Here is a 57,671-nt window from a genome sequence, read left to right as displayed (position 1 = left end):
GGAGGTGGTGCCGGCGCTGGTCCGGCGGATCTGCTGGCACCTGGGCGTGCCCGACCCACTGGAGGACGACGGCGAGGCCGGGCCGGCCGGGCCGGCGTCCGCGCTCAACCCCGCCCCGGTGCGGGAGGTGGTCGTGGCCGCGCACAGCCAGGGCAGCCTGATCTCGCTGGTCGCCCTGCTGTGGCTACCGGAGCAGGTCCGCGACCGGGTGCGCTGGGTGACGTTCGGGTCGCAGCTGCGGGAGCAGTTCGCCCGCGGCTTCCCGCACTACGTGCCGCCGGAGCTGCTGCGGGGCATGGCCGGCGCGTTCCGGTGGGTGAACCTGTACCGCGACACCGATCCCGTCGCCGGCCCGGTCACCAGTTGGGACCACACCCGCGACGGCGGGCCGTTGTCCTCCCGGCGCCTCGACGAGCCCGCGACCCGGCAGCCGGACTGGGTGGACCCGCGCACCGGCCGCCGGGTGTGCGGCAACGAGTGGCGGCTGCTGGACCCGGTGCCCGGCGACCTCGGCCTGCAGACCCGCGCCGTCACCGGGACCGGCGGGCACAGCGGCTACTGGACCGACCCGGACTGGGCACTGGCCCTCGAGGTCGCCTGCGGCCGGCTGCCCGACGGGCGGCGGTCGTGGGCGCCGGGAACCGGGGACAGCGCGCCCCGCGCCAGGGGTAGCGCGCCCCGCGCCACGGCCGAGCCGCCTGGTGACGGGGCCGGGCCGCCCGGTGACGCGGACGGGCGGCCCGGTGCCGCGGGCGGGCCCGGCCGCGGCACCGGGGGAGACGCCGGTCAGACGACGAGCGTCTGACCCACCTGGATGACGTGCGGGCTGCTGAGCTGGTGCTGGTTCAACGCGAACAGCCCCTGCCAGCCGCCGTCGGTGCCCAGCCGCGCGGCGATCGCGCCGAGCGTGTCGCCGCGCTGGACGACGTACTCGCCGGACGCCGCAGGAGCCGGGCGGTCGCCCCGGGAGGCGCGCTCGGGAGCCGGGGCCGGGGCCGGAGCCGCGGCGGGCGCTGCACCGGCGGTCGGTGCCGCCGGGTCGAGGGCCCGGCCGCAGGTGGGCCAGGCGCCCGGGCCCTGGCGGTCGAGCGTGCGCTCGGCCACCGCGATCTGCTGCTCCTTGGTGGCGAGGTCGGCGCGGGAAGCGAACTCCGCCCCGCCGAAGGCGGTCCAGGTGCTCTGGCTGAACTGCAAGCCGCCGAAGTAGCCGTTGCCGGTGTTGATGCTCCAGTTGCCGCCGGACTCGCACTGCGCGACGGCGTCCCAGTTGTTGGGGCCCGCGGCCGACGCCGGGGCGGCCAGCACGCCGAGCGAGAGAGCGGCGATGCCGGTGGTGAGGAGGGTCTTGCGGGCGAGCGAGGACGTACGCATGGGGACTCCCGATCCGCCGCCTGAGAGGTGAGCTGTCGGGTTCGGAGCGATCGGTGCCCCGGCCGCGGACGCGGCTTCACCCCGAGACGCCCGGCAGGGATCTGCCGTGCGTCGAGATGGGTCCCCCACCCCCGTCCTCGCGGTGCAGGAGGTCGCGGATGCCGACGGACGGGGTTCGGCGGATCGGCTCCGGCACCCGGTCTCGGTCGCGCGGGTGCCGCAACAACGTAACGGTCAGGTCACGGCGGGGCAGCTCGCGTCCCGGGAGGCCCGGGGTCCCGTCCCCGATCCCCGTCCGGGGTGGGCGCGGAACCGCTGGTGACGTCGCCGCGGGAGCCGTCGTCCCGCGGCGACGTGACATTGGTCTCAGTTCCGGACGAGCAGGGCGACCGGCAACCGCTCGAGCACCGCGCCGACGGGCATCCCCGCGGCGTCGGAGACGAACCGACCGCCGGTGAGCAGGTCCCGCCACGCGCCGTTCGGCAGCTGCAGGGCGGTGTCCCCCCAGCCGCCGGCGGCGGCCAGGCGCACCGGCAGGCGCGTCGCCACCGTGACCGCGCCGCCCTGCTCGTCGGACCCGCGGTCGAACGCGACCACGTGGTCGGCGGCCGAGCCGGTCGCCTCGACCGGCCGGTACCCGGCGAACCACTCCGGGTGCTCACGCCGGGCACGCAGCGTGCGGGAGACCACCAGCAGCTTCGCCGCGCCGGTCTCGTCGACGGCCGGGACCTCACCGGCGTCCAGCGACGCCAGCAGCCGGCGGCGCAGGTCGTAGTCGACGGGACGGCGGTTGTCCGGGTCCACCAGGGAGAAGTCCCACAGCTCGGTGCCCTGGTAGACGTCGGGGACGCCGGGCATCGTCAGCTGCAGCAGCTTCTGGGACAACGAGTTGGACAAGCCGAACGGGGCGATGCGCGCGACGACGTCCTCGATCGCGCCGTGCGTGGCCTCGTCGTCGAACGCGGCGTCCACCAGCTCGTGCAGCCGCGCCTCGAACTCCTCGTCCGGATCGGTCCACGTCGTCGACGTCCCGGCCTCGCGGGCGGCCTTCTCCGCGTAGGCGTGCGCCCGCTCCCGCGACAGCGGCCACGCGCCGACCAGGTTCTGCCACACCAGGTGCGCCATCGGACGGTCGGCGAGCGGGTGCCGGTGCAGCAGCCGGCGCACCAGCTGCGTCCACTCGCCGGGCTGCTCGGCGAGCACCGCCAGCCGGGCGCGGACGTCCTCGCTGCGCTTGGTGTCGTGCGTCGACAGCGTGGTCATCGACTGCGGCTTGCGCTCGGCGCGGCGGACCTGCGCCTCGTGGAACTCCGCCACCGAGCTGCCGAACCGCGCGGGGTCGCCGCCCACCTCGTTGAGGGCGACGAACCGCGCCCACCGGTAGTAGGCGCTGTCCTCGACACTCTTGGCCATGACCGGGCCGCTGGTCTGCTCGAACCGGGTCGCGGCCTCGGTGCCGGCCTGGGCCAGCACCGGGTGCAGGGCGTCGACCGCGTCGCGCAGGTCCGGGCGCCGCTCGCGCACCGCCGCCACGGTCGCGGTCAGGTGCTCGGCGCCGTCGGGCAGGTAGGTGCGGTAGACCGGGAAGCCCGCCAGCAGCTCGGCCAGCGCCTCGGTCTGCTGCGCGCGGTCGACGCCGGGCAGCTCGCCGATGACCCGCACCAGGCGGGCGACCTCCGAGCCGAGGATCCCGTCGGTCACCTCCCGCTTGCAGCCGTGCACCAGCTCGGCGTAGTCGACCGCCCGGCCCGACAGCTCGGTGTCCAGCGCGGTCAAGGGCGCCTCACCGGCCGGGTCGACCAGGACGCCGTCGACCTCGGCGAGCGCGTCGTAACCCGTCGTTCCGGCGGTCGCCCAGCTCTCCGGCAGGTCCTCCCCGGGCTCGAGGATCTTCTCCACGACCGTCCACCGGCCCCCGGAGGCCTCGGCCAACCGGTCGAGATAGCCCTTGGGGTCGGCCAGGCCGTCGGGGTGGTCGATCCGCAGCCCGTCGACCGCGCCTGCCTCGACCAGCTCCAGCACCATCCGGTGGGTCGCGGCGAAGACCTCGGGGTCCTCGGCGCGCAGCCCGGCGAGGGTGTTGATCGCGAAGAAGCGCCGGTAGTTCAGGTCGGCGTCGGCGCGCCGCCAGTCGACCAGCTCGTAGTGCTGACGGGCGTGCACCTCCTGCGGCGTGCCCTCCGCGGTGCCGGGCGCGATCGGGAAGCGGTTGTCGTAGTAGCGCAGCTCGCTGCCGACCACCTCGAGCTTCTCGACGTCGTCCGCCGAGCCCAGCACCGGCAGGCGCACCTTGCCGCCGCCGAAGTCCCAGTCGATGTCGAAGGCAGCTGCATGGGCACTGGCGCGCCCGTGCTCCAGCACGTCCCACCACCACGGCGCCTCCGCCGGGTCGGCCACGCCCATGTGGTTGGGCACCAGGTCCAGCACCAGGCCGAGCCCGTGCTCGTGGAGGGCACCGACCAGCCGGTCGAAGGCCTCCCGCCCGCCGCGGGACTCGTCGACGTGCTCGTGGTCGACGGTGTCGTAGCCGTGCGTGCTGCCCGACGCCGCGCGCAGCAGCGGTGAGGAGTACGCGTGGCTGACCCCGAGGTCGGCCAGGTAGCCGGCCACCGACGCGGCGTCGTCGAGGGTGAAGTCCGACGTCACCTGCAGCCGGTAGGTCGCCGTCGGGACGCCGCGTCGTCGGTCCTCGCCGAGGGGTCCGGACACCGTCACGACCGCCGGGGAGCGCTGAGCACGACCATCGACCGGTCCTGCACGGTGATGGACTCGCCCGGCTTGAGCTCCACCGGCTCCACCTCGCCGAGCTCGGCGGTGTCGACCACGACCGTCCAGGCCTGGGCGTACTCCTCCGACGGCAGGCAGAAGTCCATCGGCTCGTGCGAGGCGTTGAACGCCAGGTAGAAGTGGTCGTCCACGACGTCCTCGCCGCGCTCGTCGGTGGACCGGATGCCGTGCCCGTTGAGGTACATGGCGATCGACTTGGCGAACGCGGCGTCCCAGTCGTCCTCGGTCATCAGGTCGCCGGCCGGCGTGAGCCACGCGATGTCCTGTACCGGTGCACCCTCCTCGCGCCGGACCGGTCGGCCGTGGAAGAAGCGACGGCGACGGAAGGTCGGGTGCTGGGCGCGCAGCCGGGTGACCAGCTTGGTGAACTCGAGCAGGCCCTCGTCGACGTCGGCCCAGTCGATCCAGGTCAGCGGGGAGTCCTGGCAGTACCCGTTGTTGTTGCCCTTCTGCGTCCGCCCCAGCTCGTCGCCGTGCAGGAGCATCGGCACGCCCTGGCTGAGCATGAGCGTGGCCAGGAAGTTGCGCCGCTGGCGGGCCCGGAGCGTGAGCACCTTCTTGTCGACGGTCTGGCCCTCCACCCCGCAGTTCCAGCTGCGGTTGTGGCTCTCGCCGTCGTTGTTGCCCTCGCCGTTGGCCTCGTTGTGCTTCTCGTTGTACGAGACCAGGTCCGTGAGCGTGAAGCCGTCGTGCGCGGTGACGAAGTTGATGCTCGCCACCGGGCGCCGCCCCGAGTGCTGGTAGAGGTCCGACGAGCCGGTGATCCGGCTGGCGAACTCGCCGACCGCGGCGTCCTCGCCGCGCCAGAAGTCGCGGACGGTGTCGCGGTACTTGCCGTTCCACTCGGTCCACAGGGCCGGGAAGTTGCCCACCTGGTAACCGCCCTCACCGACGTCCCACGGCTCGGCGATGAGCTTCACCTGGCTGACCACCGGGTCCTGGTGCACCAGGTCGAAGAACGCCGACAGCCGGTCGACGGCGTGCAGTTCGCGGGCCAGCGTCGAGGCGAGGTCGAAGCGGAAGCCGTCGACGTGCATCTCGGTGACCCAGTAGCGCAGCGAGTCCATGATCAGCTGCAGTGCCTGGGGGGTGCGGGCGTTGAGCGAGTTCCCGGTGCCCGTGTAGTCCATGTAGTACTGCGGGTCGTCCTCGACCAGCCGGTAGTACGCCCGGTTGTCGATGCCCTTGAACGACAGCGTCGGACCCAGGTGGTTGCCCTCGGCGGTGTGGTTGTAGACCACGTCGAGGATGACCTCGATGCCCGCCTCGTGCAGGGTCCGGACCATGCCCTTGAACTCCTGCACCTGCATGCCGTTGTCGGTGTTGCTGGCGTACTCGTTGTGCGGGGCGAAGAAGCCGATCGTGTTGTAGCCCCAGTAGTTGCGCAGGCCCTTCTGCTGCAGGGTGTCGTCCTGCACGAACTGGTGCACCGGCATGAGCTCGATGGCGGTGACGCCGAGGGACTGCAGGTGGTCGATGACCGCCGGGTGGGCGATGCCGGCGTAGGTGCCCCGGAGGTCCTCCGGCACGTCCGGGTGCGTCATGGTCAGGCCCTTGACGTGGGCCTCGTAGATGACCGTCTTGTGGTACGGCGTCCTCGGCGGGCGGTCCACGCCCCAGTCGAAGTACGGGTTGACGACGACGGACTTCGGCATGTGTGCGGCCGAGTCGTCGTCGTTGCACTCGCCGCTGTCGAAGTCGTACCCGAACACCGACTGGTCCCAGTCGACCTGGCCGTCGATCGCCTTGGCGTAGGGGTCCAGCAGCAGCTTGTTCGGGTTGCAGCGCAGACCCTGGGCCGGGTCGTAGGGCCCGTGGACCCGGTAGCCGTAGCGCTGACCCGGCTGGATGCCGGGCAGGAACGCGTGCCAGACGTAGCCGTCCATCTCCGGCAGCCGGATGCGCGTCTCCGTGCCGGCCTCGTCGAACAGGCACAGCTCGACCTTCTCGGCCACCTCGCTGAAGATCGCGAAGTTGGTGCCGGTGCCGTCGAACGTGGCACCGAGCGGGTAGGCGGTGCCGGGCCATACCTGGTTCATCGTGCGGGGTCCTCCTGCGCTGGCGCCCCCGGGACGCCGGGGGCCGGTGGCCTCCCCGCCGCGGGGCGTCGGTGAGGAGGTCGGGGCACACGTGGCACCCCGTGCCCACCGTTGCCCCCTCCGGGCGCCGCGCACACCTCGCGCCGGCAGGCCTGGGGGAGATCTCGCTCACCCGCGGACGACGACGCCCCCCGCGGAGCTCCGCGGGGGGCGTCGTGCGCAGGTCCGGCCGGGCAGCGGCGCCGGGGTCCGACCTCGCCCGGGCGCTGCCCGGGTGGCGCTGGTCCTCGACGGTGACCGCTCCTGCGACCGGGACGCTAGGGGGCCCCGTACCCCGGGGCAAGCACCGGGGGCCAGTCGATCGGTCCCGTGCGCCCCGCCGGTGCACCGGCGTCGCACGGGCACCGTCCTGTCACACCCCCGTCGTACCGTCGTCCCCGTGCGCTCGACCACCGATCTCCGGCCCACCCGAGGGCGCTTCCGCGTCGTCAGCGAGTTCGAGCCCTCGGGCGACCAGCCCGCCGCGATCACGGCGCTCGCCGAGCGGGTGAACGCGGGGGAGGAGGACACGGTCCTCCTCGGCGCCACCGGCACCGGCAAGTCGGCCACGACGGCCTGGCTCATCGAGCAGGTGCAGCGCCCGACGCTGGTGATGGCGCCGAACAAGACCCTCGCCGCGCAGCTGGCCAACGAGTTCCGCGAGCTGATGCCCGACGCGGCGGTCGAGTACTTCGTCTCGTACTACGACTACTACCAGCCCGAGGCCTACGTCCCGCAGACCGACACCTACATCGAGAAGGACTCCTCGATCAACGAGGAGGTCGAGCGGCTGCGGCACTCGGCGACCAACAGCCTGCTCACCCGGCGCGACGTCGTCGTGGTCTCCACCGTCTCCTGCATCTACGGCCTGGGCACCCCGGAGGAGTACGTCGACCGGGCGCTGAAGATCAAGGTGGGGGAGGAGCGCGACCGCGACGAGCTGCTGCGCACCCTGGTCACCGAGCAGTACACCCGCAACGACCTCTCCTTCACCCGGGGCACCTTCCGGGTCCGGGGCGACACCATCGAGGTGTTCCCGGTGTACGAGGAGCTCGCCTGCCGCATCGAGATGTTCGGCGACGAGGTCGAGCGGCTGTACTACCTGCACCCGCTGACCGGCGAGGTGGTGCGCGAGGTCGACGAGCTGTTCGTCTTCCCGGCCACCCACTACGTCGCCGGTCCCGAGCGCATGGAGCGGGCCATCGCCTCCATCGAGGCCGAGCTGGAGCAGCGGCTGGCCGAGCTGGAGCGGCAGGGCAAGCTGCTGGAGGCCCAGCGGCTGCGCATGCGCACCACCTACGACATCGAGATGATGCGGCAGGTCGGGTTCTGCTCCGGCATCGAGAACTACTCGCGGCACATCGACGGCCGCGCCCCCGGCAGCGCCGGCGCCTGCCTCATCGACTACTTCCCCGACGACTTCCTGCTGGTCATCGACGAGTCGCACGTGACCGTGCCGCAGATCGGCGGCATGTACGAGGGCGACATGAGCCGCAAGCGCACGCTGGTCGAGCACGGCTTCCGGCTCCCCTCGGCGATGGACAACCGCCCGCTGAAGTGGGAGGAGTTCACCGACCGGATCGGGCAGACGGTCTACCTGTCGGCCACACCCGGCCCCTACGAGCTGGGCCGGGTGCAGGGCGACGTCGTCGAGCAGGTCATCCGCCCGACCGGCCTGGTCGACCCGGAGGTCGTGGTCAAGCCGACCAAGGGCCAGATCGACGACCTGGTGCACGAGATCCGCACCCGAACGGAGAAGGACGAGCGCATCCTGGTCACCACGCTGACCAAGAAGATGGCCGAGGACCTCACCGACTACCTGCTCGAGCTCGGCATCAAGGTGCGCTACCTGCACTCGGAGGTCGACACCCTGCGCCGGGTCGAGCTGCTGCGGGAACTGCGTCAGGGCGAGTACGACGTCCTGGTCGGCATCAACCTGCTGCGCGAGGGCCTCGACCTGCCGGAGGTGTCCCTGGTGGCGATCCTCGACGCCGACAAGGAGGGGTTCCTGCGGTCGGGCACCTCGCTGATCCAGACGATCGGCCGGGCCGCGCGCAACGTCTCCGGTCAGGTCCACATGTACGCCGACAAGATCACCCCGTCGATGGCGCACGCCATCGAGGAGACCAACCGGCGGCGCGAGAAGCAGATCGCCTACAACACCGAGCGCGGCATCGACCCGCAGCCCCTCCGGAAGAAGATCGTCGACATCCTCGAGGGCATCTACCGGGAGGCGGAGGACTCCGAGTCCGCCGAGCTGATCGGCGGCTCGGGCCGGCAGCAGTCCCGCGGCAAGGCCCCGGTGCCCGGCTTGTCGTCGAGGACCGCCAAGGGCAAGGCCGGCTCGATCGACGTGCAAGGGCTGCCGCGCAACGAGCTGGCGGACCTGATCACGCAGATGAACGAGCAGATGCTGGCCGCCGCCCGGGAGCTGCAGTTCGAGGTGGCGGCCCGCCTCCGCGACGAGCTGGCCGAGCTGAAGAAGGAGCTCCGCCAGTTCGACGCGGCGCACGCCTGAATGGCCCTCTGCGGGCTCCCACCGCGAGCGTGCGAGGGATGGGGTAGGGGGTCCTTGCTGCCTCGCAGGCTCGGCGCGGGTGCCGGGAGCGATGCCGTTCCGGTTCGTCCCAGAAGGGAGCGCCGTGCAACTCGAGGAGCTGGTCGCCCACTGCCTGGGCAAGCCGGGGGCCGAGGAGACACACCCCTGGGGTGAAGCCGAGCTCGTGGCCAAGGCGGGCGGGAAGGCGTTCGCCTTCATCGGCCTGGACAGCGGCGGGGTCAGCGTCAAGTGCGGCCGGGACGCCGCGGAGGCCGCCGAGTGGCGCGCGCGGTATCCCAGCGCGATCACCACCAGTGCCTACGTGGGCCGGTACGGCTGGAACTCGGTGGACTGGACCGGCCCGGTTCCCGACGACGAGATCCGCGAGCTGGTCGACGCCTCCTACGACGCCGCCGTCGCGGCGCTGCCGAGGAGCCGGCGCCCGCCGGCGCCGGCCTGACGGGGGCCCTGCCCCGCCCGCTCACGGCGGGACCTGCAGGGAGACCGGCCGGGCGGGCCACCGGCCGAGGCGCTGCCCGCAGCGGATTCGCGGAACGGGGAACTCCGGCGGGTCTCCCGGCGTTGCACCCAGTGGATCCACGGTGTCTGCGGTCGATGACGCCTGCCCGCCGCCGGGTCCGCACGTGGAGGGGAGTATCCCCGCGCGGCAGAGTCGTCAACACGAGGTCCCATGACCTCCGGCCCTGCCGGTCGCCGGCCGAGCCGGCGGTGGGAGAGACCTCCGGTCACTGACGTACGCCAGTACCGGAGGTATGCAGTTCATGGACGTCCCCTTCTGGGTGTGGGCGGTCACCGTCGCCGCGATCGTCGGCATGCTCGTGTTCGACTTCGTCGGCCACGTCCGCACCCCGCACGCACCCACCCTGCGCGAGTCGGCCATCTGGTCGGCGGTCTACGTCGGCATCGCCGTCGTCTTCGGCCTGCTGGTCCTGTGGTTCGCGGGTCCGCAGTTCGGCGGCGAGTACTTCGCCGGCTACGTCACCGAGAAGAGCCTCTCGGTCGACAACCTCTTCGTCTTCGTGCTGATCATGAGCAGCTTCGCGGTGCCCCGGGAACTGCAGCAGAAGGTGCTGCTGTTCGGCATCGCCTTCGCGCTCGTCCTGCGCACGGCGCTGATCTTCGTCGGGGCCGCGGCCATCGAGAACATCAGCTGGATCTTCTACGTCTTCGGTGCGTTCCTGATCTACACCGCCTGGCTGCAGGCCAAGGGCGGGCACACCCACGAGGAGGAGTTCAAGGAGAACGGCGTCCTCCGCCTCACCCGCCGGCTGCTGCCGACCACCGACGACTACCACTCGGACCGGTTGACGACGAAGATCGGCGGCAAGCGGTACATCACCCCGCTGGCCATCGCGCTGGTCGCCATCGGCAGCGCCGACATCCTGTTCGCCGTCGACTCGATCCCGGCGATCTTCGGGCTCACCCAGGAGACCTACCTGGTCTTCACCGCCAACGCCTTCGCGCTGCTGGGCCTGCGGCAGCTGTTCTTCCTCCTCGACGGCCTGCTCGACAAGCTCGTCTACCTGTCCTACGGCCTGGCGGTCATCCTCGGGTTCATCGGCGTCAAGCTGGTGATCCACGCCCTGCACGAGAACGAGCTGCCGTTCATCAACGGGGGTGAGCACGTGACCGCGATCCCGGAGATCCCGACCTGGCTGTCGCTGGTGGTCATCCTGCTCACGCTGGTCGTCACGACCGTGGCCAGCCTGGCCAGGAACCGGCGCGACGGGAACCGCGGCGTGGAGCGCTCCACCGCCCCCGCCGGCCCGGAGGTCACCGGCGCGGCCGACGGCGACGAACTGCCGGCGTCGGACCGCCGGCCCGCCGGGGACCCGGTGGGCCGCGGCGTGGGATCCACGCAGGGCTGACGGCGCCTGGGCGCGCTGGCTGACGGCGCGGCGGGCGGCGACGCGCGGGGAAGGGCCCGCCGCCCGCCGAGCGGCGGTCGGCGGGCCCGGAGCGGGGCCCGTAGAGTCGTAGCCCGTGGATCTCCCCGTCTGGTTCGAGGTCGCGACGTTCGTGGGGCTCACGGTCCTGCTGCTCGCCGATCTCGCCATCGTCGCCCGCCGCCCGCACGAGCCCTCCATGAAGGAGGCCAGCCTGTGGGTGAGCTTCTACGTCGGCCTGGCGCTGATCTTCGGCGTGGTGCTGCTGGCGGTGACGAACGCCCAGTTCGCGACCGAGTTCTACGCGGGCTGGCTGACCGAGTACAGCCTCTCGGTCGACAACCTGTTCGTCTTCGTGATCATCATGGCTCGCTTCCAGGTGCCGCGGAACCTGCAGCAGGAAGCCCTGATGGTCGGCATCATCATCGCGCTGGTCCTGCGGGGCGTCTTCATCCTGCTCGGCGCCGCGGTCATCGAGCGGTTCACCTGGGTCTTCTACATCTTCGGTGCCTTCCTGGTGTACACGGCGATCAACCTCGTCCGGCACCGCGGCGAGGACGAGGACTACGAGGAGAACGCCTTCATCCGGCGGATGCGCCGGGTGCTGCCCATCACCCAGGACTTCCGCGGCAGCAAGATCCGCGTCACCCAGGACGGCAAGAAGTACTGGACGCCGATGATCGTGGTGTTCCTGGCGCTGGGGACCACCGACCTGCTGTTCGCCCTGGACAGCATCCCGGCGATCTTCGGGCTGACCAAGGAGCCCTTCATCGTCTTCACGGCCAACGTCTTCGCCCTCATGGGGCTGCGGCAGCTGTACTTCCTGCTGGGCGGGCTGCTCAAGCGGCTGGTGTACCTGTCGCTGGGCCTGGCGGTGATCCTGGCCTTCATCGGCGTGAAGTTGATCATGGAGGCGCTGCACACCAACGAGCTGCCGTTCATCAACGGCGGTGAGCACATCGAGTCGGTGCCGGAGATCCCGATCTGGCTGTCCCTGACGATCATCGTCGGCGTGTTGATCGTCGCGACGGTGGCCAGCCTCATCAAGACCCGCGGCCAGTTCACCTCGGAGTCCCCGACCGAGCCCGAGATCGCGGGCGAGATCCCGTCGCACGGGCCGGAGGCGCTGGCAGACGCCGAGCGGCGCGCGACCAGGGCCGACGGCCACGGAACGGAGGGGGACCGCCACCGCGGCTGACCCCGCGGACGCCGTCCGTCGGGTCCGCGTGGCCGCATCATGCGCCCGAACGACCTCGAGCTCCTGCGCACGCCGGGCGTCCCCACCGTCTCCCCGGACGGCCGCATCGCCGTCGTCGCCGTCACCCGGCTCGACCTCGGCGAGGACGCGTACCGGAGCCGGCTGTGGGCGGTCCCGACCGACGGGTCGGCACCGGCCCGCGCGCTGACCGCCGGTCACCGGGACACCGCGCCGTCGTTCTCCCCGGACGGTCGCTGGCTGGCCTACCTGGGCGCCGACCCGGGCGGGCACCCGCAGGTCCACCTCCTGCCGACCGCCGGCGGAGCGCCCCGGCGGCTCACCGACCACCCGCTCGGCGCCGGCGCCCCGGTGTGGGCGCCGGACTCCCGCCGGCTGGCCTACACCGCCCGCGTGCCGGAGCCGGGGCGCTACGGCACCGACCCGGCCGTCGCGCCCGAGGCCGAGCCGCCCCGGGTGATCAGCACGCTGAAGTACCGGCTGGACGGCGTCGGCTTCGTCGTCGACCAGCGCAGCCACGTCTTCGTCCTGGACCTGCCGCCCGCCGGGGAGGACGACGGGACGCCGCTGCCGCAGCCGCGCCAGGTCACCGACGGGCCGCACGACGACACCGACGTCACCTGGAGCCCCGACGGCACCGAGCTGGCGTTCGTGTCGGCCCGGCACCCGCGGGCCGACCGTGACCTGGTCCGGGACGTGTACGCCGTGCCCGCCGGGGGCGGGACGCTGCGGCGGGTCACCGACGGGCGGGCCGACTGCTCCCTGCCCGCCTACGACGCCCCGGGCACCACGATCTGGCTCACCGCCCGCCCCGACCTCGGCCCCGACGGGCTCGACGAGTTCGCCCGCAGCACCACGCTGTGCCGGGTGCCGGCCGCCGGCGGCGCCGTGGAGCCGGTGCTCGACCCCGAGCACACCGAGCGCGGCGACGAGACCCCGGCGACCGTGCTGGCCGGCGGTGCGGTCCACCTCGGCGTGCAGCGGCGTGGGGCGGTCGAGCTGCTGCGGGTGCCGCTGGACGGCGGGCCGGCCGAGGCCCTGGTCGACGGGCCGTTCACCGTGCGAGGGGTGGCCGTCGGCGGCGGGGTCGTCGTCGCGACGGTGGCGCACGACCGCTCGGCCGGGGAGCTGATCGCGATCACGCCGGGACGCCGGCGGCTGCTCACCGGTTTCGGCCGCGCCCTCGGGGCCACCGGGCGGCTGCACCGGATGCGCGAGCTGACCGTGGCCGCGCCCGACGGGTACCCGGTGCACGGCTGGGTCACCGGGCCCGACGGTCCCGGCCCGCACCCGGTCGTGCTGGCGTTGCACGGCGGGCCCTACCGGCAGTACGGCTGGTCCCTGCTGGACGAGGTGCAGGTCCTCGTGTCGGCCGGGTACGCCGTCGTCCGGTGCAACCCGCGCGGCTCGTCCGGCTACGGGCAGGCGCACGGGCGGGCTCTGCACGGCGCCTGGGGGACCGTCGACGCCGCCGACGTCCTGGCCTTCCTCGATGCCGCTCTGGAGGACCCCGCGCTGGACCCGCACCGGGTCGGCGTCATGGGCGGCTCCTACGGCGGCTACCTGGCCGCGGTGCTGATCGGCCGGTCGCCGCGGTTCGCCGCGGCGGTCGTGGAGCGCGCCTTTCTCGACCCGGTGGGCTTCGTCGGCTCGTCCGACATCGGGTGGTACCTCGTCGACGCCCACCTGGGCACGGATCCGGCGCGGTTGTCCGAGCAGAGCGCGCTGGCCCGGGCCGGGGAGATCACCACGCCGACCCTGGTGGTGCACGCCGAGCAGGACTGGCGCTGCCCGGTCGAGCAGGCGCAGCGGCTCTATGTCGAGCTGAAGCGTCGCGGCGTCCCGTCGGAGCTGCTGCTGTTCCCCGGGGAGGGGCACGAGCTGAGCCGGACGGGTCGCCCGCGGCACCGGCTGGCGCGGATGGAGCACGTGCTGCGGTGGTGCGACCGCTGGCTGTCCGCGGGCACCGACCCGGGCCCGGGGTTGGACGAGCTGACCGACGACGTCGTGGACGCCGAGCCACTCCCGGACGACGACGGTGCGGGCCGCGAGCCGCTGACCGTGCGCGCCACCCGCCTCGGCTGAGCCTCCCTGCGGTGTGGGGAGCAACTCCCCGTCCTGGGCGCCAGGCCGGGGGAACTGCTCCCCACACCTCGATGGGGCGCCCGGGGTCAGCCGGTGGCGGCCTGCTCGCCGGCGTGCTCGGCGACGAAGTCGCGCAGCACCGGGTACACCTCGGCTTCCCAGCGGGACCCGCTGAAGACGCCGTAGTGGCCGACGCCCTCCTGCAGGTGGTGTCGCTTGTGCGCCGCCGGGATGCCGGAGCACAGGTCGTGCGCGGCCTCGGTCTGGCCGGGGGAGCAGATGTCGTCGCGGGCGCCCTCGACGGTCAGCAGCGCCGTCCGCCGGATCGCCGCCGGGTCGACCGGCTGCCCGCGCCAGGTGAACCGGCCGGTGGCCAGGTGGTGCTCCTGGAAGATGCGGCCCACCGTCTCGAGGTAGAACTCGGCCGGGACGTCCATGACCGCGCCGTACTCGTCGTAGAAGGCGCGGGTCGAGGCCGCCCGCTCCGCGTTGCCGGTGACCAGGTCGCGGTAGAGCTGCGCGTGGGCGCCGAGGTGGCGGCGGGGGTTCATCGACATGAACGCCGTCAGCTGGACGACGCCCGGGTAGACCCGCCGGCCGGCGCCGGCGTAGCGCCGCGGCACGGTGGTGATCAGCCGCCGCTCGTAAACCGACAGCGGCTGCTTGCCGGCCGTCTCGTTGATCCGGTTCGGGTTCACGCGGGTGTCGATCGGCCCGGCCATGAGGGTGAGCGTGGCGGGCTGGGCGTCGTCGTCCGCCGCGGCGAGCAGCGCGACGGCGGCGAGCACCGGGACGGCGGGCTGGCAGACGGCCACGACGTTCGCCCCCGGCCCGAGCAGCCGCAGCGCGTCCATGACGTGCTCGATGTACTCGTCCAACCCGAACGGCCCCTCCGACGCCGGGACGTCCCGGGCGTTGTGCCAGTCCAGGACGTACACGTCGTGGTCGGCGAGCAGGGTGCGGATGGTCGGCCGGATGAGGGTGGTGAAGTGCCCCGACATCGGCCCCACCACGAGCACCGGAGGCTGCCCGGTCACCGTCGGCTTGCGGAAGTGCAGCAGCGTGGCGAACGGGGTGGAGCTGACCGGGTGCTCGGAGACCGCCGCGCTGCGGCCACCGGTCAGCACCGCGTCGATGCCGTACTCGGGGCGGTCGTGCGTGGGCCGCGATCTCGCGACGATGTCGCAGGCCGCCCTCAGGTGCCGCACCGGTGGGGCACCGCCGAGCCGGGGCGGGAGCGCCGACAGCGCGCGGGCGGTGAGCCCGGAGGCAGCGACCACGGGGGCGCCCGCCCGGCGGTTGATCTCGTAGGCGGTGTAGAGCATCGGGACCCGTCCTGTTCTCTGGTGCGGCATCGACGGTGACGCACGTCACGGTCACGGGGACGTTAACCGCCGTTCGCGTCCAGCGCGCGACGGCGGCGGGCGCGTCGTCCCTCCCGTCACACGGGTCCCGCGGGGCTGGCAGGGTGGGCCACACACCGAGACGGAGGAGGACGACGTGGTCGATCGCCGGGTGCCCCGCTGGTCGGAGCTGCGCGAGCTGATCCGGCCGCGCCGGCTGCCGGGCGACGCGACCGACCGCCGACTGGCCGCGGCCGCGACCGTCGGCGACCTGCGGGAGATCGCCCGGCGGCGGGTGCCGCGCGCGGTCTTCGACTACACCGACGGCGCCGCGGGTGCCGAGACCAGCCTGCGGCGCTCCCGTGAGGCGTTCGCGCGCCTGGAGTTCCGCCCCAGCGTGCTGCGCGACGTCTCCGTCGTCGACCCGTCCACGACCGTCCTCGGCCGCCCCTCCGCGCTGCCGCTGGTCTTCGCCCCGACCGGCTTCACCCGGCTGATGCACACCGAGGGCGAGCCGGCCGTGGGGCGGGTGGCGCAGCGGGTCGGCATCCCGCACGCGCTGTCGACCATGGGGACGACGACGATCGAGGCGCTGGCCGACGCGGCGCCCGGCGCGCGCAAGTGGTTCCAGCTCTACCTGTGGCGCGACCGCGAGGCCAGCGAGGGGCTGGTGGAGCGGGCGGCCGCGGCCGGCTACGAGGCGCTGGTGCTGACCGTCGACACCCCGGTCGCCGGGCCGCGGCTGCGCGACGTGCGCAACGGCTTCACCATCCCGCCGGCGCTCACCCTGAAGACGATGGCCAACGCCGCCGTCCACCCGCGCTGGTGGGTCGACCTGCTCACCACCGAGCCCCTGGAGTTCGCCTCGCTGCGCTCCTGGGGCGGCACGGTCGCCGAGCTCGCCGACCGCGTCTTCGAGCCGGCCGCGACCCTCGCCGACGTCGCGGACCTGCGGGCGCGCTGGTCCGGCGCGCTGGTGGTCAAGGGCGTGCAGACGGCCGACGACGCCCGAGCGGTCGTGGACGCCGGCGCCGACGCGGTCGTCGTCTCCAACCACGGCGGCCGGCAGCTGGACCGCGCGCCCACGCCGCTGGCCGAGCTGCCCGCGGTCGTCGCCGCCGTCGGCGACCGCGCGGAGGTCTACCTGGACGGCGGCATCCTCGACGGGGCCGACGTCGTGGCGGCGGTGGCCCTCGGGGCGCGGGCCTGTCTCGTCGGCCGGGCCTACCTGTACGGGCTCATGGCCGGCGGCGAGCGCGGGGTGCAGCGGGCCACCGACATCCTGGCCGCGGAGATCGCCCGCACGCTGCAGCTGCTCGGCGTCCCGTCGGTGGCGGAGCTGACCCCGGACCGGGTCCGGTTGCGGCCCGGGGCGGAGTGGTTGCCGGACTGAGCTGCGGGTTCCTAGGGTGCGGCATGGACGTCGTCGAGGTCGTGCCCACGTTCGAGCAGTACGCGTTCACCTTCGGCGGCGTGGCCCCGCTGCGCCGCGTGACCCCCGGGACGGCGCTGCGCCTGTGGTCCGACGACGCCTTCTGCGGGGCGCTGCAGAAGACCACCGACCTGTCCAGCGAGAAGGTCGACCTGCGCTTCGTGAACCCGCAGACCGGCCCCTTCCACGTGGAGGGCGCCGAGCCCGGGGACACCCTCGCGCTGCACTTCGTGGCCATGGAGCCGGCCCGCGACTGGGGTGCCTCGGCGGCGATCCCGTTCTTCGGCGGGCTCACCAGCACCGACCGGACGGCGACACTGCAGGACCCCCTCCCGGACACCACCTGGATCTACGAGCTGGACCGCGCCGCCAACACCGTCACCTTCGCCGCGCAGCACACCGACCTGCAGATCGCCCTCCCGGTCGAGCCGATGCTCGGCACCGTCGGAGTGGCCCCGCCCGGCGGTGAGGTCCGCAGCTCGCTGGTCCCCGAGCGCTTCGGCGGCAACATGGACACCCCGCAGATGCGCCCGGGCGCCACCTGCTTCCTCGGCGTGAACGTCGAGGGAGCGCTGTTCTCCGTCGGCGACGGGCACTACCGGCAGGGTGAGGGCGAGGCGTGCGGGACCGCCGTCGAGGGCGCGATGACCACCACCCTGATCGTCGAGCTCGTCAAGGGCGGGGCGCCGCTGTGGCCGCGCCTCGAGGACGACACGCACTGGATGACCGTCGGCTCCAGCCGGCCGCTGGAGGACGCCTGGCGGATCGGTCAGGTGGAGCTGGTGCGCTGGTTCGGCGAGCTCTACGGGCTGCACCCGATGGACGCCTACCAGCTGCTCTCGCAGATCAGCGAGGTGCCCATCGCCAACGTGGTCGACGCCAACTACAGCGCCGTGGTGAAGGCCCGCAAGTCCCTCCTGCCTCGGGCCACGGCCTACGGCGGGCTGCACGACGACCTGCGCCGCCGCGCAGCGACCCTGCTCTGACCCCTCCAGGAGGAACCCCGTGGACCTGCAGCTGACCGGCTCCCGCGTGCTCGTCACCGGCGGCACCCGTGGCATCGGACGCGCGATCGTCGACGCGTTCGTCTACGAGGGTGCCGTCGTGGAGTTCTGCGCCCGCGACACCGCCGAGATCGAGGCGACCGAGAAGGCCGTCGCCGAGCGCGGCGGGCGCGCCACCGGCGTCCGGCTCGACGTGCGTGACGGCGCGGCGCTCACCTCCTGGGTGGAGGACGCCGCCGGCCGGCTGGGTGGCCTGGACGCCGTCGTCGCCAACGTCAGCGCCCTGGCGGCCGGCCCGGGGGAGGAGAACTGGTACGCCTCCTTCGAGGTCGACCTCATGCACACGGTGCGGCTGGTCACCGCCGCCCTGCCGCACCTGGAGGCCAGCCGGCGCGGCTCGATCGTGGCGATCTCCAGCGTCTCCGGCCGCGAGTCCGACTTCGCCTCCGGCCCGTACGGGACGATGAAGACCGCGATCGTCGGCTACATCTCGGGCCTGGCGTTCCAGCTCGCCGGCCGCGGCGTCCGGGCCAACGTCGTCTCCCCCGGCAACACCTACTTCGAGGGCGGCTTCTGGCAGGGCATCGAGCGGGGGCAGCCGGAGCTCTTCGCCGACTCGCTGGCGCTGAACCCCACCGGCCGGATGGGGAAGCCGGAGGAGATGGCCAAGGCGGTCGTCTTCCTGTCCAGCCCGGTCTCCAGCTTCACGACCGGCACGAACCTCGTCGTGGACGGTGCCCTCACGCGCGGCATCCAACTGTGACTCTGAGAGGGTGAGCCATGGCGCTCATCTACCCCGTCGCGGCCGACTCGCCCGAGCCCGAGGACGGCACCGACCCCGACTTCGCCGAACTGGCGGCCGACCTCTCCGACACCTGGCTGGTCGAGGTCGCCGTCGCCGAGGACGGGGACGACGCCTGCTTCGGCCCGCTCAGCGCCCGTGCGGCGTGGGACCTCGCGCTCGACGTCGACGAGCGGCGTCCGGGGTGGACGGTGTCGATCGTGCCGCTGCACGTCGCCTGCACCGCCGACGAACTGGTCGCCGCCTTCGAGGACGACGAGGAGTAGCCCTCAGCCGGCCGGTGGCAGCCGGTCACCGGCCGGGCCGGCGACGGAGTGACGCCGGTCGGGTGAGGGCTCGCCGGGTCGCCCGGCGGTGCACCGGCCGTCGGCGCACCGCCGTCTGGTGGCTGCCCGCCGCAGCGGCTAGGCAGGCCGCGACCGCAGCCGCGGTGCCGACGGGAGGTCACGACGATGGTCAGCCGTGCCGAGGAGATCCGGACCCTGGTGCGTCGGCTGGAGGACGCGATCAACACGCGCCAGCTGGACCTGCTCGACGAGCTGCTCGCCGCCGACTTCGTCCGTCGCAGCGAGGCGACCCCGCAGCTGCCCGTCGCCGACCGGGAGCAGTTCCGGGACGTCCTCCGGCAGGACGCCGCGGCCTTCCCCGACAACACCCAGACGTTCACCCGGGTCCTGGTGGACGGCGACTGGGCCGCCGTCTGGGCCACCTACGAGGGCACGCAGACAGGACAGCTGGGGCCGTTCCCCCCGTCGGGGAAGCGGGCCACGTTCGACTTCGCCGGTGTCCTCCGGGTCGCCGACGGCCGGATCGCCGAGTGGTGGGTGACCTGGGACAACCTGACGGTGCTGACCCAGCTGGGGCACCTGCCCGCCGGCTGACTCACCAGCCGCGGGCGCGCCACTCCGGCAGGTGCGGGCGCTCGGCGCCGATCGTGGTGTCCTTGCCGTGCCCCGGGTACACCCACGCGTCGTCGGGCAGCGTGCCGAACAGCCGCTGCTCGACGTCGTCGATGAGGCTGGCGAAGCGCTGCGCGTCCTGCTGGGTGTTGCCGACCCCGCCGGGGAAGAGGCTGTCGCCGGTGAAGACGTGCGTGCCGGCGTCCTCGGGGCCGCGCCAGACGAGGGCGATGCTGCCGGGCGTGTGACCGCGCAGGTGGACCACCTCGAGCACCTGGTCGCCGACGCGCACCGTGTCCCCGTGCTCGACCGGCCGCTGCACCGGCACGGGCAGGTCGCCGGCGTCGGCCGGGTGGGCCACGGTGGTGGCGCCGGTCGCCTCGACGACCTGGGGGAGGGCGCGGTGGTGGTCCCAGTGCCCGTGCGTGGTGACGACGGTGCGCAGCGGCGCGTCGCCGATGAACGCGCGCAGCGTCTCGGGCTCCGCGGCGGCGTCGACGAGCAGCGCCTCGCCGGTCGCGGTGCAGCGCAGCAGGTAGGCGTTGTTGGCCATCTCGCTGACCGCGATCTTGCTGATCGTCAGCCCCGGCAGCTCCCGGACGTCGGCGGGCCCGCCCACCTCGACGTCGCCGGTGTAGGTCCCCGAGCTCATCCCTGGACTCCGTTCGAGAGTGTCGGTGGCCGCGGTTACGGTCCCGGCATGGACGCTAGCGGAGGTCTGTCGGTCGGCGCCCGGGTCGATGGTGGGGCCGGCACGGTCGTGGGCCTCCCGGCCACTGAGCTGGCCGCACGCGTGCGGTCGGGGGAGCTGACGGCGGTCGAGGTGGTGCGCGCCCACCTCGCGCACCTCGACGCGGTCGAGGCCCGGGTGGGGGCCTTCCGGGTGGTCCGCCGGGACGCCGCGCTCGCCGAGGCCGCCGCCGTCGACGCCGACCCGCGCCGCGGCTCGCTGCCGCTGGCCGGGGTGCCGGTCGCGGTCAAGGACAACGTCGCCGTGGCCGGCGAGGCCTGCACCGACGGGTCGCCGGCCTGCCCCGTCCGCCCCGCGAGCGCCGACCACCCCGTCGTCGCCCGGCTCCGCGCGGCGGGCGCCGTCGTCGTCGGCATCACCCGGGCGCCCGAGCTGTGCCTCTACGCCTCCACCGACGGTCCCGGCGCGGTGAGCCGCAACCCCTGGGACACCGCACGCTCCCCGGCCGGCAGCTCCGGGGGCAGTGCCGCGGCGGTCGCCTCCGGCTCGGTGCCGCTGGCCCACGGCAACGACGGCATGGGGTCCCTGCGGTTGCCGGCGGCGGCCTGCGGGCTGGTGACCCTCAAACCCGGCCGCGGGGTGGTGCCGGGCGGGATCGGCGCCGACGACTGGTCGGGCATGGCGGTCAACGGGGCGCTGGCCACGACGGTGGCCGACCTCGCCCTCGCACACGCGGTGATGGCGGGGGAGGAGCCGGCGCCCCCGGCCGGGCCCGGCCGCCCGCTGCGCATCGCCGTCTCCACCCGGTCGCCACTCCCAGGCGTCCGCGCCGACGCCCGGGCCCGCGCCGCCGTGGAGCGGACCGTCGCCACGCTCACCGCCGCCGGGCACACCGTGGTCCGGCGCGACCCGCCGGTCACGCCCGCCGCGGCGGCCGGCGCGGTCGCGCGCTGGATGGCCGGCGCCGCCGACGACGCCGCGCACCTCGGCATCGCCCTCGCCGACCTGCAGCCGCGCAGCCGCACGCACGCCCGCATCGGGCGGGTCGTCCGCGCGGCCGGCCTGGTCCGGCCGGCCACCGCAGAACGGTTCCGCGAGCGGATGACCGCCTTCTTCGACGACGTCGACGTGCTGCTCACCCCCGTGACGACGGGCCCGCCGCTGTCCGCCCGCCCGTGGCACGAGCGCGGTTTCCTGGCCAACGTCACGGCCAACGCGCGGTGGGCCCCGTGGACCGCGGCCTGGAACCTCGCCGGCCTGCCCGCACTGGTGCTGCCGGCCGGGGTCCGTCCCGAGGGGCATCCCCTGGCGGTCCAGGTCGCCGGCCCCCCGGCCGCCGAGGCGCGACTACTCTGGCTCGCCGGAGAGCTGGAGCGCCAGCAGCCGTGGCGCCGGTACGCGCCGGTCTTCGACCCCACCGAGCCCGTCCCCGCGGCACCCGGCTGACCCACCCGGGTGCCGGCGGGGGCGGATGACCGGCATCACGCGGGTCGAGGCCCGGCCGGGGGAACAGGCACACAGCGCGACGGCTTGTCTCCGAAGGGACATCGGCACCGGGTAGAGCCGGCGCCGCGCACACCGCATTCCACGCTCCAGCGACCGACAGGGAACACATGGACCGCCTCGTCGTCCGCGGCGCCCGCGAGCACAACCTCAAGGACGTCCACCTCGACCTGCCCCGCGACGCGCTGATCGTCTTCACGGGCCTGTCCGGCTCGGGCAAGTCGAGCCTCGCCTTCGACACGATCTTCGCGGAGGGCCAGCGCCGGTACGTCGAGTCGCTGTCGGCCTACGCCCGGCAGTTCCTCGGTCAGATGGACAAGCCGGACGTCGACTTCATCGAGGGCCTGAGCCCGGCCGTCTCGATCGACCAGAAGTCGACCAACCGCAACCCGCGGTCGACCGTCGGCACCATCACCGAGGTCTACGACTACCTCCGCCTCCTCTACGCCCGCGCCGGCCAGCCGCACTGCCCGAACTGCGGCAAGCCGATCTCGCGGCAGACCCCGCAGCAGATCGTGGACCAGGTGCTGGGCATGGAGGAGGGCACCCGCTTCCAGGTGCTCGCACCCGTCGTCCGTGCCCGGAAGGGCGAGTACGTCGACCTGTTCAGCTCGCTGCAGACGCAGGGGTTCTCCCGCGTCCGCGTCGACGGCGTCGTCCACCAGCTCACCGAGCCGCCGACGCTGAAGAAGCAGGAGAAGCACACGATCGAGGTGATCGTCGACCGGCTCACCGTCAAGGAGAGCGCCAAGCGGCGGCTCACCGACTCGGTCGAGACCGCCCTCGGCCTGGCCGGCGGACTCGTCGTCCTCGACTTCGTCGACCTGCCGGAGGCCGACCCGCACCGTGAGCGGACCTTCTCCGAGCACCTGGCCTGCGTCGACGACGGCCTCTCCTTCGAGGCGCTGGAGCCGCGGTCGTTCTCGTTCAACTCGCCCTTCGGCGCCTGCCCCGAGTGCACCGGCATCGGCACCCGCAAGGAGGTCGACCCCGACCTCGTCGTGCCCGATCCGGAGAAGAGCCTGGCGCAGGGCGCCATCGCGCCGTGGTCGACCTCGATGAGCAACGAGTACTTCTCACGGCTGCTCACCGGCCTGTCCCAGCAGCTGGGCTTCTCCATGGACGACCCGTGGGAGCGGCTGCCCGCGAAGGTGCAGAAGGCCGTCCTGCACGGCTCGCCGGACCAGGTGCACGTCCGCTACAAGAACCGCTACGGCCGCGAGCGCAGCTACTACGCGGCGTTCGAGGGCGTGCTGCCCTTCCTGGAGCGGCGGCACGACGACACCGACAGCGACTACATGCGGGACAAGTACGAGGGCTACATGCGCGACGTGCCGTGTCCGGTCTGTCACGGCACGCGCCTCAAGCCGGAGATCCTCGCCGTCAAGCTCAGCGGCCGTTCCATCGCCGAGGTCACCGGGCTGTCCATCGGCGAGGCCTCGGAGTGGCTCGACGGCCTGGAGCTGGGCGAGCGGGAGCGGGCCATCGCCGATCGCGTGCTCAAGGAGATCCAGGCGCGGCTGTCCTTCCTCGTCGACGTCGGCCTGGACTACCTGTCCCTCGACCGGCCGGCGGCCACCCTCGCCGGTGGTGAGGCCCAGCGCATCCGCCTGGCCACCCAGATCGGCTCCGGGCTCGTGGGCGTCCTCTACGTCCTGGACGAGCCGTCGATCGGCCTGCACCAGCGGGACAACACCCGGCTCATCGAGACGTTGATCCGGCTGCGCGACATGGGCAACACGCTCATCGTCGTCGAGCACGACGAGGACACGATCAAGGTCGCCGACTGGGTCGTCGACATCGGCCCGGGCGCCGGCGAGCACGGCGGCGAGGTCGTCGTGAGCGGCACCGTCGACGACCTGCTCAACAGCGAGCGGTCGATCACCGGGCAGTACCTGTCCGGCCGCAGGGAGATCACCGTCCCGGAGAAGCGGCGCGAGCCGACCCCGGGCCGCGAGCTGGTGGTCAAGGGCGCCCGCGAGCACAACCTGCGCGGCGTCGACGTCACCTTCCCGCTCGGCTGCCTGGTGGCCGTCACCGGCGTCTCGGGGTCCGGCAAGTCCAGCCTGGTCAACGACATCCTCTACACGACGCTGGCCAACCAGCTGAACCGGGCGCGCATGGTGCCCGGCCGGCACCGGACGGTCACCGGCCTGGAGCACCTGGACAAGGTCGTGCACGTCGACCAGTCGCCGATCGGCCGCACCCCGCGGTCCAACCCGGCGACGTACACCGGCGTCTGGGACCACGTCCGCAAGCTGTTCGCCAGCACCTCCGAGGCGAAGATGCGCGGCTACCTGCCGGGCCGGTTCAGCTTCAACGTCAAGGGCGGCCGCTGCGAGGCGTGCTCCGGCGACGGCACGCTGAAGATCGAGATGAACTTCCTGCCCGACGTGTACGTCCCCTGCGAGGTGTGCAAGGGCGCCCGGTTCAACCGGGAGACCCTCGAGGTGCACTACAAGGGCAAGACGGTGGCCGAGGTCCTGGACATGCCGATCGAGGAGGCCGCCGACTTCTTCGCGGCCATCCCGGCGATCGCCCGCTACCTGCGCACCCTCACCGAGGTGGGGCTGGGCTACGTCCGGCTCGGCCAGCCGGCGACCACCCTCTCCGGCGGTGAGGCCCAGCGGGTCAAGCTGGCCAGCGAGCTGCAGAAGCGGTCCAACGGCCGCAGCATCTACGTCCTCGACGAGCCCACCACCGGACTGCACTTCGAGGACATCCGCAAGCTGCTGCTCGTGCTCCAGGGCCTGGTCGACAAGGGCAACTCGGTGGTGGTCATCGAGCACAACCTCGACGTCATCAAGAGCGCCGACTGGCTCATCGACATGGGCCCCGAGGGCGGGTTCCGCGGCGGCACGGTCGTCGCCGAGGGGCCGCCGGAGTTCGTGGCCGGGGTGCCGGAGAGCCACACCGGCCGGTACCTGGCCCGGATCCTCGACCCGGAGTCCGTGGCCGCCGCGTCGGCCCCGAAGAAGCGGGTCCGCAAGAAGGCCAGCTGACGCAGGCCGCACCTCGGAACGGCCACCCCATCGCTTGAGCGGGGGGTGGCCGTTCCCGTACGGTCCGTGTGACCGGCATCACTCCCATGGTCCTGGCGTGGTGCGGCCACCGAGGAGGAGACGCGCATGGGCGCTGTCCCGCACCACGCGAGCCACCGGCGATGAGCGCGCTCACGCCCGACTGCGACCCGGACCTCTCCGGCTGCGGTTCGGTGACGGACCGCCCGGGCCCGGGGATCCGCTCCACCCTGGTGCTGCTGGGCGCCCTCGTGGCCTCCGTGCTCGTGGCCACCGGCGACGCGGTGCCGATGGTGCTGAGCGTCGTCGCCGGTGGGGTCGCGCTCCTCTCCACATGGGCGCTGGCCCGCCGGGTCGTGCGCCTCGCGCGGCGCGCCGCGCCCGCCGTCGCCGCACACGGGGCGTCGGTCGCCGCGGTGCGGCGGTCCCGCCCGGCAGCCTGACCGTCGCGCCGTCGCGCCGTCGCGCCGTCGCGCCGTCGCGCCGTCGCGCCGTCGCGCCGTCGGGGCGAACAGGCCGTTCGCCCGGTCCGGGGTTACGGTGAGTCCTCTCGTTCCTCGCCCCCGGAGGGGGTCCCGGCATGCCGCTGAGCCGCAGGTCGTTCCTCGCCGGCGTGGTCGCCGCGCCGGTCCTCGGCGGGCTGGCCGGCTGCGCCGGCACGGTGGTCCAACCCGGCGACCTCTCCCGACTGCGGATCATGGCGCCGGCCAGCCCCGGCGGCGGCTGGGACACCACGGCGCGGGTGATGCAACGGGTCATCCAGCAGAGCGGCCTGGCCCGCAACGTGCAGGTGTTCAACGTCGAGGGCGCCGGCGGGGTGATCGGCCTGGGCCAGCTCGGCCGTGAGGACGACGACGCCCTGCTGATGATGATGGGCCTGGTCATGGTGGGCGCCGTCGACACCAACGACTCCTCCACCCGGCTCACCGACGTCACCCCCATCGCCCGGCTCATCGGTGAGACGGAGCTGATCGCCGCCCCGCCCGACGCGCCCTTCGACGACATCGCCGGCTTCGTGGAGGTCTGGGCGGCCGACCCGGCCGCCACGCCGATCGCCGGTGGCTCCGCCGGCGGCACCGACCAGATCCTCGCCGGCCTGCTCGCCCAGGCCGCCGGCATCGACCCGGCCCAGGTCAACTACATCCCGTACTCCGGTGGCGGCGAGTCGCTGTCGGCGATGCTCGGGGGCCAGGTGACGGCCGGCATCTCCGGCACCGCCGACTACGGGCCCCAGGTGGCCTCCGGAGACCTCAAGGGGCTGGCGGTCTCCACCGCCGAGCGCAGCGACCAGGTGCCCGACGTCCCCACGCTGATCGAGTCGGGCTTCGACGTCGAGGTCTCCAACTGGCGTGGCGTCATGGCCCGCCCCGGCATGACCGCCGGCGCGCGGGAGGACCTCATCGCGCTGGTCGTCGACACCCACGACAGCGACGAGTGGGCCGAGGCGCTGGAGAACAACGGCTGGGACGACCTCCTGCTCACCGGGGACGACTACGCGGAGTTCCTGGCCGCGGAGGAGGCGCGGGTGCGCGAGATCCTGGTACAGATCGGCCTGATCCAGTGACCGCGCCCGAGCCCGTGCCGGCCCCGCCGGGCGACGTGGGGTCGCCGGCCACCGGCCCCCCGGAGACCGCGGCGGCGCGGGCCGGCCGCAACAACGGCGAGCTCGCCCTGACCGTCCTGCTCGGCGTCCTCGGGGTCTACCTGGTCGTGGACGCCGGCAGCATCGCCGTCCCCGGGTCGGCGAGCAACGTCGGGCCGCGGTTCTTCCCCTACCTCGTCGGCGGCCTGATCATCGTCACCGCTGTGGCCCTCGGCGTGCGGGTGTTCCTCGGCGACCGCGGTCCCGCCGACGAGAGCGAGGACGTCGACCTCACGGCCGGCACCGACTGGCGCGCGGTCGGCATCATCGCCGCAGCCTTCCTCGCCCACGCCCTCCTCATCAACGTGATCGGCTGGCCGCTGGCGGTCACCCTGATGTTCGGCACGATCGCCTGGGCCCTCGGGGCCCGTGGCATCGTCCGGCCGCTGCTCGCCGGGGGGATCACCTCGGTCGTCGTCTGGATCGTGTTCGTCAAGGCGCTCAACGTGGCGCTGCCCGGCGGGACGTTCCTCGAGCTGGCGACGAGCTGGTTCTAGATGGACGCCCTCACCGATCTCGCCGCCGGCTTCGCCGACGCCCTCACCCCGATCAACCTGCTGTTCGCGTTCATCGGGGTGCTGCTGGGGACGGCGGTCGGCGTCCTCCCCGGCATCGGCCCGGCCATGACCGTGGCGCTGCTGCTGCCGGTCACCTACGTCCTCGAGCCGACCAGCGCGTTCATCATGTTCGCCGGCATCTACTACGGCGGCATGTACGGCGGGTCGACGACGTCGATCCTGCTCAACACCCCCGGCGAGGCCAGCTCGATCATGACGGCGCTCGAGGGCAACAAGATGGCCAAGGCCGGCCGCGGGGCCGCGGCCCTGGCGACCGCGGCCATCGGGTCCTTCGTGGCCGGGACGATCGGCACCCTGCTGCTCGCGCTGGTCGCGCCCACCGTGGTGGACCTCGCCATCGGGATCACCGCGGCGGACTACTTCGCGCTGGCCGTGTTCGCCTTCGTCGCGGTGGCCACGGTGCTGGGTGCGTCCCCGCTGCGCGGCCTGGCCTCCCTGGGCTTGGGGCTCTACCTCGGGCTGGTCGGCACCGACGTGCTCACCGGTCAGGAGCGGTTCACCGTCGGCGTCCCGCAGCTGTCCGACGGCATCGATGTCGTCGTCGTGGCAGTGGCCCTCTTCGCCGTCGGGGAGGCGCTGTACGTCGCCTCCCGACTGCGGCACGGGCCCGTGCAGGTGATGGACGCGTCCGGCCCCTACATGACCCGCTCGGACCTGCGCCGCTCCTGGGCGCCGTGGCTGCGTGGCACCGCGCTCGGGTTCCCGTTCGGGGCGCTGCCGGCCGGCGGTGCCGAGATCCCGACCTTCCTCTCCTACGCCTCCGAGCGGCGGCTCACGAAGCACCCCGAGGAGTTCGGCAAGGGCGCCATCGAGGGGGTGGCCGGCCCGGAGGCGGCGAACAACGCCGCGGCGGCCGGCGTGCTGGTCCCGCTGCTGACGCTCGGGCTGCCGACGTCGGCCACCGCGGCGATCCTGCTGGCCGCGTTCCAGGGCTACGGCATCCAGCCGGGCCCGACCCTGCTGACCACCGAGTCGACACTGGTCTGGACGTTGATCGCGGCCCTGTTCATCGGCAACACGATGCTGCTGGTGCTGAACCTGCCACTGGCCGGCGTGTGGGTGAAGCTGCTGCGCATCCCGCGGCCCTACCTGTACGCGGGCATCCTGCTGTTCGCCTCGCTCGGGTGCTACGCGGTGAACGCCGACCCGCTCGACCTGGTGCTGTTGCTGCTGCTCGGCGGGCTCGGGTTCGTCATGCGGCGCTACGGCTGGCCCGTGGCGCCGGCGATCATCGGCCTGATCCTCGGGCCGATCGCCGAGACCAACCTCCGGCGGGCGCTGGCCATCAGCGGCGGCGACCTCAGCGTCCTGGTCGACACCTGGTTCAGCCGGATCGTGCTGCTGCTGTCGTTCCTCGCCCTCGTCGTGCCGATCGTGTTGCGCGTCGTCCGCGGGCGCCGGTCGACGCCGGAGGAGCTCCAGGAGACGGGCGAGCTGCGCCACCACGAGACCGCGGCGGCCAACCGCGAGGGAGGGGAGGGCTCGTGAGCGGGGTCGTGGTCGTCGGCGTCGTCCCCAACCCCCGGGGTCAGGCGGCGCTCGAGCACGCGGTCGCCGAGGCACAGCGGCGGGGCGCGCGGCTGGTCGTGGTCAACAGCTCGCGCGGTGACGCGCTGGTCGACGAGGAGTACCTCCAGGGCCCCCCGCTGCGGCAGCTGGAGGCGGACCTGACGGTGTCCGGCGTGCCCTTCGAGCTCCGCCAGCCGGTGGGCCGCGACGTGGCCGAGGAGCTGGCCGCCGCCGTCGCGGAGACCGACGCGGACCTGCTGGTGATCGGGCTGCGCCGGCGCTCGGCGGTCGGGAAGCTGCTCATGGGCAGCGCCGCCCAGCGGATCCTGCTCGACGTCGACTGTCCGGTCCTCGCCGTGAAGGGCCCGCCGCGGAACGGGGGGTGACGTCGCCCGCCCGGCTCAGCCCGACCGCGTCTGCGGCCGGTCCGGCGACGGGTGGGCGCTGTCCGCGGCGTGGTCCGCGGCCGTGCGCGGGGCCGGGGTCCCGGAGCCGGCCTCGACCTCGTCCCAGAACGCGGCCACGCGGGCGTTCCACCGGTCCGGCACCTCCTGGAACGGCTGGTGCGACTCGGTCTCCCAGACCTCGAAGCGCGCGCCCGGGATGGCGTCGGCGACCGCGCGACCGAGTTCCGGGCGCGCCGTCGGGTCGATGCCGCCGGCCAGTACGAGCGTGGGCGCGGTGATCGTCGGCAGTGAGCCGGTTCCGTCATGGGCCCAGAAGGCGCTCAGGAAGCGGTGCAGGTCGTCCGACGACTGCTTGTGGGGGAAGTCGACGACCTCGTCGATGATGGCGGCGACGGTGCCGTCGTTGTGCGCCCTGGGCGTGTAGATGCTCAGGAAGAAGTGCTCGAGGAACGTCCGCTCGTCCGGCGCGGCGTCGATCAGCCACTCGATGAACCGTCCCCACGCACGGAGGTAGGGGTCGGGCACCACCCAGGTGCTCTGCAGGACCAGGCTGCGCACCCGGTCCGGGTGCCGCGCCGCCAGCTCCTGGCCGATGATGCTGCCGCCGGAGAAGCCGGCCACGTGCGCCGACGCGATGCCGTGCGCGTCCAGCACCGCGGCGGCGTCGTCGGCCATCGCCGCCACCGTCACCGGACCGGCCGGCATCGCCGTGCGCCCCGCGCCCCGGTTGTCGAACGCGGTCAGCCGGTACCGGTCGGCCAGCCCGTCCAGCTGGAACTGCCAGGACTCGACGGTGTCGCCGAGCCCACCGATCAGCAGCACGTCGGGGCCCTGCCCCACCTGCTCGGTCCAGATCTCGAGCGCGCCGGAGCGGACGTGGGCACCCATCGGTGGGCCTTCCTCGCGCCCCCGTGCACCGGACAGGGTGGAGCCGACGGCGGGAGCGTGTCAACGGCCGGGGAATCACACCGATGTCGTCCCGGTGACCCCGGCCGCCCCGGTACCCGGGCGAACCGTCGTCCGGCCCACCTAACCTGGGGGCCATGCCCGACCCGTCCACGTACCGACCGGCGGTCGGCAGCATCCCGGAGGACCCAGGGGTCTACAAGTTCCGCGACCCCAGCGGGCGGGTGGTCTACGTCGGCAAGGCCAAGAACCTCCGGCAGCGGCTGAACAGCTACTTCGCCGACGTCGCGGGCCTGCACCCCCGCACCCGGCAGATGGTGACGACGGCGGCCAGCGTCGAGTGGACCGTCGTCGGCACCGAGGTGGAGGCGCTCCAGCTCGAGTACAACTGGATCAAGGAGTTCGACCCCCGGTTCAACGTCCGGTACCGCGACGACAAGAGCTACCCGTCGCTGGCCGTGACGCTGAACGAGGAGTACCCGCGGCTGCAGGTCATGCGCGGCCCCAAGAAGAAGGGCGTGCGCTACTTCGGGCCCTACGCGCACGCCTGGGCGATCCGCGAGACGCTCGACACGCTCACCCGGGTCTTCCCGGCGCGCACCTGCTCCAACGGCGTCTTCAAGCGGGCGGGGCAGATCGGCCGGCCCTGCCTGCTCGGCTACATCGGCAAGTGCGCCGCACCCTGCGTCGGCCGGGTCTCCGCCGAGGAGCACCGCGAGATCGTCGACGACTTCTGCGACTTCATGGCCGGCCGCACCGAGCAGATGGTGAAGCGGCTGGAGCGCGAGATGGCCGCCGCCGCCGAGGCGATGGAGTACGAGAAGGCCGCCCGGCTGCGCGACGACCTGGGAGCGCTCAAGCGGGCGATGGAGAAGCAGGCCGTCGTCCTCGGCGACGGCACCGACGCCGACGTCGTGGCCTTCGCCCAGGACGAGCTGGAGGCCTCGGTGCAGGTCTTCCACGTGCGCGGCGGGCGGGTGCGCGGCCAGCGCGGGTGGATCGTCGACAAGGTCGAGGAGGTCACCACCGGCGAGCTCGTCGAGCAGTTCCTCCTGCAGGTGTACGGGGGCTCCGGCGCCGGGGCCGAGCAGTCCGCAGAGGCGGGGGAGGCGGTGCCGCGGGAGGTGCTCGTCCCGGAGCTGCCCGCCGACGCCGACGTCTACGCCGAGCTGCTCAGCGAGCTGCGCGGGTCGCGGGTGTCCCTGCGGGTGCCCCAGCGCGGGGACAAGCGGGCGCTGCTGGAGACGGTGGAGCGCAACGCCAAGGAGGCGTTCGCCCGGCACCGGGTCAAGCGGTCCAGCGACCTCACCGCCCGGTCGCTCGCCCTCAGCGAGCTGCAGGAGGCGCTGGAGCTGCCCGAGGCCCCGCTGCGGATCGAGTGCATGGACGTCTCGCACGTCCAGGGCACGAACGTCGTGGCCAGCATGGTCGTCTTCGAGGACGGCCTGGCGAAGAAGTCCGACTACCGCCGGTTCTCCGTCACCAACGGAACCGACGACACCGCGGCGATGGCCGAGGTGGTCCGCCGGCGGTTCGCCCGCCACCTCAAGGAGGAGACCGACCGCAAGGACGAGCAGGGCATCGCGGCGGAGGAGGGGCGGCCGCGCCGGTTCGCCTACCCGCCCAACCTGCTCGTCGTCGACGGCGGCGCGCCCCAGGTGGCCGCCGCCGCGCGGTCCCTGGACGAGCTGGGCATCGTCGACGTCGCCGTCTGCGGCCTGGCCAAGCGCATGGAGGAGGTGTGGCTGCCCGGCGAGACGGACCCGGTGATCCTGCCGCGCACCTCCGAGGCGCTGTACCTGCTCCAGCGGGTGCGCGACGAGGCGCACCGGTTCGCGATCACCTACCACCGGCAGAAGCGCTCCACCAGCATGCTGGTCTCCCTGTTGGACGACGTCCCCGGTCTCGGGGAGACGCGGCGGAAGGCGCTGATGAAGCAGTTCGGATCACTCAAACGGCTGAGGGCGGCCACCGTCGAGGAGCTGGTGGCCGTGCCCGGCATCGGCCGGCGGACGGCGGAGGCGGTCCTGGCCGCCGTGACACGGCCGGAGACGGGGTCCTCCGGTGACGCGGCGGACCCCCTGGACGCCATGGCCGCCGGGCCCGCCGACGAGGTCGTGGAGAGCACCACGGCCCCGGCCGGCCCCGCCGAGCGCGGCACGCCGCAGTCGGCCGCCGGGTCCACCGCCGAGGTCGGGCTGGTGGCCTCGTGAACGAGCTCGCGAGCTCACGCAGGGGCAGGGCAGTGCCACGAACGCGTCCGACGAGCGCCAGCGGGGAGGACGCGTGAGTGAGCTGACCCGTGCCCACGGGGCGGGCGCCCTCGGCACACCGCCGGGCACCTCGGGCCACCCGCACACCGACGTCCCCCCGCCGATCGACCCGACGTCGACCGAGACCCAGCCGCTGGACGTCGTCGTCGTGACCGGCCTGTCCGGGGCGGGCAAGAACAGCGCCGGCCGGGTGCTGGAGGACCTCGGCTGGTTCGTCGTGGACAACCTGCCGCCGGCGCTGCTGCTGCCGATGGTGGAGCTGGGCGCCCGCGGCGACGTCCGCCGGTTCGCCGCGGTCGTCGACGTCCGCAGCCGGGCGTTCTCCAGCGACCTGCAGGAGGCGATCCGCATCCTGGCCGAGGCCGGTCACCGCCCGCGGGTCGTGTACGTGCACGCCCGCGACGAGGTGCTGGTGCGCCGGTACGAGTCGGTCCGCCGGGAGCACCCGCTGCAGGGCAGCGGCACGCTCATCGACGGCATCTCCACCGAGCGGGCGCTGCTCACCGGCATCGCCGGCGAGGCGGACCTGTGGGTGGACACCAGCGACCTCAACGTGCACCAGCTGCGCGCCACGCTGGAGAACGCCTTCGCCCGCGAGGGCCAGACGCCGCCGCTCACGGCGACCGTGCTCAGCTTCGGGTTCAAGTACGGGCTGCCGCTGGACGCCGACCTCGTGGTCGACGCCCGGTTCCTGCCCAACCCGCACTGGCTGCCGGAGCTGCGACCGCACACCGGCCAGGACCCGGACGTGCGCGACTACGTCCTCAGCCAGGAGGCCGCCGCGCCGTTCCTCGACCGCTACACCGACGTGCTGCGGCTGCTGATCCCCGGCTACCGGCGGGAGGGCAAGCGGTACCTGACGCTCGCCGTGGGCTGCACCGGCGGCAAGCACCGCAGCGTCGCGATCGCGGAGGAGTTCGCCCGGCGGCTGTCCGCCGACGGCATCGACGTCGCCGTGCAGCACCGCGACCTGGGCCGCGAGTGATGGGGGCCGGGGACACCGTGCCGCCGGTCCCGCGGCGAGCGCCGCGCGTGGTCGCGTTCGGCGGCGGCCACGGGTTGGCCGCCGCCCTCGGCGCGTGGCGGAGGCTCACCGACGACCTCACCGCGGTGGTCACCGTGGCCGACGACGGCGGCTCCTCCGGGCGCATCCGCCGCGAGATGCCCGTCCTGCCGCCGGGGGACCTCCGCATGGCGCTCACCGCGCTCGCCGACGACGGCGAGCACACCCGCGAGATGAGCCGGCTGCTCCAGCACCGCTTCGGTGGCACCGGTGTGCTGGCCGGCCACCCCGTGGGCAACCTCGTGCTCACCGGGCTGATCGAGCTGCACGGCGGCGACACCGTGCGGGCGCTGGACGACCTGTGCCGGCTGCTCGGCGCCCGCGGCCGGGTGCTGCCCATGGCCGACGTCCCGCTGGACCTCGTGGCGCGGGTGGAGAGCACCGACCCCGACGACCCCTCGCGGACCCGCACCATCCGCGGCCAGGTGGCGATCGCCAGCACGCCTGGCCGGGTCCGGGACATCATCGTCTCGCCGCCGGACCCGCCGGTGAACCCGGCGGTGCTCGACGCGATCGCCACCGCGGACGTCGTCTCGCTGGGCCCCGGGTCCTGGTACACCTCGGTGCTGCCGCACCTGCTGGTCCCGCGGCTGCGGGCGGCGCTGGCCGACAGCCCCGCCCGCGTGGTGGTCGTGCTGAACCTGGAGCCGCAGCCGGGGGAGACCGACGGCTTCTCGCCGGAGGAGCACCTCACGGTGCTCCGCGCCCATCTCGGCGGAGTGGCGCTGCACACTGTGATCGCCGATGTCGACTCGGTTGTTGACCGCTGTGGTCTCCTGTCTGCGGTGCGCGAGTGCGGTGCGGAGCTGGTCCTGGCTCCTGTCGCCGAGCTCGACGGGGCACCGCGGCACGACCCGGCCCGCCTCGCGGCGGCGCTGCAGTCGGCCGTGGGGGCGCGCTAGGCATGGAAATCCATGGCCGGTTACCGGAACCTCAGGTGCGGGAACCGGCACGAAGGGCAGTAGAGGGGACGCCGCACATGGGGCCTGGTTACCCCGGGGGGACGTGGGGGTGGATGGCATGGCGATGACGGCCATGGTCAAGGACGAGCTGTCTCGGGTGGAGTGCACCAAGACCTCCGAGCGCAAGGCGGAGGTCACGGCGCTGCTGCGGTTCAGCGGCGGCCTGCACATCGTCGGTGGCCGGGTGGTCATCGAGGCCGAGCTCGACACCGGCTCGGTGGCCCGGCGCCTGCGCCGCGACATCAGCGAGGTCTACGGCTACACCAGCGGTGTCAGCGTGCTCGCCGGCGGCAACATCCGCCGTGGCGTGCGCTACCTCGTCCGCATCGCGAAGCACGGCGAGGGCCTGGCCCGGCAGACCGGACTGGTCGACCAGCGTGGCCGCCCGGTCCGCGGGCTGCCGCCGTCGGTCGTCTCCGGCGGGATCAACGACGCCGAGGCCGCCTGGCGCGGGGCCTTCCTCGCCCACGGGTCGCTGACCGAGCCGGGTCGCTCGTCGTCCCTCGAGGTGACCTGTCCCGGCCCCGAGGCGGCCATGGCGCTGGTCGGGGCGGCCCGCCGGCTGGGCATCGCGGCCAAGGCCCGCGAGGTGCGCGGCGCGGACCGGGTCGTCGTCCGGGACGGCGACGCGATCAGCGCGCTGCTGACCCGCATGGGCGCCCACGACGCGGTGCTGGCCTGGGAGGAGCGGCGGATGCGCCGCGAGGTCCGTGCCACCGCCAACCGGCTGGCCAACTTCGACGACGCGAACCTGCGCCGCTCGGCCCGGGCGGCCGTGGCCGCCAGTGCCCGGGTGGAGCGGGCGCTGGAGATCCTCAACGGCGATGCCCCCGAGCACCTGCTGGTCGCCGGGCGGCTGCGCCTGGAGTTCGGCCAGGCGTCGCTGGAGGAGCTCGGCCAGCGCGCCGACCCGCCGATGACGAAGGACGCCGTCGCCGGGCGGATCCGCCGCCTGCTGGCGATGGCCGACAAGCGCGCCAAGGACCTCGGCATCCCCGACACCGAGTCCGTCGTGACCGAGGACATGCTGGCCCAGTAGTCGAAGGACCCCCTGCCCCCCGCCACTCGCAGGCTCGCGGCGGGACCCTGCAGGGGGCCGTTCCAGTACGTCACCACGCTCGGCGCGGGACCCTGAAGGGTGGCCGTTCCAGTACGTCACCGGGCTCGCGGCGGGACCGCGCAGGGGGCCGCTGGGGAGGCGGCCCGGGTCGCCTCCCCAGGCGGCCCGGGCCCCGTCGTCCCGGGGCAGATAGGGTCGTCGCCGGGGTGAGGCCGCGCAGTGGCGCGGCCCCCGACAGACAGCGTCGACCGACATCGGAGGCTGCAGTGACCGTACGGGTGGGCATCAACGGATTCGGCCGGATCGGCCGCAACTTCTGGCGCGCGGCCGCGGCCAGCGGCCAGGACATCGAGATCGTGGCGGTGAACGACCTCACCAGCCCGGAGGCCCTGGCGCACCTGCTGAAGTACGACAGCATCCTGGGCAAGCTCGCCGAGGACGTCGCGGCCGACGGCGAGGGCATCAAGATCGCCGGGAAGACCATGAAGGTCCTCTCCGAGCGCGACCCGGCCAACCTGCCCTGGGGCGACCTGGGGGTCGACGTCGTCGTCGAGTCCACCGGCTTCTTCACCAAGGCCGCCGACGCGCGCAAGCACGTCGACGCCGGTGGCGCCAAGAAGGTCATCATCTCCGCGCCGGCCACCGACGACGACATCACGATCGTCATGGGCGTCAACGACGACCTCTACGACGGGTCGCAGACGATCATCAGCAACGCGTCCTGCACCACGAACTGCCTGGCGCCGCTGGCGAAGGTCCTCAACGACGCGTTCGGCATCGAGCGCGGCCTGATGACCACGATCCACGCCTACACCGCCGACCAGAACCTGCAGGACGGCCCGCACAAGGACCTCCGTCGCGCCCGCGCCGCCGCGCTGAACATGGTCCCGACGTCCACCGGCGCCGCGAAGGCCATCGGCCTGGTGCTGCCGGAGCTCAAGGGCAAGCTCGACGGCTACGCCATCCGCGTCCCCGTGCCCACCGGCTCGGCCACCGACCTCACCGTGCAGCTGACCCGCGAGGCGTCGGCCGAGGAGATCGACGCCGCCTACCGCGAGGCCGCCGCCGGCCCGCTGGGCAGGTACCTCACCTACACCGACGCGCCGATCGTCTCCTCCGACATCGTCACCGACCCGTCGTCGTGCATCTACGACGCGAAGCTGACCAAGGTCTTCGGCCCGATGGCCAAGGTGCTCGGCTGGTACGACAACGAGTGGGGTTACTCCAACCGGCTCGTCGACCTCACCTCGCTGGTGGGCAAGTCCCTCTGATGCGGTCCCTCGACGACCTGCTCGCCGAGGGGGTCTCGGGTCGGCGCGTGCTCGTGCGCGCCGACCTGAACGTCCCCGTCGACAAGAGCACCCGCGCCATCACCGACGACGGCCGGATCCGGGCCAGCCTGCCCACGCTGCAGGCGCTCCGGGACGCCGGCGCCCGCGTGGTCGTGGCCGCCCACCTCGGCCGGCCCAAGGGGGCGCCGGACCCGCAGTTCTCGCTGGCCCCGGTCGCCGAGCGGCTCGGCGAGCTGCTCGGCGTCACGGTGCCCCTGGCCGCCGACGTGGCGGGCGACGACGCGCAGGCCAAGGCCGCCACCCTGGGCGACGGCGACGTCCTGCTGCTGGAGAACGTCCGGTTCGAGGCGGCCGAGACGTCCAAGGACGACGCCGAGCGGGGCGCGCTGGCCGACCGGCTGGCGGCGCTGGCCGACGTCTACGTCGACGACGCCTTCGGCGCGGTGCACCGCAAGCACGCCTCGGTGTTCGACGTCGCCCAGCGCCTGCCGCACGTCGCCGGCCGTCTGGTCGCCCGGGAGCTCGACGTCCTCACCCGGCTGACGCAGGACCCGCAGCGGCCCTACGTCGTCGTCCTCGGCGGCTCGAAGGTCAGCGACAAGCTCGCCGTCATCGAGGCGCTGCTGCCCAAGGTCGACCGGCTGCTGGTCGGCGGCGGGATGTGCTTCACCTTCCTCGCCGCCCAGGGCCACGGGGTCGGGAAGTCGCTGCTCGAGGAGGACCAGGTCGAGACCTGCCGGCGCCTGCTGGCCGAGGCGGGGGACCGCATCGTGCTGCCGCTCGACGTGGTCTGCGCGCCGGAGTTCAGCGCCGAGGCCTCCACGACCACGGTGACCGTGGAAGCGATCCCCGGCGAGCAGCTGGGCCTGGACGTCGGGCCGCGCACCGTCGAGCTGTTCGGGGCGACCCTCGGCGACGCGCGCACCGTGTTCTGGAACGGCCCGATGGGTGTCTTCGAGCTCGCGCCGTTCCAGGCAGGCACCCGCGGCGTGGCCGAGGCCGTCGGCGCCGTCGACGGGCTGTCGGTCGTCGGTGGCGGGGACTCCGCCGCGGCGGTGCGCCAGCTCGGTCTCGACGAGGCCGCCTACGGGCACATCAGCACCGGCGGCGGGGCGTCGCTGGAGTACCTCGAGGGCCGGGAACTGCCGGGCCTCGCGGTGCTGGCGGACTGAGGGGAGCGGACGTGGCACGGAAGACCACACCGGCGCGCCGGGAGGGGCGGCGCCCGCTGATCGCCGGCAACTGGAAGATGAACCTCACCCACCTCGAGGCCATCGGCCTGGTGCAGAAGCTCGCGTTCTCCCTCAAGGAGCCCGAGCTCGAGGCCGCCGAGGTCGTCGTCCTGCCGCCGTTCACCGCGCTGCGCAGCGTGCAGACGCTGGTGACCGGCGACAAGCTCGAGGTCGGCTACGGCGCGCAGGACCTCTCCGCCCACGACTCCGGCGCCTACACCGGCGAGGTCAGCGGCGCGATGCTGGCGGCCCTGGCCTGCCGGTACGTCGTCGTCGGACACTCCGAGCGCCGGGCGCTGCACGGTGAGGACGACGCGGTCGTCGCGAGCAAGGTGCAGGCGGCGCTGCGGCACGGCCTGGTCCCGATCCTCTGCGTCGGGGAGGGGCTCGACGTCCGCAGGGCCGGCACGCACGTGTCGCACTGCACCACGCAGCTCGACGCCGCGCTGGAGGGGCTGACCGCCGAGCAGCTCCTCGCACCCGGCGACGGCGCCGGCAGCGGGGGTGCCGGGTCCGGCGGCGGGGTGGTCATCGCCTACGAGCCGGTCTGGGCCATCGGCACCGGCGAGGTGGCCACACCCGAGGACGCGCAGGAGGTGTGCGGTGCCATCCGGTCACGGCTCGCCGAGCGTTTCGGCCCGGAGGCGGCCGCCGTCGTCCGTATCCTCTACGGCGGGTCGGTGAAGGCCGCGAACACGGTCGGGATCCTGGCCGGGCCGGACGTCGACGGCGCGCTCGTCGGTGGTGCCAGCCTGGACGCCGACGAGTTCGTGCAGATCTGTCGGACAGCAGCCGACGGCAGCTGACCGCCGCCGGCCCGTAGGGGGAAGCGGGTAGGTGGACAGCACGCAGGAGCGGTCGGCGGGGCGGGTCCCGGCCTGGGCCCGGGGCACCCGCGGCCGCGTCCTCGGGATCGCCGCCGCCGTCGTCCTCGTGGTCGTGGGGGCCGTCACCTGGAGCGGCCGCGGGGACGACGAGACGGGCGTCCCCGTGTCGGGCGGCGGCCCGGACGCCGGGCTCACCGGTGTCCGGGCACCGTCCGACGCGACCGGCGGGACGCTGCGGGTGGTGGCCGGTGAGCTCGACAGCCTCGACCCGCAACGCTCGTACCTGCCCGCGGTGTGGAACCTCATGCGGCTCTACGCCCGCACGCTGGTGACCTACTCCACGGAGCCGGGCGCGACCGACGGGCTGGTGCCCGATCTGGCGACCGACCTCGGGACCACACCCGACGGAGGGACGACCTGGACCTTCACCCTGCGCGAGGGCGCCCGGTTCGAGAACGGCCGGACGATCACATCCCGCGACGTCAAGTACGGCATCGAGCGCTCCTTCGCATCCGACGTCATCGTCGGCGGCCCCACCCACGTGGTGGAGCTGCTCGACGACCCGGGCAACCCCTATGCCGGCCCCTACCAGGACGAGGCCCCCGACAAGCTGGGCCTGGCCGCGATCGAGACCCCGGACGACCGCACGATCACCTTCCGGCTGCGCACCGCCGAACCGGACTTCCCCTACGTGATGGCGCTCCCGTCCAGCAGCCCGGTGCCGATCGAGAACGACACCGCCGCCGACTACGGCCGTGACCCGGTGTCCTCCGGGCCCTACGCGGTCACCTCCGTCGACGCCGCGACGGGCATCCTGCTCGACCGCAACCCCCAGTGGGACCCGGCGAGCGACGACGTCCGCACCGCCCTGCCCGACCAGGTCCTCGTCCGCACCGGGCTGACCGGGGTCGAGCGGGACCAGGCGCTGCTGGCCGGCTCCGCGGACGTCGACGTCTCCGGCACCGGCGTCCAGGCGCCGACGACGGCACGGCTCGCCGAGGGCACCGGCGGCGACGTCCCGCTGGGCGACCGCGTCGACGAGGTGACCAGCGGGGTGGTGAGGCTGCTCGCGCTGCCCACCAACGTCGCGCCCATGGACAACCCGGAGTGCCGGGCCGCGGTCGTCGCGGCCGTGGACCGGCGGGCGGTGCAGGAGCAGCTCGGCGGGTCGGTCAACGCCGTGCGCACCTCGCAGCTGTGGCCGCGCGGGCTGGTCGGCGGCCCGGAGGAGTCCGATCCGCAGCCGGACCCGGACGCCGCCCGCGAGCACCTGCGCGCCTGCGGCCAGCCGGACGGCTTCCACACCGTGCTCGCCGTGCCCGACGCCGCGACCAGCGTGGCCGTCGCCGAGGAGATCGCCGGCCAGCTGGGCGCGATCGGCATCGAGGTCGAGGTCCGGCCGCTGGCCGCGCCGGGCTTCTACGCCACCGACGTCGGGAACCCCGACAACGTCGCGGCCAACGGGTTCGGCATCGTGCTCGCCACCTGGACGGCCGACTTCCCGACGCCCGGCTCGTTCCTCGTGCCGCTGGTCGACGGCCGGTCGGTGAGCCCGGTGGGCAACACCAACTTCGCGCGGCTGACCGTCCCCGAGGTCGACGCGCTGATCGACACCGCGCGCACCGCCGGTGAGGGCGCACGGACGGCCTGGCGGGACGTCGCGGCCGCGGCCACGGCGACCGGTGCCTACGTGCCCCTCGCGGAGACGCGGGTGCAGCTGCTCGCGGGGCAGCGGTTGCGCAACGGCGTGGTGATGGCGGCCTACACCGGCTACGACCTGGCGACCGCCGGCGTCCGCTGAGCGGCGCCCGCCGGGTGACGCGTCCCCCGACTGAGGGCGGGTCCCGGCCGCGTCGGCCGGGCGGGCGCGGCCGGTCGGTTACCCTCGAGTCATGATCGAGCTGGTCCTCAACCTCCTGCTGGTGCTCACCAGCGTGCTCCTCGTGGTGCTGATCCTCCTGCACCGGGGCAAGGGTGGTGGCCTGTCTTCGATGTTCGGCGGTGCGGTCTCCTCGCAGCTGTCCGGTTCCTCGGTGGTCGAGAAGAACCTCAACCGGCTCACCGTCTTCACCGGGCTGGTCTGGGCCGTCTGCGTGATCGGCATCGGGATCCTGCTCAAGGCCTGAGGCAGGCCCGCCCCCCATCGCTCGCGAGCTCGCGACGGGACCCAGCAGGGGCCGGAGCCCCGGGACAGACCCCACCATTTCGGGACGACCTCGTTCCGTGGCACAAAACGTGACCAGGATCGCGCTCTCCAGGCCCTAGACTGCCCGCGCGGCAGAGGTCGCCGCAGACCGCTGGGGACACAGGGGGCGCTCGTGGCTGGTGGGAACGCGATCCGGGGCACCCGGGTGGGTGCAGGGCCGATGGGTGAGGCCGAGCGCGGTGAGGCCGCGCCGCGTCACCGGGTGGGCTACTGGTGCACGCAGGGGCACGAGACCCTGGTTGCCTTCGCCTTCGACGCCGAGGTGCCCGAGCTGTGGGACTGCCCTCGGTGCGGCCTCCCCGCCGGGCAGGACCAGGCGGCTCCGCCGCCGGCCCCCCGTACCGAGCCCTACAAGACCCACCTCGCGTACGTGCGGGAGCGGCGCAGCGACGCCGACGGCGACGCGCTGCTCGAGGAGGCGCTCGCCAAGCTGCGCGCCCGCCGCGGCGCCTGACCGACTCCGACGCTCACCGCCCGGTGCCCGAGCCGTCCGCTCGGACACCGGGCGGTCGTCACTCCGGGGCCGGGCGGGGGAGGGGGAGCGGGGCGTGGGCCCGCCAGGCGCCCTGCTCGTGGTCCCAGTAACAGCCGCGGTGCCGCGACACGGGCGGCGCCGGCGGACGGGCCGGCAGCGGGAGCAGCACGTCGGGGACGGGCTGGCCGACGGCGAGGGTGGGTATGGTCATGGGGCTCTCCGCGCTGGCGCCGACGGGGCGGCGCGATGGCGCCGTCGTCGGGATCCACTGGTGCCTTGTGCTCGGGTACGTCGGGCAGTGTGCGCGCCGTGTCCCGCGCGGACCAGGGGACCAGGTCCCGGGGGCCTGGGCAGCGCGTCGCTCGACCTCGCGCGCGGTGCGGGCTACCGGGCGGCGTCGAGCTCCCCGGCCGCGGCGGCGTCCAGCAACCACCGGGTGGCCCGGCGGCCGTGCACCCCGGCGGCGGGGAGCTGTTGCGGCCCGGCGCCGGCCCGCAGGGCCGCCGCCACGGCGGGTGCCTTCCCCTCACCGGAGACGAGCAGCCAGATCTCCTCGGCGGCGTTGATCGCGGCGAAGCCGAGGCTGATCCGGGTGGGGGGCGGCTTGGGGCAGTCGCGCACCGCGACCACGAGCCGGTCGTCGGAGGCGGCGGGGGAGTCCGGGAAGATCGACGCCACGTGTCCCTCGGGGCCCATGCCGAGCAGCAGCACGTCGACGCGGGGCAACGCCGCACCCTCCGGGGCGGCTGCGGCCAGCTGCTCGGCGTACCAGGCGGCGGCCTCCTCGGGCTCGGCGAACCCGGCGTCCGAGGCGGGCATCGCGTGCACCCGCTCGGCCGGGACGCCGACCGGGTCCAGCAGGGCCCGGCGGGCGCCGGTCTCGTTGCGCTCCTCGCTGCCGGCGGGTACGAACCGCTCGTCGCCCCACCAGACGTCCACCGCCGTCCAGTCGACCCGTTCCCGCTCCGGCTCGGCCGCCAGCGCGGCGGCCCGCTCGAGGACGGCGGTGCCGATGCCGCCGCCGGTCAGGACCACCGTCGCGGTGTCGTGCACCGCCTGGGCGGCCGCGAGCCGCGCGACCAGCGCGGAGGCGACGGCGCGGGCGAGGTGGTCGGCGTCGGGCTCGACGACGACGTCGGGGACGGGCCGGCCGTCGTCGGGCAGCGCCGCGGCGATCCGGTCACCCGGCGAGAAGCTCACCGGCTCACCTCCTGGGTGTCGTGCTCGCCGTGCTCGGCCGCGTCGTCGGAGCCCTGCGAGTCGAGGGGCACGGTCGGCAGCGGCTCGCCGTCGCCGCCCCGGACCTCCGCGGGGTCGAACCAGACGTGCTCGCGGACGGGAGAGCGGTCGGCGAGGCCGTGCACCCCGGTCGTTGCCTCCAGGGCCTCGGCGAAGGGCTCGTCGGGATCCAGCCGGCGCAGCTCCTCACCGATCAGGTCACCGAGCTGGCGGTCGGGCAGCGCCACGGTCGCCTCGGGCCGGTACGGCTGGGCGATCAGCGCCCCGCCGCGACGGTCGGCGGTGACCCGCACCTCCTCGTCCTGGTCGAGCTGGAGGACGACGGAGCAGACGCCGCTCGGCCCGGGCCGCCGGTCGCCCTCGGTGACGGTGACCTCGCAGCCACACCGGGCGCTCAGCCAGCCGGCGAGCAGCTCGGCGGTCGCGTTCCCCGGCTCGCCCTCGACCCGGCCCCCGCGCACGCGGACGACGTCCCCGCGGCGACCGGACACCGAGTCCACCGTCGAGGTGAGCGTGGCCCGCCAGGGCGTGCTGCGGGTCCAGGCCAGGTCGGTGTCACCCGGGGAGTAGTCGGCGGCGCGGGTGCGCAGGGCGGCCAGCTGGTCGTCGGCCAGGGAGGTGTCGGTTATCCGCCGGTCGGCGATGACGGCGAGCGCGTCGGTGGCCAGCCGTTCCGGCGGGGCGCCGTGCCACCAGGTGACCACCGGCGCGTCGGCGGCCAGCAGCGGCAGCACCACCGACTCGGCGTGCAGCCCCAGCCGGCCGTACATCCGCATGACCACCGCCTCCCCCGGACCGAGGCGGCCGCCGATGAGCACCTCGGCGTCCAGCCGGGGCGAGGGTGCCTCGATCTGGCGGCGGACGACGATGAGCAGCCGGCAGGGGTGCTGCTCGGCGGCGGCGGTCGCGGCCTCCTCGGCCTCGGCGACCCGGCCCTCGTCGGCCACGACCACCAGGGTGAGGGCGACGCCGGAGAGCACGGCGCCGCCGGTGCGCCGCTGCGCGGCCAGCTCCTTGACCACCGCGGAGCCGGTGGTGTCCCACAGGGTCGTCATGAGGTCTCCTCGGATCGGTCGGGGGAGGGGGTGGCGGGCCGGGACCGGGTGGTCACGGGCGTCGCCACCGGCGTCCCTCGGCGGCGAGCATCTCGTCGGCGGCACGCGGGCCCCACTCGCCGGCCCGGTACGGGTGCGGCGTCGTCCCGGCCCAGAACTCCTCGAGCGGGTCGATGACCGCCCACGACGCCTCCACCTCGGCGTTGCGCGGGAAGAGCGTGGCGTCGCCGAGGAGGACGTCGAGCAGGAGGCGCTCGTAGGCCTCGGGACTGGCCTCGGTGAACTGCTCGCCGTAGAGGAAGTCCATCGACACGTCGCGGACCTCCATGACGCTGCCGGGCACCTTCGACCCGAACTTGAGGGTGACGCCCTCGTCCGGCTGGACCCGCACGACCAGCTGGTTGTTGCCCAGCTCCTCGGTGTCGGTGGCGGCGAAGGGCAGGTGCGGCGCCTGCTTGAAGACCAGCGCGATCTCGGTGACCCGCCGCGGCAGGCGCTTGCCGGTGCGCAGGTAGAACGGCACGCCCGCCCAGCGGCGGGTCTCGACGCCCAGCCGCACGGCGGCGTAGGTCTCGGTGGTCGACTCCGGGTCGACGCCCTCCTCCTGCCGGTAGCCGGACGCGCGCTGCCCGGCCAGCCAGCCCTGCTCGTACTGCCCGCGGACGGCGAAGGTGCCGAGGTCCTCCGGCAGCGAGATGGCCCGCAGCACCTTGAGCTTCTCGGTGCGGATCTCCTCGGCGGAGAACTCGACCGGTTCCTCCATGGCGGTGAGCGCCAGCAGTTGCAGCAGGTGGTTCTGCAGCACGTCCCGGGCGGCGCCGGTCTCCTCGTAGAACCCGGCCCGCCCGCCGATCCCGACGTCCTCGGCCATCGTGATCTGCACCGAGTCGACGTGGTGGCCGTTCCACACCGGCTCGAACAGGGTGTTGGCGAACCGCAGCGCCATCAGGTTCTGGACGGTCTCCTTGCCCAGGTAGTGGTCGATGCGGAAGACGTCGTCGGCGGTGAACACCGAGTCGACCAGCGCGTTGAGCTCGCGGCTGGAGGCCAGGTCGGTACCGAACGGCTTCTCCACCACGACCCGGCGCCAGCGGTCGGGCGTGCTGTCGGCCATGCCGGTCCGCTGCATCTGCTTGAGCACGATGGGGAACATCGCCGGGGGGATGGACAGGTAGAACGCCGCGTTGCCGCCGATGCCGTGGGTGCCCTCCAGCTCGCCGAGGGTCGCCGCGAGCTGGTCGAAGGCGTTGTCGTCGTCGAACGAGCCCTGCACGAACCGGACGCTGCCGGCCAGCCGCTCCCAGACCTCCTCGCGCCACGGCGTGCGGGCGGCCTTGCGGGCGGCGTCGCGGGCCAGCTCGGCGAAGTCCTCGTCGCCCCAGTCCCGCCGGGCGAAGCCCAGCAGGGCGAAGTTGGTCGGCAGCAGCCCCCGGTTGGCCAGGTCGTACACCGCGGGGAGCAACTTCTTGCGGGCCAGGTCGCCGGTGATGCCGAACACCACGAGCGCGCACGGCTCGGGCACGCGGGGCAGCCGCCGGTCCCGCGGGTCCCGGAGCGGGTTGGAGATCATCGTCCGTCCTCGAGGTCGGGGTGCGGGCTCGCCGTCCGGCGCGGCGGTGGACCGGGCGGCGGGTGGATCGGGGGTGCGGCCGTGGACCGTTCCCCTCGGACTGCGATCCTGGCCGACACCGGTCAGCGCAGCGCGTCGAGCAGCTGGCCGACGCCGGCCACGCGATCGGTCAGGTGCAGGTGCAGCAGCGGGCGGCCTCGGTCGGCCAGTGCCTGGCGGTCGCCGGCGGCCTGGGCGGCCTGCAGGGCGCCGAAGCCGTACGGCCGGTCGGGCACGGGGAGGTCGGCGTCCAGCTCACCCGTGAGCTGCAGGAACGCCCCGGTCTGCGGCCCGCCCTTGTGGTACTGGCCGGTGGAGTGCAGGAACCGCGGGCCCCAGCCGAAGGTGACCGCGTGCCCGGTGCGGGCGGCCAGGACCCCGCGCAGTTCCGCGGCGCGGGCGTCGCGAGCCCGGTCCAGGTAGGCCATGACCGCGAGGTACCCGCGCGGGGGGACGGCGGCCATCAGCGCGTCCAGCGCCAGGCGGACGCCGTCGAGCTGGCTGAGGTCGACCTGGTCGAGCAGGTCGCCGGAGTCGAAGAGCTCGACCGCGCCGATCGTGGCCACCGGCTTCTCGTCGGGCAGCCCGCCCTCCAGCAGCCGCCGGGTGTTCTCCTTGCTCTCGGTCACGTTCGGCTGGTCGAACGGGTTGATGCCGAGCAAGTGGCCGGCGACGGCGGTCGCGTACTCCCAGCCGAGGAACTGGGCGCCCAGCGGACCGGTGACGCCGATCGACGGACCCGGCCCGAGCGGGTCGCCGCCGACCACGGCCAGCAGGGTGTCCGGGTCGGTGGCGCCGGGGGCGTCGGGGGCGTCGAGCACGACCGGCAGCAGGCCGCGGCCCTGCTTGCCGGTGGACTCCGCGATGAGGTGCTCGGCCCAGTCGCCGAAGCCGGTGGTGCCGGAGCCGCCGTCGACCAGCGCGACCTTGTCCCGGCCGGTGCGGAAACCCCCGCCGAGCGCGACCCCCAGCTCCAGGGCGGGGTTGTCCGGCTCGGTCAGGTGCTCGGCCAGCTCGGCGGCCTCCTCCAGCAGCGCGCCGGCGTCGGCGCCGGCCAGCGCCGCGGGGACGAGCCCGAAGGCCGACAGGGCGCTGTAGCGGCCACCCACGGTCGGGTCGGCCAGGAAGACCGCGCGGGCGCCCATCGCCGCCGCCGTCTCCGCCAGCGGGGACCCGGGGTCGGTGACGACGACGAACCGCGCCCCGATCTGCTGCTCGTCCAGCCCCGCGGCGGCGAACGCGTCCACGAAGGCCCGCCGGTGGCTGTCGGTCTCCACCGTGTCGCCGGACTTGGAGCTGACCACCACGACCGTGCGGGCGAGGTCGGTCAACGCCGCGGCGACCTGGCCGGGATCGGTGCTGTCCAGCACGACCAGCGGCACACCGGCCGTCCGGCAGATCACCTCGGGGGCGAGCGAGGAGCCGCCCATGCCGCACAGCACGACCCGGTCCAGGCCCTCGGCCTGGAGCTCGGCGCGCAGTGCGGTCACCCGCGGGAGGAGCTCCCGCGACGTGGCCGGGAGGTCCAGCCACCCCAGCCGGACCGACGCCTCGCCCTCGGCCTCCGGACCCCAGAGGGTGGGGTCCTTGCGCACCAGCCGGCCGGCGACGTCGTCGTCGGCCAGCTGGGTGCGGACGGCCTGCGGGACGTCGAGTCCGGCGCAGGAGAAGCGCAAGGTCACGCCTTGTCCTGGAGTTGGGTGCGCACCGACTCGGTCAGCTCGTCCCACGAGTCGGCGAACTTCTGCACGCCCTCCTCCTCCAGCACCCGGAAGACGTCGTCGAGGTCGACCCCGGCGTCGCTGATGGCCTGCATCACCGCGGCGGCCTCGTCGTAGGTCTTCTGCACCGGCGTGCCCGCGCTGCCGTGGTCGGCGTAGGCCATGAGCGTCTTCTCCGGCATGGTGTTGACCGTGCCGGGGGCGATGAGCTCGCTGATGTAGAGGGTGTCGGGGTAGTCGGGGTTCTTCACGCCCGTCGAGGCCCACAGCGGCCGCTGCGGGCGCGCCCCCTTCGCCTCCAGGGCCTTCCAGCGGTCGGAGGAGAAGACCTCCTCGTAGGCCTGGTAGGCCAGCTGGGCGTTGGCCAGGGCCGCCTTGCCCTTGAGGGCGGCGTCGGCGCCGGCCTCGTCCAGCCGCTTGTCGATCTCGCTGTCCACGCGGGACACGAAGAACGACGCCACGGAGGCGATGCCGCCCAGCTCGGCGTCCGGGTCGGCGGAGATCCGCTGCTCCAGCCCGCTGAGGTAGGCGTCCATGACCGCCCGGTAGCGCTCGAGGCTGAAGATGAGGGTGACGTTGACGCTGATCCCGCGGGCGATGGACGTCGTGATCGCCGGCAGGCCGGCCTCCGTCGCCGGGATCTTGATGAACAGGTTGGGCCGGTCCACCAGCCACCACAGGTGCGCGGCCTCCGCGGCGGTGGCGTCGGTGTCGTGCGCCAGACCCGGCGCGACCTCCAGGGACACCCGGCCGTCGCCGGGCTGCCGCTGGGCCACCGGTGCCAGCAGGTCGCAGGCGTCGCGGACGTCGGCCGCCGTGATGGTCCGCAGCGCCTCCTCGACGCTGACCCTGCGGACGGCGAGGGCGTGCAGCTGGTCGTCGTAGGAGTCCGACCCGCTGATCGCCGCGGCGAAGATCGTCGGGTTGGTGGTGACGCCGACGACGGAGTGCTCGTCGACCAGCGACTGGAGGTTGCCGCTGCGGATGCGGTCGCGGGACAGGTCGTCGAGCCAGACGGCGACCCCGGCCTCCGACAGCTCGGCCAGCTTCTCGTTCTGTGCCATGTCTCTGCCTCTCTCGGTGAGGTACTGGAACGGCCACCTTTCAGGGTCCCGCGCCGAGCTCGCGAGGCGTGGGGGGAAGGGTGGTCCTTCAGCGGTCGCCGGTGGGGTGCGGCAGGCCGCCGGTGGCCGCGACGGGGCCGGCCGGGACGGCGGTGCCGGACCGGGCGGCCTCGATGCTCTCGCGGGCGGCGGTCACGACCGCCTCGTCGGTGAGACCGAACTCCTCGTACAGGACGCTGTACGCGGCGCTGGCCCCGTAGTGGGTGAGGCCGACGATCCGCCCGGCGTCGCCGACGAACTCCCGCCAGCCCATGGGGACGCCGGCCTCGACGCTCACCCGGGCGCGGACCGACGGCGGGAGCACCTCGTCCTTGTAGGACTGCTCCTGGTCGGTGAACCACTCGACGCACGGCACGGAGACGACCCGGGTCGGGACGCCGTCGGCCTCCAGCCGCTCGCGGGCCGCGACGGCGATCTGCACCTCCGAGCCGGTGCCCAGCAGGATGACCTCGGGGTCGCCGTTCGAGGCGTCGGCCAGGACGTACGCGCCGCGGGCCACCCCCTCGGCGGAGGCGAGCTGTCCACGGTCGAACACCGGGAGGTTCTGCCGGGACAGCAGGAGCCCGGCCGGCCGGTCGTTGTTCTCCAGGATCGTCCGCCAGGCGACCGCCACCTCGTTGGCGTCCGCCGGCCGGACGACGTCCAGCCCGGGGATGGCGCGCAGCGCGGCGAGGTGCTCGATCGGCTGGTGGGTCGGGCCGTCCTCACCGAGGCCGATGGAGTCGTGCGTCCAGACGTAGGTGACCGGCAGCTGCATGAGCGCGGCCAGCCGCACCGCCCCGCGCATGTAGTCGGAGAAGGTGAGGAACGTGCCGCCGTAGACCCGCGTGCCACCGTGCAGCGCGATGCCGTTCATGATCGCGCCCATGGCGTGCTCCCGGACGCCGAAGTGCAGGGTGCGGCCGTACGGCCCGCCCGACCACATCTTCGTCTGCCGGTCCGCGGGCAGGAAGGACGGTTCGCCCTTCACCGCGGTGTTGTTGCTCTCGGCGAGGTCGGCCGAGCCGCCCCACAGCTCAGGCAGGACCGGGTAGAGGGCGGCGAGCACTTCGCCGGAGGCCTTGCGGGTGGCCACGCCCTTGGCGTCGGCGTCCCAGGAGGGCAGCTCCGCGGCGAAGCCCTCCGGCAGCGTCCGGGTGGTCATGCGCTCCAGCAGCGCCGAGGCGTCCGGGTTGGCCCGCTGCCACTCCTGGAACCGCTCCTGCCAGTCGGCGTGCTCCTGCCGGCCCTTCTCGACGACGGAACGGGCGTGGGCCAGGACGTCGTCGTCCACCTGGAAGGTGCGCTCGGGGTCGAAGCCGAGGATCTCCTTGGTGGCCCGGACCTCGTCCTCGCCGAGGGCCGAGCCGTGCGCGGCACCGGTGTTCTGCTTGTTCGGTGCCGGCCAGGCGATGATCGTCCGCAGCACGATGATCGACGGGCGGCCGGTCTCGGCCTTGGCGGCGGCGAACGCGGCGTCCACCGCGGCGAGGTCCTCACCGTCGTCCACGTTCTGGACGTGCCAGCCGTAGGCCTCGTACCGCTTGCCGACGTCCTCGGTGAAGGCGACGTTCGTGTCGTCCTCGATCGAGATCCGGTTGTCGTCGTAGACGAGCACCAGGTTGCCCAGCTGCTGGGTGCCGGCCAGCGAGGACGCCTCGCCGCTGACCCCCTCCTCCAGGTCGCCGTCGGAGGCGAAGGCCCAGATCGTGTGGTCGAAGATGCTCTGGCCCTCGGGGGCGTCGGGGTCGAGCAGCCCGCGCTCGCGCCGGGCCGCCATCGCCATCCCGACCGCGTTGGCCACGCCCTGACCCAGCGGGCCGGTCGTCGTCTCCACGCCCGGCGTGTGGTTCACCTCGGGGTGGCCCGGGGTCTTCGACCCCCAGGTACGCAGCGCCTGCAGGTCCGCCAGCTCCAGGCCGTAGCCGGAGAGGTAGAGCTGGATGTAGAGGGTCAGGCTCGAGTGGCCCATCGACAGGACGAAGCGGTCGCGGGCCGGCCACTGCGGGTCGGTCGGGTCGTGCCGCAGCCACTTGTGGAACAGCAGGTAGGCCGTCGGCGCCATGCTCATCGCCGTCCCGGGGTGGCCGTTCCCGACCTGCTGGACGGCGTCCATCGCGAGCACGCGGACGGTGTCGATGGCCCGGCGGTCGAGGTCGCCGAAGCCCTCGGGCAGGGTGGGGGAGGGCTGGGTCGGGTTGCCGGTCGGTGCGTCGGTCGCCGCCTCGGCCGGGGCCTCGGACGCGGTGCTCTTCGTTCCCATCTTGCGGGTGCTCCCTCGGGGGTCGGCCTGTGCGGGACCGCCCGGGACGACCGGTGGAGACCGACCGACCGCGGGCGGACGACGGTGCGCGGCTCCAGCGACCGGGCGTCGCGCGGCTCGTGGCCCGTCGCGGACCCGGACGCACCGTCGTCGTCGACGTCGGCCCTACCCGCTGCATGCGCAGCACCAACGTGACGAGACCCTAGTCATGCCCGCCGGTGCCGGCGGTGGCCGCGGGATACAGTGGCTGCTGTTCTCCCCGTCCCCTCTCGGAAGGGACCTCGTGCTGTCCAGGTGCCCGGTGGTGCCCTGCCCGTGTGCCTGCGCACCCGAGGCCGCACGGTGACCGCGCTGTCCGAGCGCCCGGCCGTCCAGGCCCGTCGCCTCTCGAACACCGTGCGGGCGTACGTGGCCCTGACCAAGCCGCGGATCATCGAGTTGCTGCTGGTCACCACGCTGCCGGCGATGATGCTGGCCTCCGGGGGCTGGCCCTCCTGGCGGCTGCTGATCGCCACGATGGTCGGCGGCACCCTCGCCGCCGGTGCGGCCAACGTCTTCAACTGCTGGTACGACCGCGACATCGACCGGCTCATGCACCGCACGGAGCGGCGGCCGCTGCCGATGGGCGAGATCAGCCCCCGCGCCGCCCTGGTGTTCGGGCTGGTGCTCACCGTGGTGTCGGTCGGGCTGCTCGCCACGACCACGACGCTGCTGGCCGCGGGCCTCGCGCTGGCCGCGATCGTCTACTACGCGGTCCTCTACACGATGGTGTTCAAGCGGTACACCCGCCGCAGCACCGAGTTCGGCGGGGTGCCGGGAGCGGCGCCGGTGCTGATCGGCTGGGCCGCCGTGACCGGCTCGCTGGCCTGGCCCGCCGTCGTGTTCTTCGGCGTCGTCTTCTGCTGGCAGATGCCGCACTTCTGGGCGCTCGCCATGCGCTTCAAGGCCGACTACGCCCGCGCGGACGTGCCGATGCTGCCGGTGGTGTCCTCCGCGGTGTCGGTGGGCCGGCAGACCGTGGCCTGGACCTGGCTGACCGTCGCCGTCTCGCTGCTGCTGTGGCCGGTGGCCGACGGGTTCGGCATCAGCTGGATCTACACCGCCGCCGCGGCGGCCCTCGGCCTGTGGTTCGCCGTCGAGGCGCACCGGCTGCTGCGCCGCATCCGCTCCGGCGCGGAGACCAAGCCGATGCAGCTGTTCCACATCTCGATCACCTACATGACGCTGCTGTCGGTCGCGATCATCGTCGACGTCCTCGTCTGACGGCTGTGCACCTCGTCGGCCTACCGGCCGACACCGCGGCCAGGTGCCGTCCCGTCCTGGATCGAGCCCGGGACTCCCGCCCCCTGCTCGGGGGAGCCTCCGGCCCCCCGCTCCCAGGGACCGCACCGCGGCCAGGTGTCGTCCCGTCCTGGATCGAGCCCGGGACTCCCGCCCCTGCTCGGGGGAGCCTCCGGCCCCCCGCTCCCAGGGACCGCACCGCGGCCAGGTGTCGTCCCGTCCTGGATCGAGCCCGGGACTCCCGCCCCTGCTCGGGGGAGCCTCCGGCCCGCCCCGGTCAGCGGGTGGCGGAGGCCGGGACCGACGGGGCGTCCAGCGGCAGCTCGGACGCCGGGCCGCGCACCGACCACACCAGGCGGGCGGTGAACGCCGTCACCAGCACCGCACCCAGCATGTGCAGCAGCACGAGGGCGACCGGCAGGTCGGTGAAGTACTGCACGTAGCCCAGCACCCCCTGGGCGAGCTGGACGACCAGCAGGTCGCGGGCGGCCCGCTTCAGGCGCCCGGGGGAGTCGGTGGCGTACAGGGCGACCAGCAGCGCGATCGTCAGGCCCAGCAGCAGGAAGACCGAGTCGGCGTGCAGCTGGCTGACCAGTTCGGGGTCGAACCCGGTGCGGCCGGCGCCGGGGTCGCCGCTGTGCGGGCCGCTGCCGGTGACCACCGTGCCGAGCACCAGGACCGCGGCGGTCGCCGCTGCGATCCCGGTCACCAGCAGCGCGAAGGGACGGCGGACCAGCAGCTGGCCCACCCCGGGCTCCCGCGAGCGCAGCCACAGCACGGTCGTCACCGCGACCAGCGCCGAGGACACCAGGAAGTGGGCGGCCACCGTCCACGGGTTCAGCCCGGTCAACACCGTGACCCCGCCGAGGAGGGCCTGGGCGGGGATGCCGAGGAACGCCAGGACGGCGAGACCGCGCAGATCCCGCCGGGTGGAGCGGAAGACCGCGACCACGGTGGCGATCGCCACGGCGGCGAGGACGAAGGTGAGCAGCCGGTTGCCGAACTCGATGACACCGTGCCCGGCGAGCTCCGGGGTCGCGACGAAACTCTCGTCGGTGCACCGTGGCCAGGTGGGGCAGCCGAGGCCGGAACCGGTCAGCCGGACGGCACCCCCGGTGACGACGATGGCGCCGTTGGCGACGGCGTTGGCCAGGGCGAACCGTGACACGACGGCAGGGGAGACCGGCACGCCCCGATGCTAGGCGGTGGGGAGCCGCGCACCGGTCGTCCCGGCGGGTGATCCGCGTCCACCACCGGCACGGACGCCGTCGGCCCTCGGTGGTGTGCCTCACAGGTCGCCCCGTGCCCGCGCTCGTCCGCCCCAGAAGTTAGGTCTGCCTTGCTTGCGAGCGCCCCGAAATAGGTAACACTTGTGTTGTGGAAAGCGACCACGTGCAGGCGGGCGGGCCCCCGGGGCCCTCGTCCCGGCCGTCGGCGAGCGCTGACGACGGCCGCACCCGGCACCGCGTCACCGCGCTCCTGCTGGAGCACGGCCCACAGACCGCGACCGAGCTGGCCGGCCGGCTGGGCATCTCGCCGACCGCCGTCCGCCGGCACCTCGACGCGCTGGTCGCCACCGGCCGGGTCGAGGAGCGGCTGGGGGGCGGTCCGGCGCGCCGCGGTCGCGGCCGCCCGGCTCGGCTGTTCCACCTCACCGACGCCGGACGCTCGGACTTCCCGCACGCCTACGACGACCTGGCGCTGACGGCGCTGCGGTACGTGGCCGCCTCCGGCGGTCCCGACGCCGTCCGGGCGGTCGCCGAGGCTCAGCTCTCCGGGCTCGAGCAGCGCTGCTCCACGGCCGTGGAGCACGCGGCCGCCACCGGCACCGTGGACCGTGCGCAGGTGCTCGCGACCGCCCTCACGGCCGAGGGCTACGCTGCCTCGGCCTCGGCGATCTCCAGCGGCGGGCAGCTCTGCCAGCACCACTGCCCGGTGGCGCACGTGGCGGCCGAGTTCCCGCAACTGTGCGAGGCCGAGACGGCGGTGATCGGCCGGCTGGTGGGTACCCACGTCCAGCGGCTGGCCACGATCGCGCACGGCGACGGCGTCTGCACCACCCACATCCCGGGTCCGATCCGGGTGGGGGCGGGCGGCCGGGACCACATCCGCGCGGGGAACAGATCGACCCCCGCACGCCCTGTACCAGGTGAGCGGGGAGCGCGGCCGACGACGGCCACCACGCGCACCGCACCGTCCACCAGCTCCACTCACACGTTCGACCGGGAGAGGACGCCCGTATGACCAGCACCCAGCAGCCGGTGACCAGCACGCCGCTGACGCAGGACGAGCAGATCGACGCGCTCGGCCGCTACGAGTACGGCTGGGCTGACGCCGACGTCGCCGGTGCCTCCGCCCGCCGCGGGTTGGACGAGGACGTCGTCCGCGACATCTCCGCCCGCAAGAACGAGCCCGAGTGGATGCTCGAGCGCCGCCTCAAGGCCCTCAAGCTGTTCGGCCGCAAGCCCATGCCCGACTGGGGCTCGGACCTGTCCGGCATCGACTTCCAGAACATCAAGTACTTCGTGCGCTCCACCGAGGCCCAGGCGGCCTCGTGGGAGGACCTGCCCGACGACATCAAGAACACCTACGACCGGCTGGGCATCCCGGAGGCCGAGAAGCAGCGGCTGGTCTCCGGTGTCGCGGCGCAGTACGAGTCCGAGGTCGTCTACCACCAGATCCAGAAGGAGCTGGAGGACCAGGGCGTCGTCTTCCTCGACACCGACTCCGCCCTCCGGGAGCACCCGGAGATCTTCCAGGAGTACTTCGGCTCTGTGATCCCGTCCGGGGACAACAAGTTCGCCGCGCTGAACACCGCCGTGTGGTCGGGTGGCTCGTTCATCTACGTGCCGAAGGGCGTGCACGTCGACATCCCGCTGCAGGCCTACTTCCGGATCAACACCGAGAACATGGGCCAGTTCGAGCGGACGCTGATCATCGTCGACGAGGGCGCCTACGTGCACTACGTCGAGGGCTGCACCGCGCCGATCTACAAGTCGGACTCGCTGCACTCGGCGGTCGTCGAGATCATCGTCAAGAAGAACGCGCGCTGCCGGTACACGACCATCCAGAACTGGTCGAACAACGTCTACAACCTGGTCACCAAGCGGGCGATCGCCCACGAGGGCGCGACCATGGAGTGGGTCGACGGCAACCTCGGCTCCAAGGTGACGATGAAGTACCCGGCGGTCTGGATGACCGGCGAGCACGCCAAGGGTGAGGTGCTCTCCATCGCCTTCGCCGGGGAGGGTCAGCACCAGGACGCCGGCGCCAAGATGGTGCACGCCGCGCCCAACACCTCCTCGACGATCGTGTCGAAGTCGGTGGCCCGCGGCGGCGGCCGGACCTCCTACCGCGGTCTGGTCCAGATCGACGAGGGCGCCCACGGCTCGAAGTCGACGGTGAAGTGCGACGCGCTGCTGGTCGACACCATCAGCCGGTCGGACACCTACCCCTACGTCGACGTCCGCGAGGACGACGTCGCCATGGGCCACGAGGCGACGGTCTCCCGCGTCAGCGAGGACCAGCTCTTCTACCTGATGAGCCGCGGCATGTCCGAGGACGAGGCGATGGCGATGGTGGTCCGCGGCTTCGTGGAGCCGATCGCCCGCGAGCTCCCCATGGAGTACGCGCTCGAGCTCAACCGCCTGATCGAACTGCAGATGGAAGGTGCCGTCGGCTGATGCCAGCCCCCGACAACACCAGCACGACCGTCGAGACCACCGGCAGCCTGGCCGGCGAGCTGTTCGCCCCGGGGGTCGGCGCCCAGGCCGGGCCGCCGACCACCCCGGCCGGCGGCACCGCCACGGCCGGCGAGGCCGGGCCCGGTGCGCATTCGCACGGCGGCCCGGCACCGACCGGCTCCCCGGCCGAGCGGTTCACCTCCACCGATCCCGACGCGTTCGGCGAGCCCACCGGCCGTGAGGAGGACTGGCGCTTCACCCCGATGCGCCGGATCCGCCCGCTGCTGCAGGGCGCACCGTCCGACGCGCACCTGCAGTGGGACACCGACCTCCCCGAGGGCGTCGAGTTGACCAGCGTCGCCGCCGACGACCCGCTGCTCAAGGGCCTGCCCGAGCCGGTGGACCGGCTCGCCGCGCTCACCCGTCAGCGCAGCGGCGGCGCCGCCGTCGTGCGCGTGCCGGCCGAGGCGCAGCTGGACCGCCCGGTCGTCCTGCGGCTGACGGGCACCGGCTCCGACGACGTCGTCTGGGGCCAGCTGGTCGTCGAGGTCGGCGCGTTCGCCGAGGCGACCGTCGTCCTGGACCACAGCGGCCTGGCGAGGTACTCCGGTGGCGTCGCGGTCCTCGTCGGGGACGGCGCGCAGGTCACCGTCGTCTCCGTGCAGGACTGGGCGCCCGGCGCGGTGCACGGCGGGCAGTTCGACGCCGTCGTCGGCCGTGACGCGACCGTCAAGCAGGTCGTGGTCACCCTCGGCGGCGACCTCGTCCGCCTGCTCAGCAACGTGCAGTACGCCGGCCCCGGCGGGACGGCGGAGCTGTTCGGTGTCTACTTCGCCGACGAGACCCAGCACCAGGAGCACCGGCTGTGGGTCGACCACGCCGTGCCCAACTGCACCAGCAACGTCCTCTACAAGGGCGCGCTGCAGGGGGAGAAGGCGCACACGGTGTGGGTCGGTGACGTCCGGATCCGCCCGGCGGCCACCGGCACCGACACCTACGAGCTCAACCGCAACCTGGTGCTCACCGACGGCGCCCGCGCCGACTCCGTGCCCAACCTGGAGATCGAGACCGGCGAGATCGTCGGTGCCGGTCACGCCAGCGCCACCGGCCGGTTCGACGACGAGCAGCTGTTCTACCTGTGCTCGCGGGGCATCGACGCCGAGACCGCCCGCCGCCTGGTCGTGCGCGGCTTCTTCGCCGACGTCGTGCAGCACATCGGCCTGCCGGAGCTGCAGGACCGGCTGATGGGCACCATCGAGGCCCGCCTCGGTGCCCTGCCCGGCCTGGACGAGCAGTCCGTGGAGGCCTGACATGGCGTTCGAGCGGGTCTGCGCGCTGTCCGAGGTCCCGGCGAACGGCTCCCTGCGGGTCGAGCTCGCGGACGCCGATGTCGCCGTGGTCCGCTTCGAGGGCGAGGTCTACGCGATCGAGGACCTCTGCTCGCACGCCGAGGTCCCGCTGTCCGAGGGCGAGGTCGAGGAGTTCCACGACGCCCCCACCATCGAGTGCTACCTGCACGGGTCGTGCTTCGACCTGCGCACCGGTGAGCCCACCAACCTGCCGGCCACCGAGCCGGTGCCCGTCTACCCGGTCCGGGTCGACGGCGACGACGTCCTGGTCGACGTCGACGCCTCGGTCCCCGCGGCCCGCAACTGAGGAGCGAGAAGACAAGTGTCCGTGCTGGAGATCCGCGACCTGCACGTCACCGTGGGGGAGGGCGACGACACCAAGGAGATCCTCCGCGGTGTCGACCTGACCGTCCGCTCCGGTGAGACCCACGCGATCATGGGCCCGAACGGGTCGGGCAAGTCGACCCTGGCCTACTCGATCGCCGGTCACCCGAAGTACACGATCACCGGTGGCACGGTGACCCTCGACGGCGAGGACGTCCTCGCGATGAGCGTCGACGAGCGCGCCCGCGCCGGCCTGTTCCTCGCCATGCAGTACCCGGTCGAGGTCCCCGGCGTCTCGGTGTCGAACTTCCTGCGCACGGCCGCCACCGCCGTCCAGGGCGCGGCGCCCAAGCTGCGCACCTGGGTCAAGGACGTCAAGAACGAGATGGCGGCCCTGGAGATGGACCCGGCGTTCGCCGAGCGCAACGTCAACGAGGGTTTCTCCGGCGGTGAGAAGAAGCGCCACGAGATCCTGCAGATGCGCCTGCTCAAGCCGCGCATCGCGATCCTCGACGAGACCGACTCCGGCCTCGACGTCGACGCGCTGCGGATCGTCTCCGAGGGCGTCAACCGCACCCGCGCGGAGGGGGAGGTCGGCGTCCTGCTGATCACCCACTACACGCGCATCCTGCGGTACATCAAGCCCGACTTCGTGCACGTCTTCGTCGCCGGCAAGATCGTCGAGGAGGGCGGTCCGGAGCTCGCGGAGAAGCTGGAGAACGAGGGCTACGCCGCCTACGTCAAGGACTCCAACGAGCAGGCCAGCGCCGAGAAGACCGCTGCGGAGGTCCTCCAGTCATGACCCAGACCGTCTCGCGTCCCGAAGCCGGGGCGCAGAAGGCGCCCCTGCCTCTGGACGTCGAGGCGATCCGGGCGGACTTCCCGATCCTGTCGCGCACCGTCCGCGACGGGAAGCGGCTGGTCTACCTCGACTC

At 73.5% G+C, this 57,671-nt stretch carries 49 protein-coding genes and 1 riboswitch (2 of these 50 running past the window's edge); of the genes, 35 read left to right on the top strand and 14 right to left on the bottom strand.

Annotated elements, in window-relative coordinates:
• A protein-coding gene (locus tag CRP39_RS08920; protein ID WP_097206022.1) for a hypothetical protein crosses the window boundary here: on the top strand, positions 1 to 805 show its end. Its footprint begins 1,775 nt before the window's first position; the window shows 805 of its 2,580 coding nt (coding positions 1,776-2,580); its start codon lies off the left edge, out of view; the stop codon is at positions 803 to 805.
• Here CRP39_RS08920 and CRP39_RS27985 read toward each other — a convergent pair.
• The 3 genes from CRP39_RS27985 to glgX all read right to left on the bottom strand — a co-directional run bounded on the left by CRP39_RS27985 (position 787) and on the right by glgX (position 6,197).
• A complete protein-coding gene (locus CRP39_RS27985; protein WP_097206021.1) occupies positions 787 to 1,371 on the bottom strand; it encodes a LysM peptidoglycan-binding domain-containing protein in 585 nt (194 codons plus the stop codon). The two genes, CRP39_RS08920 and CRP39_RS27985, sit on opposite strands and share 19 nt — an antisense overlap.
• Before the next feature lie 24 nt (positions 1,372 to 1,395).
• A riboswitch (cyclic di-AMP (ydaO/yuaA leader) is annotated at positions 1,396 to 1,498 on the bottom strand.
• A 239-nt stretch (positions 1,499 to 1,737) separates the two neighbouring features.
• Positions 1,738 to 4,080: a malto-oligosyltrehalose synthase gene (gene treY, locus CRP39_RS08910; RefSeq protein WP_097206020.1), complete on the bottom strand. Its 2,343-nt coding sequence runs from the start codon at positions 4,078 to 4,080 to the stop codon at positions 1,738 to 1,740.
• 2 nt (positions 4,081 to 4,082) lie between these two features.
• A complete protein-coding gene (gene glgX / locus CRP39_RS08905) occupies positions 4,083 to 6,197 on the bottom strand; it encodes a glycogen debranching protein GlgX (protein WP_097206019.1) in 2,115 nt (704 codons plus the stop codon).
• Positions 6,198 to 6,636: 439 nt separating this feature from the next.
• Between glgX and uvrB the strand changes: the two genes are divergently transcribed.
• The 5 genes from uvrB (at position 6,637) to CRP39_RS08880 (ending at position 13,983) form a co-directional block, all read left to right on the top strand.
• Positions 6,637 to 8,754, top strand: coding sequence for an excinuclease ABC subunit UvrB (gene uvrB, locus CRP39_RS08900; protein WP_097206018.1), 2,118 nt, complete (start codon positions 6,637 to 6,639; stop codon positions 8,752 to 8,754).
• A gap of 124 nt (positions 8,755 to 8,878) precedes the next feature.
• Positions 8,879 to 9,235: an MmcQ/YjbR family DNA-binding protein gene (locus CRP39_RS08895; protein ID WP_097206017.1), complete on the top strand. Its 357-nt coding sequence runs from the start codon at positions 8,879 to 8,881 to the stop codon at positions 9,233 to 9,235.
• 322 nt (positions 9,236 to 9,557) lie between these two features.
• Positions 9,558 to 10,664 carry a TerC family protein gene (locus CRP39_RS08890; RefSeq protein ID WP_097206298.1) on the top strand — a complete coding sequence of 369 codons (1,107 nt, stop codon included), beginning with the start codon at positions 9,558 to 9,560 and terminating at the stop codon, positions 10,662 to 10,664.
• A gap of 115 nt (positions 10,665 to 10,779) precedes the next feature.
• Complete coding sequence (locus tag CRP39_RS08885; RefSeq protein ID WP_097206016.1) at positions 10,780 to 11,880, top strand: TerC family protein; 1,101 nt, start codon at positions 10,780 to 10,782, stop codon at positions 11,878 to 11,880.
• Positions 11,881 to 11,919: 39 nt separating this feature from the next.
• On the top strand, positions 11,920 to 13,983 hold the full coding sequence (locus CRP39_RS08880) for a S9 family peptidase (RefSeq protein ID WP_097206015.1): 2,064 nt from the start codon (positions 11,920 to 11,922) through the stop codon (positions 13,981 to 13,983).
• Positions 13,984 to 14,069: 86 nt separating this feature from the next.
• Here CRP39_RS08880 and CRP39_RS08875 read toward each other — a convergent pair whose 3' ends face one another.
• Positions 14,070 to 15,308 (bottom strand): polyhydroxyalkanoate depolymerase, encoded by a 1,239-nt coding sequence (locus CRP39_RS08875; RefSeq protein ID WP_097206014.1) that lies wholly within the window; start codon positions 15,306 to 15,308, stop codon positions 14,070 to 14,072.
• A gap of 175 nt (positions 15,309 to 15,483) precedes the next feature.
• Between CRP39_RS08875 and CRP39_RS08870 the strand changes: the two genes are divergently transcribed.
• The 5 genes from CRP39_RS08870 to CRP39_RS08850 all read left to right on the top strand — a co-directional run bounded on the left by CRP39_RS08870 (position 15,484) and on the right by CRP39_RS08850 (position 19,445).
• Positions 15,484 to 16,719: an alpha-hydroxy acid oxidase gene (locus CRP39_RS08870; RefSeq protein WP_097206013.1), complete on the top strand. Its 1,236-nt coding sequence runs from the start codon at positions 15,484 to 15,486 to the stop codon at positions 16,717 to 16,719.
• A 23-nt stretch (positions 16,720 to 16,742) separates the two neighbouring features.
• Positions 16,743 to 17,744: an acetamidase/formamidase family protein gene (locus tag CRP39_RS08865; protein ID WP_097206012.1), complete on the top strand. Its 1,002-nt coding sequence runs from the start codon at positions 16,743 to 16,745 to the stop codon at positions 17,742 to 17,744.
• 19 nt (positions 17,745 to 17,763) lie between these two features.
• Complete coding sequence (locus tag CRP39_RS08860; RefSeq protein ID WP_097206011.1) at positions 17,764 to 18,525, top strand: SDR family NAD(P)-dependent oxidoreductase; 762 nt, start codon at positions 17,764 to 17,766, stop codon at positions 18,523 to 18,525.
• Between the two features lie 17 nt (positions 18,526 to 18,542).
• Positions 18,543 to 18,830, top strand: a complete 288-nt coding sequence (locus CRP39_RS08855) for a hypothetical protein (RefSeq protein WP_097206010.1) — start codon at positions 18,543 to 18,545, stop codon at positions 18,828 to 18,830.
• Between the two features lie 186 nt (positions 18,831 to 19,016).
• On the top strand, positions 19,017 to 19,445 hold the full coding sequence (locus tag CRP39_RS08850) for an ester cyclase (RefSeq protein WP_097206009.1): 429 nt from the start codon (positions 19,017 to 19,019) through the stop codon (positions 19,443 to 19,445).
• 1 nt (position 19,446) lies between these two features.
• On the opposite strand, the gene CRP39_RS08845 is transcribed toward CRP39_RS08850, so the two are convergent.
• On the bottom strand, positions 19,447 to 20,115 hold the full coding sequence (locus CRP39_RS08845; RefSeq protein WP_097206008.1) for an MBL fold metallo-hydrolase: 669 nt from the start codon (positions 20,113 to 20,115) through the stop codon (positions 19,447 to 19,449).
• A 48-nt stretch (positions 20,116 to 20,163) separates the two neighbouring features.
• Here CRP39_RS08845 and CRP39_RS08840 point away from each other — a divergent pair, with 48 nt between their 5' ends.
• From CRP39_RS08840 to CRP39_RS08810, 7 genes are all read left to right on the top strand, one after another.
• Positions 20,164 to 21,600 (top strand): amidase, encoded by a 1,437-nt coding sequence (locus CRP39_RS08840; protein ID WP_097206007.1) that lies wholly within the window; start codon positions 20,164 to 20,166, stop codon positions 21,598 to 21,600.
• Between the two features lie 167 nt (positions 21,601 to 21,767).
• Positions 21,768 to 24,659, top strand: coding sequence for an excinuclease ABC subunit UvrA (gene uvrA / locus CRP39_RS08835; protein ID WP_097206006.1), 2,892 nt, complete (start codon positions 21,768 to 21,770; stop codon positions 24,657 to 24,659).
• 161 nt (positions 24,660 to 24,820) lie between these two features.
• A complete protein-coding gene (locus CRP39_RS08830; RefSeq protein ID WP_097206005.1) occupies positions 24,821 to 25,120 on the top strand; it encodes a hypothetical protein in 300 nt (99 codons plus the stop codon).
• Positions 25,121 to 25,257: 137 nt separating this feature from the next.
• Positions 25,258 to 26,241, top strand: coding sequence for a Bug family tripartite tricarboxylate transporter substrate binding protein (locus tag CRP39_RS08825; protein ID WP_097206004.1), 984 nt, complete (start codon positions 25,258 to 25,260; stop codon positions 26,239 to 26,241).
• The gene (locus CRP39_RS08820; protein WP_172442352.1) at positions 26,238 to 26,816 is read left to right on the top strand and encodes a tripartite tricarboxylate transporter TctB family protein; all 579 of its coding nucleotides are present in this window, start codon (positions 26,238 to 26,240) and stop codon (positions 26,814 to 26,816) included. The genes CRP39_RS08825 and CRP39_RS08820 overlap by 4 nt, the downstream gene beginning before the upstream one ends.
• The gene (locus tag CRP39_RS08815; protein WP_097206002.1) at positions 26,817 to 28,385 is read left to right on the top strand and encodes a tripartite tricarboxylate transporter permease; all 1,569 of its coding nucleotides are present in this window, start codon (positions 26,817 to 26,819) and stop codon (positions 28,383 to 28,385) included.
• Positions 28,382 to 28,792 (top strand): universal stress protein, encoded by a 411-nt coding sequence (locus CRP39_RS08810; protein WP_097206001.1) that lies wholly within the window; start codon positions 28,382 to 28,384, stop codon positions 28,790 to 28,792. The genes CRP39_RS08815 and CRP39_RS08810 overlap by 4 nt, the downstream gene beginning before the upstream one ends.
• Positions 28,793 to 28,807: 15 nt before the next feature.
• On the opposite strand, the gene CRP39_RS08805 is transcribed toward CRP39_RS08810, so the two are convergent.
• Positions 28,808 to 29,701: an alpha/beta fold hydrolase gene (locus CRP39_RS08805; protein WP_097206000.1), complete on the bottom strand. Its 894-nt coding sequence runs from the start codon at positions 29,699 to 29,701 to the stop codon at positions 28,808 to 28,810.
• 155 nt (positions 29,702 to 29,856) lie between these two features.
• Here CRP39_RS08805 and uvrC point away from each other — a divergent pair, with 155 nt between their 5' ends.
• From uvrC to CRP39_RS08755, 10 genes are all read left to right on the top strand, one after another.
• Positions 29,857 to 31,932 (top strand): excinuclease ABC subunit UvrC, encoded by a 2,076-nt coding sequence (gene uvrC / locus CRP39_RS08800; RefSeq protein WP_097205999.1) that lies wholly within the window; start codon positions 29,857 to 29,859, stop codon positions 31,930 to 31,932.
• Positions 31,933 to 32,005: 73 nt separating this feature from the next.
• On the top strand, positions 32,006 to 32,977 hold the full coding sequence (rapZ, locus tag CRP39_RS08795; protein WP_245853714.1) for an RNase adapter RapZ: 972 nt from the start codon (positions 32,006 to 32,008) through the stop codon (positions 32,975 to 32,977).
• 47 nt (positions 32,978 to 33,024) lie between these two features.
• The gene (locus CRP39_RS08790; RefSeq protein ID WP_245853712.1) at positions 33,025 to 33,957 is read left to right on the top strand and encodes a gluconeogenesis factor YvcK family protein; all 933 of its coding nucleotides are present in this window, start codon (positions 33,025 to 33,027) and stop codon (positions 33,955 to 33,957) included.
• Between the two features lie 118 nt (positions 33,958 to 34,075).
• Positions 34,076 to 35,056 carry a DNA-binding protein WhiA gene (gene whiA / locus CRP39_RS08785; protein WP_097205997.1) on the top strand — a complete coding sequence of 327 codons (981 nt, stop codon included), beginning with the start codon at positions 34,076 to 34,078 and terminating at the stop codon, positions 35,054 to 35,056.
• A 287-nt stretch (positions 35,057 to 35,343) separates the two neighbouring features.
• The gene (gene gap / locus CRP39_RS08780) at positions 35,344 to 36,348 is read left to right on the top strand and encodes a type I glyceraldehyde-3-phosphate dehydrogenase (protein WP_097205996.1); all 1,005 of its coding nucleotides are present in this window, start codon (positions 35,344 to 35,346) and stop codon (positions 36,346 to 36,348) included.
• The gene (locus tag CRP39_RS08775) at positions 36,348 to 37,541 is read left to right on the top strand and encodes a phosphoglycerate kinase (RefSeq protein ID WP_097205995.1); all 1,194 of its coding nucleotides are present in this window, start codon (positions 36,348 to 36,350) and stop codon (positions 37,539 to 37,541) included. The genes gap and CRP39_RS08775 overlap by 1 nt, the downstream gene beginning before the upstream one ends.
• 11 nt (positions 37,542 to 37,552) lie before the next feature.
• Positions 37,553 to 38,407: a triose-phosphate isomerase gene (gene tpiA / locus CRP39_RS08770; protein WP_245853710.1), complete on the top strand. Its 855-nt coding sequence runs from the start codon at positions 37,553 to 37,555 to the stop codon at positions 38,405 to 38,407.
• Positions 38,408 to 38,438: 31 nt separating this feature from the next.
• Positions 38,439 to 40,229, top strand: coding sequence for an ABC transporter substrate-binding protein (locus CRP39_RS08765; protein WP_097205994.1), 1,791 nt, complete (start codon positions 38,439 to 38,441; stop codon positions 40,227 to 40,229).
• A gap of 91 nt (positions 40,230 to 40,320) precedes the next feature.
• A complete protein-coding gene (gene secG, locus CRP39_RS08760) occupies positions 40,321 to 40,554 on the top strand; it encodes a preprotein translocase subunit SecG (protein WP_221201373.1) in 234 nt (77 codons plus the stop codon).
• A 192-nt stretch (positions 40,555 to 40,746) separates the two neighbouring features.
• Positions 40,747 to 41,088, top strand: a complete 342-nt coding sequence (locus tag CRP39_RS08755; RefSeq protein WP_097205993.1) for an RNA polymerase-binding protein RbpA — start codon at positions 40,747 to 40,749, stop codon at positions 41,086 to 41,088.
• A gap of 58 nt (positions 41,089 to 41,146) precedes the next feature.
• Here CRP39_RS08755 and CRP39_RS26735 read toward each other — a convergent pair whose 3' ends face one another.
• The 7 genes from CRP39_RS26735 to tkt all read right to left on the bottom strand — a co-directional run bounded on the left by CRP39_RS26735 (position 41,147) and on the right by tkt (position 50,099).
• Entirely contained in the window at positions 41,147 to 41,320 is a 174-nt protein-coding gene (locus tag CRP39_RS26735) for a hypothetical protein (RefSeq protein WP_172442350.1), read from the bottom strand.
• A gap of 173 nt (positions 41,321 to 41,493) precedes the next feature.
• Positions 41,494 to 42,309, bottom strand: a complete 816-nt coding sequence (pgl, locus tag CRP39_RS08750) for a 6-phosphogluconolactonase (protein ID WP_097205992.1) — start codon at positions 42,307 to 42,309, stop codon at positions 41,494 to 41,496.
• Positions 42,306 to 43,403, bottom strand: coding sequence for a glucose-6-phosphate dehydrogenase assembly protein OpcA (locus CRP39_RS08745; protein ID WP_097205991.1), 1,098 nt, complete (start codon positions 43,401 to 43,403; stop codon positions 42,306 to 42,308). The genes pgl and CRP39_RS08745 overlap by 4 nt, the downstream gene beginning before the upstream one ends.
• Before the next feature lie 52 nt (positions 43,404 to 43,455).
• Positions 43,456 to 44,973 carry a glucose-6-phosphate dehydrogenase gene (gene zwf / locus CRP39_RS08740; protein ID WP_097205990.1) on the bottom strand — a complete coding sequence of 506 codons (1,518 nt, stop codon included), beginning with the start codon at positions 44,971 to 44,973 and terminating at the stop codon, positions 43,456 to 43,458.
• Positions 44,974 to 45,095: 122 nt separating this feature from the next.
• Complete coding sequence (locus CRP39_RS08735) at positions 45,096 to 46,694, bottom strand: glucose-6-phosphate isomerase (RefSeq protein WP_097205989.1); 1,599 nt, start codon at positions 46,692 to 46,694, stop codon at positions 45,096 to 45,098.
• Positions 46,691 to 47,797, bottom strand: coding sequence for a transaldolase (gene tal, locus CRP39_RS08730; RefSeq protein WP_097205988.1), 1,107 nt, complete (start codon positions 47,795 to 47,797; stop codon positions 46,691 to 46,693). The genes CRP39_RS08735 and tal overlap by 4 nt, the downstream gene beginning before the upstream one ends.
• Positions 47,798 to 47,885: 88 nt before the next feature.
• Positions 47,886 to 50,099, bottom strand: coding sequence for a transketolase (tkt, locus tag CRP39_RS08725; protein WP_097205987.1), 2,214 nt, complete (start codon positions 50,097 to 50,099; stop codon positions 47,886 to 47,888).
• A gap of 342 nt (positions 50,100 to 50,441) precedes the next feature.
• On the opposite strand from tkt, the gene CRP39_RS08720 reads away from it, so the two are divergent.
• Positions 50,442 to 51,362, top strand: a complete 921-nt coding sequence (locus CRP39_RS08720) for a heme o synthase (RefSeq protein ID WP_097206294.1) — start codon at positions 50,442 to 50,444, stop codon at positions 51,360 to 51,362.
• Positions 51,363 to 51,657: 295 nt separating this feature from the next.
• Here the strand turns inward: CRP39_RS08720 and CRP39_RS08715 are convergent, their stop codons facing one another.
• Complete coding sequence (locus CRP39_RS08715; protein WP_101811053.1) at positions 51,658 to 52,569, bottom strand: COX15/CtaA family protein; 912 nt, start codon at positions 52,567 to 52,569, stop codon at positions 51,658 to 51,660.
• 188 nt (positions 52,570 to 52,757) lie between these two features.
• Here CRP39_RS08715 and CRP39_RS08710 point away from each other — a divergent pair, with 188 nt between their 5' ends.
• The 6 genes in view from CRP39_RS08710 to CRP39_RS08685 are tightly spaced (at most 15 nt apart) and all read left to right on the top strand, a layout consistent with a single transcriptional unit that may run on beyond the window.
• The gene (locus CRP39_RS08710; RefSeq protein ID WP_097205986.1) at positions 52,758 to 53,624 is read left to right on the top strand and encodes a helix-turn-helix transcriptional regulator; all 867 of its coding nucleotides are present in this window, start codon (positions 52,758 to 52,760) and stop codon (positions 53,622 to 53,624) included.
• Positions 53,621 to 55,063, top strand: coding sequence for a Fe-S cluster assembly protein SufB (gene sufB, locus CRP39_RS08705; protein ID WP_097205985.1), 1,443 nt, complete (start codon positions 53,621 to 53,623; stop codon positions 55,061 to 55,063). Before CRP39_RS08710 ends, sufB begins: the two co-directional genes overlap by 4 nt.
• Positions 55,063 to 56,373: a Fe-S cluster assembly protein SufD gene (sufD, locus tag CRP39_RS08700; RefSeq protein ID WP_097205984.1), complete on the top strand. Its 1,311-nt coding sequence runs from the start codon at positions 55,063 to 55,065 to the stop codon at positions 56,371 to 56,373. Before sufB ends, sufD begins: the two co-directional genes overlap by 1 nt.
• A 1-nt stretch (position 56,374) precedes the next feature.
• Positions 56,375 to 56,719: a non-heme iron oxygenase ferredoxin subunit gene (locus tag CRP39_RS08695; protein WP_097205983.1), complete on the top strand. Its 345-nt coding sequence runs from the start codon at positions 56,375 to 56,377 to the stop codon at positions 56,717 to 56,719.
• Between the two features lie 15 nt (positions 56,720 to 56,734).
• Positions 56,735 to 57,538, top strand: coding sequence for a Fe-S cluster assembly ATPase SufC (sufC, locus tag CRP39_RS08690; protein ID WP_097205982.1), 804 nt, complete (start codon positions 56,735 to 56,737; stop codon positions 57,536 to 57,538).
• A protein-coding gene (locus CRP39_RS08685; RefSeq protein WP_097205981.1) for a cysteine desulfurase crosses the window boundary here: on the top strand, positions 57,535 to 57,671 show its beginning. The gene runs 1,204 nt beyond the window's last position; only the first 137 of its 1,341 coding nucleotides appear in the window; its start codon is at positions 57,535 to 57,537; its stop codon lies beyond the right edge, outside the window. The genes sufC and CRP39_RS08685 overlap by 4 nt, the downstream gene beginning before the upstream one ends.

It is taken from the genome of Geodermatophilus sabuli (assembly GCF_900215145.1).
Taxonomy (GTDB): domain Bacteria; phylum Actinomycetota; class Actinomycetes; order Mycobacteriales; family Geodermatophilaceae; genus Geodermatophilus; species Geodermatophilus sabuli.
Note: the sequence above shows the minus strand (reverse complement) of the source record. Positions and strands in the feature narration are given on the sequence as shown.

Coding starts and splice junctions, on each gene's coding strand:
- tkt (WP_097205987.1), bottom strand. CDS start 50,099: ATGGGAACGAAGAGCACCGCGTCCGAGGCCCCGGCCGAGGCGGCGACC.
- CRP39_RS08805 (WP_097206000.1), bottom strand. CDS start 29,701: ATGGGTGCCCACGTCCGCTCCGGCGCGCTCGAGATCTGGACCGAGCAG.
- CRP39_RS08875 (WP_097206014.1), bottom strand. CDS start 15,308: ATGCTCTACACCGCCTACGAGATCAACCGCCGGGCGGGCGCCCCCGTG.
- glgX (WP_097206019.1), bottom strand. CDS start 6,197: ATGAACCAGGTATGGCCCGGCACCGCCTACCCGCTCGGTGCCACGTTC.
- CRP39_RS08775 (WP_097205995.1), top strand. CDS start 36,348: ATGCGGTCCCTCGACGACCTGCTCGCCGAGGGGGTCTCGGGTCGGCGC.
- sufD (WP_097205984.1), top strand. CDS start 55,063: ATGCCAGCCCCCGACAACACCAGCACGACCGTCGAGACCACCGGCAGC.
- CRP39_RS08845 (WP_097206008.1), bottom strand. CDS start 20,115: ATGAGCTCGGGGACCTACACCGGCGACGTCGAGGTGGGCGGGCCCGCC.
- CRP39_RS08855 (WP_097206010.1), top strand. CDS start 18,543: ATGGCGCTCATCTACCCCGTCGCGGCCGACTCGCCCGAGCCCGAGGAC.
- CRP39_RS08880 (WP_097206015.1), top strand. CDS start 11,920: ATGCGCCCGAACGACCTCGAGCTCCTGCGCACGCCGGGCGTCCCCACC.
- CRP39_RS08850 (WP_097206009.1), top strand. CDS start 19,017: ATGGTCAGCCGTGCCGAGGAGATCCGGACCCTGGTGCGTCGGCTGGAG.
- secG (WP_221201373.1), top strand. CDS start 40,321: ATGATCGAGCTGGTCCTCAACCTCCTGCTGGTGCTCACCAGCGTGCTC.
- whiA (WP_097205997.1), top strand. CDS start 34,076: ATGGCGATGACGGCCATGGTCAAGGACGAGCTGTCTCGGGTGGAGTGC.
- sufB (WP_097205985.1), top strand. CDS start 53,621: ATGACCAGCACCCAGCAGCCGGTGACCAGCACGCCGCTGACGCAGGAC.
- CRP39_RS08815 (WP_097206002.1), top strand. CDS start 26,817: ATGGACGCCCTCACCGATCTCGCCGCCGGCTTCGCCGACGCCCTCACC.
- CRP39_RS08695 (WP_097205983.1), top strand. CDS start 56,375: ATGGCGTTCGAGCGGGTCTGCGCGCTGTCCGAGGTCCCGGCGAACGGC.
- tal (WP_097205988.1), bottom strand. CDS start 47,797: ATGGCACAGAACGAGAAGCTGGCCGAGCTGTCGGAGGCCGGGGTCGCC.
- uvrA (WP_097206006.1), top strand. CDS start 21,768: ATGGACCGCCTCGTCGTCCGCGGCGCCCGCGAGCACAACCTCAAGGAC.
- CRP39_RS08825 (WP_097206004.1), top strand. CDS start 25,258: ATGCCGCTGAGCCGCAGGTCGTTCCTCGCCGGCGTGGTCGCCGCGCCG.
- CRP39_RS27985 (WP_097206021.1), bottom strand. CDS start 1,371: ATGCGTACGTCCTCGCTCGCCCGCAAGACCCTCCTCACCACCGGCATC.
- CRP39_RS08840 (WP_097206007.1), top strand. CDS start 20,164: ATGGACGCTAGCGGAGGTCTGTCGGTCGGCGCCCGGGTCGATGGTGGG.
- CRP39_RS08745 (WP_097205991.1), bottom strand. CDS start 43,403: ATGACGACCCTGTGGGACACCACCGGCTCCGCGGTGGTCAAGGAGCTG.
- CRP39_RS26735 (WP_172442350.1), bottom strand. CDS start 41,320: ATGACCATACCCACCCTCGCCGTCGGCCAGCCCGTCCCCGACGTGCTG.
- CRP39_RS08865 (WP_097206012.1), top strand. CDS start 16,743: ATGGACGTCGTCGAGGTCGTGCCCACGTTCGAGCAGTACGCGTTCACC.
- zwf (WP_097205990.1), bottom strand. CDS start 44,973: ATGATCTCCAACCCGCTCCGGGACCCGCGGGACCGGCGGCTGCCCCGC.
- CRP39_RS08890 (WP_097206298.1), top strand. CDS start 9,558: ATGGACGTCCCCTTCTGGGTGTGGGCGGTCACCGTCGCCGCGATCGTC.
- uvrC (WP_097205999.1), top strand. CDS start 29,857: ATGCCCGACCCGTCCACGTACCGACCGGCGGTCGGCAGCATCCCGGAG.
- CRP39_RS08830 (WP_097206005.1), top strand. CDS start 24,821: ATGAGCGCGCTCACGCCCGACTGCGACCCGGACCTCTCCGGCTGCGGT.